At 64.0% G+C, this 55794-nt stretch carries 55 protein-coding genes and 1 tRNA gene (1 of these 56 running past the window's edge); 34 read left to right on the top strand and 22 right to left on the bottom strand.

Annotation, left to right across the window (positions count from 1 at the left end):
• Positions 1-1883: the 3' portion of an ATP-dependent Clp protease ATP-binding subunit gene (locus ACIQLI_RS02900; RefSeq protein WP_089593213.1), read on the top strand. The gene continues 610 nt to the left of window position 1, outside the view; the window shows 1883 of its 2493 coding nt (coding positions 611-2493); the start codon falls outside the window, past its left edge; its stop codon occupies positions 1881-1883.
• A gap of 87 nt (positions 1884-1970) precedes the next feature.
• Here ACIQLI_RS02900 and ACIQLI_RS02895 read toward each other — a convergent pair whose 3' ends face one another.
• Positions 1971-2666: a TetR/AcrR family transcriptional regulator gene (locus ACIQLI_RS02895; protein ID WP_400384748.1), complete on the bottom strand. Its 696-nt coding sequence runs from the start codon at positions 2664-2666 to the stop codon at positions 1971-1973.
• Positions 2667-2771: 105 nt separating this feature from the next.
• On the opposite strand from ACIQLI_RS02895, the gene ACIQLI_RS02890 reads away from it, so the two are divergent.
• The 5 genes from ACIQLI_RS02890 to ACIQLI_RS02870 all read left to right on the top strand — a co-directional run bounded on the left by ACIQLI_RS02890 (position 2772) and on the right by ACIQLI_RS02870 (position 8622).
• Positions 2772-3986 carry a glycosyltransferase gene (locus ACIQLI_RS02890; RefSeq protein ID WP_400384746.1) on the top strand — a complete coding sequence of 405 codons (1215 nt, stop codon included), beginning with the start codon at positions 2772-2774 and terminating at the stop codon, positions 3984-3986.
• Positions 3987-4107: 121 nt separating this feature from the next.
• The gene (locus tag ACIQLI_RS02885) at positions 4108-6210 is read left to right on the top strand and encodes a prolyl oligopeptidase family serine peptidase (protein ID WP_400384744.1); all 2103 of its coding nucleotides are present in this window, start codon (positions 4108-4110) and stop codon (positions 6208-6210) included.
• Positions 6211-6294: 84 nt separating this feature from the next.
• Positions 6295-6804: an amino-acid N-acetyltransferase gene (locus ACIQLI_RS02880; RefSeq protein ID WP_311211759.1), complete on the top strand. Its 510-nt coding sequence runs from the start codon at positions 6295-6297 to the stop codon at positions 6802-6804.
• A 168-nt stretch (positions 6805-6972) separates the two neighbouring features.
• Positions 6973-8421 carry an FAD-binding oxidoreductase gene (locus tag ACIQLI_RS02875; protein ID WP_354231698.1) on the top strand — a complete coding sequence of 483 codons (1449 nt, stop codon included), beginning with the start codon at positions 6973-6975 and terminating at the stop codon, positions 8419-8421.
• Positions 8422-8433: 12 nt separating this feature from the next.
• Positions 8434-8622: a hypothetical protein gene (locus ACIQLI_RS02870; RefSeq protein WP_354231700.1), complete on the top strand. Its 189-nt coding sequence runs from the start codon at positions 8434-8436 to the stop codon at positions 8620-8622.
• Positions 8623-8718: 96 nt separating this feature from the next.
• On the opposite strand, the gene ACIQLI_RS02865 is transcribed toward ACIQLI_RS02870, so the two are convergent.
• Positions 8719-9705 carry a GlxA family transcriptional regulator gene (locus ACIQLI_RS02865; protein WP_400384741.1) on the bottom strand — a complete coding sequence of 329 codons (987 nt, stop codon included), beginning with the start codon at positions 9703-9705 and terminating at the stop codon, positions 8719-8721.
• A gap of 133 nt (positions 9706-9838) precedes the next feature.
• Here ACIQLI_RS02865 and ACIQLI_RS02860 point away from each other — a divergent pair, with 133 nt between their 5' ends.
• From ACIQLI_RS02860 to ACIQLI_RS02830, 7 genes are all read left to right on the top strand, one after another.
• Positions 9839-10465: an isochorismatase family protein gene (locus ACIQLI_RS02860; RefSeq protein WP_400384739.1), complete on the top strand. Its 627-nt coding sequence runs from the start codon at positions 9839-9841 to the stop codon at positions 10463-10465.
• A gap of 109 nt (positions 10466-10574) precedes the next feature.
• Positions 10575-11576, top strand: coding sequence for a dihydroxyacetone kinase subunit DhaK (gene dhaK, locus ACIQLI_RS02855; RefSeq protein WP_400384738.1), 1002 nt, complete (start codon positions 10575-10577; stop codon positions 11574-11576).
• 2 nt (positions 11577-11578) lie between these two features.
• Complete coding sequence (gene dhaL, locus ACIQLI_RS02850) at positions 11579-12241, top strand: dihydroxyacetone kinase subunit DhaL (RefSeq protein WP_400384737.1); 663 nt, start codon at positions 11579-11581, stop codon at positions 12239-12241.
• On the top strand, positions 12238-12924 hold the full coding sequence (gene dhaM / locus ACIQLI_RS02845; RefSeq protein ID WP_400384735.1) for a dihydroxyacetone kinase phosphoryl donor subunit DhaM: 687 nt from the start codon (positions 12238-12240) through the stop codon (positions 12922-12924). The genes dhaL and dhaM overlap by 4 nt, the downstream gene beginning before the upstream one ends.
• Positions 12925-13014: 90 nt before the next feature.
• Complete coding sequence (locus ACIQLI_RS02840; RefSeq protein WP_035760998.1) at positions 13015-13191, top strand: CsbD family protein; 177 nt, start codon at positions 13015-13017, stop codon at positions 13189-13191.
• Positions 13192-13295: 104 nt separating this feature from the next.
• A complete protein-coding gene (locus ACIQLI_RS02835; RefSeq protein ID WP_354231712.1) occupies positions 13296-13556 on the top strand; it encodes a DUF4235 domain-containing protein in 261 nt (86 codons plus the stop codon).
• Positions 13557-13560: 4 nt separating this feature from the next.
• A complete protein-coding gene (locus ACIQLI_RS02830; protein ID WP_400384733.1) occupies positions 13561-13920 on the top strand; it encodes a VOC family protein in 360 nt (119 codons plus the stop codon).
• A gap of 45 nt (positions 13921-13965) precedes the next feature.
• On the opposite strand, the gene ACIQLI_RS02825 is transcribed toward ACIQLI_RS02830, so the two are convergent.
• The gene (locus tag ACIQLI_RS02825) at positions 13966-14478 is read right to left on the bottom strand and encodes a VOC family protein (protein ID WP_400384731.1); all 513 of its coding nucleotides are present in this window, start codon (positions 14476-14478) and stop codon (positions 13966-13968) included.
• A gap of 78 nt (positions 14479-14556) precedes the next feature.
• Between ACIQLI_RS02825 and ACIQLI_RS02820 the strand changes: the two genes are divergently transcribed.
• A complete protein-coding gene (locus ACIQLI_RS02820; RefSeq protein ID WP_400384729.1) occupies positions 14557-15381 on the top strand; it encodes a helix-turn-helix domain-containing protein in 825 nt (274 codons plus the stop codon).
• Here ACIQLI_RS02820 and ACIQLI_RS02815 read toward each other — a convergent pair.
• The 3 genes from ACIQLI_RS02815 to ACIQLI_RS02805 all read right to left on the bottom strand — a co-directional run bounded on the left by ACIQLI_RS02815 (position 15341) and on the right by ACIQLI_RS02805 (position 18484).
• Positions 15341-16717: a cation:dicarboxylate symporter family transporter gene (locus ACIQLI_RS02815; protein ID WP_400384797.1), complete on the bottom strand. Its 1377-nt coding sequence runs from the start codon at positions 16715-16717 to the stop codon at positions 15341-15343. The genes ACIQLI_RS02820 and ACIQLI_RS02815 overlap by 41 nt on opposite strands.
• Positions 16718-16931: 214 nt before the next feature.
• Positions 16932-17420 (bottom strand): hypothetical protein, encoded by a 489-nt coding sequence (locus ACIQLI_RS02810; RefSeq protein ID WP_400384727.1) that lies wholly within the window; start codon positions 17418-17420, stop codon positions 16932-16934.
• Between the two features lie 113 nt (positions 17421-17533).
• Entirely contained in the window at positions 17534-18484 is a 951-nt protein-coding gene (locus ACIQLI_RS02805) for an A/G-specific adenine glycosylase (RefSeq protein ID WP_400384725.1), read from the bottom strand.
• A 115-nt stretch (positions 18485-18599) separates the two neighbouring features.
• Between ACIQLI_RS02805 and ACIQLI_RS02800 the strand changes: the two genes are divergently transcribed.
• Positions 18600-19322 carry a hypothetical protein gene (locus ACIQLI_RS02800; RefSeq protein ID WP_400384723.1) on the top strand — a complete coding sequence of 241 codons (723 nt, stop codon included), beginning with the start codon at positions 18600-18602 and terminating at the stop codon, positions 19320-19322.
• A 37-nt stretch (positions 19323-19359) separates the two neighbouring features.
• On the opposite strand, the gene disA is transcribed toward ACIQLI_RS02800, so the two are convergent.
• From disA to ACIQLI_RS02770, 6 genes are all read right to left on the bottom strand, one after another.
• The gene (gene disA, locus ACIQLI_RS02795; RefSeq protein ID WP_024819020.1) at positions 19360-20436 is read right to left on the bottom strand and encodes a DNA integrity scanning diadenylate cyclase DisA; all 1077 of its coding nucleotides are present in this window, start codon (positions 20434-20436) and stop codon (positions 19360-19362) included.
• A 235-nt stretch (positions 20437-20671) separates the two neighbouring features.
• The gene (gene atzF, locus ACIQLI_RS02790) at positions 20672-22618 is read right to left on the bottom strand and encodes an allophanate hydrolase (protein WP_400384720.1); all 1947 of its coding nucleotides are present in this window, start codon (positions 22616-22618) and stop codon (positions 20672-20674) included.
• Positions 22615-26307, bottom strand: coding sequence for an urea carboxylase (gene uca / locus ACIQLI_RS02785; protein ID WP_400384718.1), 3693 nt, complete (start codon positions 26305-26307; stop codon positions 22615-22617). Before uca ends, atzF begins: the two co-directional genes overlap by 4 nt.
• The gene (locus ACIQLI_RS02780; RefSeq protein WP_400384716.1) at positions 26304-26960 is read right to left on the bottom strand and encodes an urea amidolyase associated protein UAAP2; all 657 of its coding nucleotides are present in this window, start codon (positions 26958-26960) and stop codon (positions 26304-26306) included. The genes uca and ACIQLI_RS02780 overlap by 4 nt, the downstream gene beginning before the upstream one ends.
• Positions 26957-27844, bottom strand: coding sequence for an urea amidolyase associated protein UAAP1 (locus ACIQLI_RS02775; RefSeq protein WP_400384714.1), 888 nt, complete (start codon positions 27842-27844; stop codon positions 26957-26959). Before ACIQLI_RS02775 ends, ACIQLI_RS02780 begins: the two co-directional genes overlap by 4 nt.
• Positions 27845-27887: 43 nt before the next feature.
• Positions 27888-29429, bottom strand: a complete 1542-nt coding sequence (locus tag ACIQLI_RS02770) for an amino acid permease (protein WP_400384712.1) — start codon at positions 29427-29429, stop codon at positions 27888-27890.
• A 227-nt stretch (positions 29430-29656) separates the two neighbouring features.
• Between ACIQLI_RS02770 and ACIQLI_RS02765 the strand changes: the two genes are divergently transcribed.
• On the top strand, positions 29657-30379 hold the full coding sequence (locus ACIQLI_RS02765) for a TetR/AcrR family transcriptional regulator (RefSeq protein WP_400384710.1): 723 nt from the start codon (positions 29657-29659) through the stop codon (positions 30377-30379).
• On the opposite strand, the gene ACIQLI_RS02760 is transcribed toward ACIQLI_RS02765, so the two are convergent.
• The 4 genes from ACIQLI_RS02760 to ACIQLI_RS02745 are packed head-to-tail and all read right to left on the bottom strand — an operon-like array spanning position 30376 to position 34325.
• On the bottom strand, positions 30376-30999 hold the full coding sequence (locus tag ACIQLI_RS02760) for a Pr6Pr family membrane protein (protein ID WP_400384708.1): 624 nt from the start codon (positions 30997-30999) through the stop codon (positions 30376-30378). The genes ACIQLI_RS02765 and ACIQLI_RS02760 overlap by 4 nt on opposite strands.
• Before the next feature lie 54 nt (positions 31000-31053).
• The gene (radA, locus tag ACIQLI_RS02755) at positions 31054-32427 is read right to left on the bottom strand and encodes a DNA repair protein RadA (protein ID WP_400384706.1); all 1374 of its coding nucleotides are present in this window, start codon (positions 32425-32427) and stop codon (positions 31054-31056) included.
• A 32-nt stretch (positions 32428-32459) separates the two neighbouring features.
• The gene (locus tag ACIQLI_RS02750; protein ID WP_400384704.1) at positions 32460-33158 is read right to left on the bottom strand and encodes a phosphatase PAP2 family protein; all 699 of its coding nucleotides are present in this window, start codon (positions 33156-33158) and stop codon (positions 32460-32462) included.
• A 39-nt stretch (positions 33159-33197) separates the two neighbouring features.
• Complete coding sequence (locus ACIQLI_RS02745) at positions 33198-34325, bottom strand: FUSC family protein (RefSeq protein ID WP_354231742.1); 1128 nt, start codon at positions 34323-34325, stop codon at positions 33198-33200.
• Positions 34326-34572: 247 nt separating this feature from the next.
• On the opposite strand from ACIQLI_RS02745, the gene pstS reads away from it, so the two are divergent.
• The 4 genes from pstS to pstB all read left to right on the top strand — a co-directional run bounded on the left by pstS (position 34573) and on the right by pstB (position 38718).
• Positions 34573-35694, top strand: a complete 1122-nt coding sequence (gene pstS, locus ACIQLI_RS02740) for a phosphate ABC transporter substrate-binding protein PstS (RefSeq protein ID WP_400384702.1) — start codon at positions 34573-34575, stop codon at positions 35692-35694.
• 138 nt (positions 35695-35832) lie between these two features.
• Positions 35833-36765 carry a phosphate ABC transporter permease subunit PstC gene (gene pstC / locus ACIQLI_RS02735; RefSeq protein WP_089593240.1) on the top strand — a complete coding sequence of 311 codons (933 nt, stop codon included), beginning with the start codon at positions 35833-35835 and terminating at the stop codon, positions 36763-36765.
• The gene (gene pstA, locus ACIQLI_RS02730) at positions 36766-37869 is read left to right on the top strand and encodes a phosphate ABC transporter permease PstA (RefSeq protein ID WP_400384700.1); all 1104 of its coding nucleotides are present in this window, start codon (positions 36766-36768) and stop codon (positions 37867-37869) included. It begins immediately after the preceding gene.
• A 69-nt stretch (positions 37870-37938) separates the two neighbouring features.
• Positions 37939-38718, top strand: coding sequence for a phosphate ABC transporter ATP-binding protein PstB (pstB, locus tag ACIQLI_RS02725; RefSeq protein WP_011772968.1), 780 nt, complete (start codon positions 37939-37941; stop codon positions 38716-38718).
• Between the two features lie 175 nt (positions 38719-38893).
• Here pstB and ACIQLI_RS02720 read toward each other — a convergent pair whose 3' ends face one another.
• Positions 38894-39910 (bottom strand): anion permease, encoded by a 1017-nt coding sequence (locus ACIQLI_RS02720; RefSeq protein WP_400384698.1) that lies wholly within the window; start codon positions 39908-39910, stop codon positions 38894-38896.
• Between the two features lies 1 nt (position 39911).
• Positions 39912-40529: a DUF47 domain-containing protein gene (locus tag ACIQLI_RS02715; RefSeq protein ID WP_400384696.1), complete on the bottom strand. Its 618-nt coding sequence runs from the start codon at positions 40527-40529 to the stop codon at positions 39912-39914.
• A 195-nt stretch (positions 40530-40724) separates the two neighbouring features.
• Here ACIQLI_RS02715 and ACIQLI_RS02710 point away from each other — a divergent pair, with 195 nt between their 5' ends.
• On the top strand, positions 40725-41468 hold the full coding sequence (locus ACIQLI_RS02710) for a hypothetical protein (protein WP_400384694.1): 744 nt from the start codon (positions 40725-40727) through the stop codon (positions 41466-41468).
• Positions 41469-41702: 234 nt separating this feature from the next.
• Here ACIQLI_RS02710 and ACIQLI_RS02705 read toward each other — a convergent pair whose 3' ends face one another.
• The gene (locus ACIQLI_RS02705) at positions 41703-42362 is read right to left on the bottom strand and encodes a hypothetical protein (RefSeq protein ID WP_311211734.1); all 660 of its coding nucleotides are present in this window, start codon (positions 42360-42362) and stop codon (positions 41703-41705) included.
• Positions 42363-42600: 238 nt separating this feature from the next.
• Between ACIQLI_RS02705 and ACIQLI_RS02700 the strand changes: the two genes are divergently transcribed.
• A tRNA-Lys gene (locus ACIQLI_RS02700) sits at positions 42601-42673 on the top strand.
• A gap of 144 nt (positions 42674-42817) precedes the next feature.
• On the opposite strand, the gene ACIQLI_RS02695 is transcribed toward ACIQLI_RS02700, so the two are convergent.
• Positions 42818-43438 (bottom strand): class I SAM-dependent methyltransferase, encoded by a 621-nt coding sequence (locus tag ACIQLI_RS02695; protein WP_400384692.1) that lies wholly within the window; start codon positions 43436-43438, stop codon positions 42818-42820.
• Between the two features lie 134 nt (positions 43439-43572).
• On the opposite strand from ACIQLI_RS02695, the gene ACIQLI_RS02690 reads away from it, so the two are divergent.
• Positions 43573-45108 carry an alpha-N-arabinofuranosidase gene (locus tag ACIQLI_RS02690; RefSeq protein ID WP_400384690.1) on the top strand — a complete coding sequence of 512 codons (1536 nt, stop codon included), beginning with the start codon at positions 43573-43575 and terminating at the stop codon, positions 45106-45108.
• Positions 45109-45111: 3 nt separating this feature from the next.
• On the opposite strand, the gene ACIQLI_RS02685 is transcribed toward ACIQLI_RS02690, so the two are convergent.
• The gene (locus ACIQLI_RS02685) at positions 45112-45486 is read right to left on the bottom strand and encodes a hypothetical protein (RefSeq protein WP_311211727.1); all 375 of its coding nucleotides are present in this window, start codon (positions 45484-45486) and stop codon (positions 45112-45114) included.
• A 175-nt stretch (positions 45487-45661) separates the two neighbouring features.
• On the opposite strand from ACIQLI_RS02685, the gene ACIQLI_RS02680 reads away from it, so the two are divergent.
• Genes ACIQLI_RS02680 through ACIQLI_RS02670 form a run of 3 tightly spaced genes read left to right on the top strand, consistent with a single transcriptional unit; the run spans position 45662 to position 48265 of the window.
• Positions 45662-46069, top strand: a complete 408-nt coding sequence (locus tag ACIQLI_RS02680; RefSeq protein ID WP_400384688.1) for a RidA family protein — start codon at positions 45662-45664, stop codon at positions 46067-46069.
• A 57-nt stretch (positions 46070-46126) separates the two neighbouring features.
• Positions 46127-47131 (top strand): LacI family DNA-binding transcriptional regulator, encoded by a 1005-nt coding sequence (locus ACIQLI_RS02675; protein ID WP_400384686.1) that lies wholly within the window; start codon positions 46127-46129, stop codon positions 47129-47131.
• 33 nt (positions 47132-47164) lie between these two features.
• The gene (locus ACIQLI_RS02670; RefSeq protein ID WP_400384684.1) at positions 47165-48265 is read left to right on the top strand and encodes a D-TA family PLP-dependent enzyme; all 1101 of its coding nucleotides are present in this window, start codon (positions 47165-47167) and stop codon (positions 48263-48265) included.
• Between the two features lie 254 nt (positions 48266-48519).
• Here ACIQLI_RS02670 and ACIQLI_RS02665 read toward each other — a convergent pair whose 3' ends face one another.
• Positions 48520-49041, bottom strand: coding sequence for a flavin reductase family protein (locus ACIQLI_RS02665; protein ID WP_400384682.1), 522 nt, complete (start codon positions 49039-49041; stop codon positions 48520-48522).
• 199 nt (positions 49042-49240) lie between these two features.
• On the opposite strand from ACIQLI_RS02665, the gene ACIQLI_RS02660 reads away from it, so the two are divergent.
• From ACIQLI_RS02660 to ACIQLI_RS02625, 8 genes are all read left to right on the top strand, one after another.
• Positions 49241-49543 carry an urease subunit gamma gene (locus ACIQLI_RS02660; RefSeq protein WP_354231778.1) on the top strand — a complete coding sequence of 101 codons (303 nt, stop codon included), beginning with the start codon at positions 49241-49243 and terminating at the stop codon, positions 49541-49543.
• Between the two features lie 8 nt (positions 49544-49551).
• Positions 49552-49890 carry an urease subunit beta gene (locus ACIQLI_RS02655; RefSeq protein WP_400384680.1) on the top strand — a complete coding sequence of 113 codons (339 nt, stop codon included), beginning with the start codon at positions 49552-49554 and terminating at the stop codon, positions 49888-49890.
• Positions 49887-51617, top strand: a complete 1731-nt coding sequence (gene ureC / locus ACIQLI_RS02650; protein WP_400384678.1) for an urease subunit alpha — start codon at positions 49887-49889, stop codon at positions 51615-51617. The genes ACIQLI_RS02655 and ureC overlap by 4 nt, the downstream gene beginning before the upstream one ends.
• Before the next feature lie 17 nt (positions 51618-51634).
• Positions 51635-52108, top strand: a complete 474-nt coding sequence (ureE, locus tag ACIQLI_RS02645) for an urease accessory protein UreE (RefSeq protein WP_400384676.1) — start codon at positions 51635-51637, stop codon at positions 52106-52108.
• Positions 52109-52303: 195 nt separating this feature from the next.
• The gene (locus ACIQLI_RS02640; protein ID WP_400384674.1) at positions 52304-52975 is read left to right on the top strand and encodes an urease accessory protein UreF; all 672 of its coding nucleotides are present in this window, start codon (positions 52304-52306) and stop codon (positions 52973-52975) included.
• Between the two features lie 21 nt (positions 52976-52996).
• Complete coding sequence (ureG, locus tag ACIQLI_RS02635; protein WP_400384672.1) at positions 52997-53614, top strand: urease accessory protein UreG; 618 nt, start codon at positions 52997-52999, stop codon at positions 53612-53614.
• 199 nt (positions 53615-53813) lie between these two features.
• Positions 53814-54737: an urease accessory protein UreD gene (locus ACIQLI_RS02630; protein ID WP_400384670.1), complete on the top strand. Its 924-nt coding sequence runs from the start codon at positions 53814-53816 to the stop codon at positions 54735-54737.
• Positions 54737-55789 carry a HoxN/HupN/NixA family nickel/cobalt transporter gene (locus tag ACIQLI_RS02625; protein ID WP_400384668.1) on the top strand — a complete coding sequence of 351 codons (1053 nt, stop codon included), beginning with the start codon at positions 54737-54739 and terminating at the stop codon, positions 55787-55789. Before ACIQLI_RS02630 ends, ACIQLI_RS02625 begins: the two co-directional genes overlap by 1 nt.
• Positions 55790-55794: the final 5 nt, after the last annotated feature.

Genomic DNA, 55794 nt, shown 5'->3' with positions numbered 1-55794 from the left:
CCCGCCGCACCAAGAACAACCCTGTGCTGATCGGTGAGCCCGGCGTTGGTAAGACTGCCGTCGTCGAAGGCCTTGCCCAGGCGATTGTCCGCGGCGATGTCCCGGAGACCATCAAGGACAAGCAGCTGTACACGCTTGACCTCGGTTCCCTGGTTGCCGGCTCCCGTTACCGCGGTGACTTCGAAGAGCGCCTGAAGAAGGTCCTCAAGGAAATCCGCACCCGCGGCGACATCATCCTCTTCATCGACGAGATCCACACCCTCGTCGGTGCAGGTGCTGCCGAAGGCGCCATTGATGCTGCGTCCATCCTGAAGCCGATGCTCGCCCGTGGTGAACTCCAGACCATCGGTGCCACCACTCTTGACGAGTACCGCAAGCACATCGAAAAGGATGCCGCGCTTGAGCGTCGCTTCCAGCCGATCCAGGTCAAGGAACCCTCCGTCGCTCACGCGATCGAGATCCTCAAGGGACTCCGCGACCGTTACGAGGCACACCACCGCGTGACGATTACCGACGGCGCCCTCGCCTCAGCCGCGCAGCTGGCCGAACGCTACATCTCGGACCGCTTCCTGCCGGACAAGGCGATCGACCTCATCGATGAAGCCGGCGCACGCCTGCGTATCCGTCGCATGACCGCTCCGCCGGAGCTCAAGGCCATGGACGAGCGCATTGCGGACGTGAAGATGGAGAAGGAATCCGCCATCGACGCCCAGGACTTCGAGGGTGCTGCTTCGCTGCGCGACAAGGAGCAGAAGCTCATTGCCGAACGCGCTGAGAAGGAACGCACCTGGAAGTCCGGCGGCATGGACGACATCTCCGAGGTTGACGAGGACCTGATCGCTGAGGTTCTTGCGAACTCCACCGGCATCCCGGTCTTCAAGCTCACCGAGGAAGAGTCCTCGCGCCTGCTCAAGATGGAAGACGAACTGCACAAGCGCGTTGTCGGCCAGGACGAAGCCATCAAGGCCCTGTCCCAGGCCATCCGCCGTACCCGTGCAGGCCTGAAGGACCCCAAGCGTCCCGGTGGCTCGTTCATCTTCGCCGGCCCCACGGGCGTCGGCAAGACCGAGCTCGCCAAGGCACTTGCCGAGTTCCTGTTCGGTGAAGAGGACGCCCTCATCACGCTGGACATGTCCGAGTACTCCGAGAAGCACACGGTTTCGCGTCTCTTCGGTGCACCTCCGGGCTATGTCGGCTACGAAGAAGGCGGCCAGCTGACGGAGAAGGTCCGTCGTCGTCCGTTCTCGGTGGTTCTGTTCGACGAAGTGGAGAAGGCCCACGCCGATCTCTTCAACTCACTGCTGCAGATTCTGGAAGACGGCCGCCTGACCGACTCCCAGGGCCGCGTGGTGGACTTCAAGAACACCGTGATCATCATGACCACCAACCTTGGTACCCGCGATATCTCCAAGAGCGTGGCGACGGGCTTCCAGTCCGGAACGGACACCCAGACCGGCTACAACCGGATGCGGGCCCGGGTTACCGAAGAGCTCAAGCAGCACTTCCGTCCCGAGTTCCTCAACCGTGTTGACGACGTCGTAGTGTTCCCGCAGCTGACGCAGGACGAGATCATCGAGATCGTGGACCTGTTCGTGAACCGCCTGGAGCGCCGCCTCAAGGACAAGGACATGGGCATCGAACTCACCCCCGCTGCCAAGGTTCTCCTGGCCACACGTGGTTACGATCCCGCCATGGGTGCCCGGCCGCTGCGCCGCACCATCCAGCGCGAGATCGAGGACCAGCTGTCCGAGAAGATCCTGTTCGGCGAGATCCACTCCGGCGACATCGTTGTAGTGGACGTTGACGGCGAAGGTGACGACGCCAAGTTCACGTTCGAAGGCAACGCCAAGCCGCGTATCCCGGAGATCGCTCCGACCGCGTAAGTCCAACGCTTGATCCCAGAAGCCCCACCCGCTCCGCAAGGAGTTGGTGGGGCTTCTGCGTTGGGCAGGCCAAAGGAATGCGGCGCGCTAGCCCGGGATGCCTGCTCCGGCCAGGTAGTTTGCCACGATGCCGGCGAATTGTTCGACGGAGTGGCCGGAGTGCGTTTGTCCAAACATCGCTGCCGCCAAATGCGGGTAGTTGCCGGTGTGAAGGGTTTCGGTGAGGTACAAGACGCGGCTGGCCGTGGCGTTTTCGGCTGCTCCGGAGGCGGGTGCGGAAGCCAGTTCGTTTTGTACGAAGGCTGACGTGATGGCAGACATCATGGCCACGGTTTGAAGCTTGGCTGGTCCAGGAAGGTCCACCGTTGCCAGGGCGGATAAGGCAGCTTCCAGGTATCGGAGCGAATTGGGGCCTGTGGACGGGCGGGTCAACAGCAAGGGGGCCAGCCAGGGGTGTCGGTGCATGATGTCCCGTCCCTGGTGGGCAAGGTTCAGAAGTTCCTCTCTTGGATTCTCGCCTCCGGCCTCAAGTTGGTACTCGCCGGCGACTGTATCCATCATCAGTTCCACCAGTTCGTCGTGGGATTTCACGTAGCGGTAGAGAGAGGCGGCGCCGGCACCTATGCTCGCGGCTACCCTTCGAATGGACACCGCGGAAAGGCCTTCGTCGTCCGCGATGCGGAGGGCCGCCGTCGCAATTCCGTTGCGGGAATGTTCGGGCTTGGGCCCGACAGTTGCACGCTCGGGGCGCCGCCAGACGTCCGTGGGATTGTGAGCAGTCAATCCAGTACCGCCCTTTCATCCTGTTGAAGTGATTTGGTCCTGCCCCCATTCCACTATATTCTTAATTGCGAACGGTGATCGCAATTAGCGAAGGTGGGGAATGGCATGCGGGTACTCATGGTGGCTCCCGGAACGCGCGGGGATGTGGCGCCCATGGCCGGTCTCGGGCAGCGCCTGCAGGTGTTGGGCTACGAGGTTGCCATTGCGGCCAATCCTGCCTATGCCCCTCTGGTTGTTGAGTCCGGATGCGAGTTCAGGCCCCTGCCGGGGGACCTGACGGAATTGATCAAGCAGCCAGCCCCCGGCGCAAAGGCGGCACCCGGAGGCGTGCTGACCTTCTGGCGAAGGCTTGGCGAATACATGGACAATGCAGCCACGGGTGCCCTGGCTGCCGCCGAAGCCGGAACCGATGTCATCATGGCCAACTCGGTGGCACCCTATGCCTACGACATTGCTGAGGCCTTCGGCATCCCGGCCATCGGGGCACATTTGCAGCCAACCGAACCGAGTGCGGCCTACCCGCCCGTGCTGATGAATTCGGCTCGAAGCCTGGGTGCGCTGGGGAACAGAATCATTGGCGAGCGGGCGGCTGCAGGGCCGGCCCCCTACGATGCTCCCAGTGCCCGCCTGCGCAAGCAGCTCAACCTGCGCAAGGAAAGCCGGGCGGCCGGCGAACGTCGTCGGAGGAAGGCCCGGTCCACCATTCTGCATGGCATCAGTCCTGCTGTCCTGCCGCGGCCGGCCGATTGGCACGCGGGTTTGGTGATGGCCGGATATTGGTGGCCCCCGGAACATGACGGCTGGGAGCCCTCCGCTGGCCTGGTGGACTTTCTCGCGGACGGTCCAGCGCCCGTCTTCATTGGTTTCGGCAGCAGCGCGCACCTTGACCCCGGCTTCATCCTCGAGGCCACGCGTCGTGCCGGAGTTCGGGCTGTTGTGCAGGGCGCAGAGGGCGTGTTGGGCGATGACGCCCTGGGCGTGGGAAATGTCCCGCACGAGTGGCTCTTCCCCCGGATGGCGGCTGTAGTGCATCACGCCGGAGCGGGAACCGCCGCGGCCGGGTTCCGCGCAGGTGTGCCGTCGGTAGGTGTTCCCGTGTATACGGACCAGCCACTCTGGGCTTCGCGAATCGCATCCCTGGGCGTCGGTCCCCAACCGCTTCCGTACAAGAAGCTGACTCCGGAGCGCCTTGGTGACGTGATCGCGGAGGCCGTAAGAACGCCGTCGTACGCGCAGCAAGCGCAGGTCCTGGCGGCCGCCATCGGCAAGGAAGACGGGACTGTGCCGGTGGTCGAAGCGCTGCGAAATCTCGAAAAGTAGCATCGGGAGCTCTCACGACGCGCTCTCCACGGCTTAGTTGAGTGCGGAATATGTGAAACTACTGTTTCACTGTGAGTGAACCACCCTGTGATCGGGAGCACAATGCGTGTTGAATCGGATCATGGACTCTGCTGACACTCTGACCCCGGGCGAGCAGCCCGAAACTCCCTTCCACCATGTGGACCACTACCTCGCCATCCCGCGGGTCAGCGGCCTTACCCTCAGCCCCGATGGCAAGCGCCTGGTCACCACCGTTTCAACGCTGAACGGCAAGGGAACCGAGTTCGCTTCTGCCCTCTGGGAGATCGACCCCACTGGCCATAAGCACGCGCGCCGCATCACCCGCAGTTCCAAAGGCGAGGCGGGCGCCGTGTTCGCGGCAAATGGCGACCTCTACTTCACCTCGGCGCGCCCGGATCCGGACAGCCCGGACGCTGACCCGGTCAACGCCCTCTGGCTCCTCCCCGCTGACGGTGGAGAAGCCCGCGTGGTGCACTCGCGCGCAGGCGGCATCAGTTCCGTCATGGCTGCGAAGGATGCGGACGCAACGTTTGTCAGCGCCGAGGTCCTCGCGGGATCCGCGGACGAGGACAACGACGACGAACGCCGAAAGGCACGCAAGGACAACAAGGTCTCCGCCATCCTGCACAGCGGCTACCCGGTCCGCTACTGGGATGCCGACCTCGGCCCCGCAGAGCCGCGGATCTTTGCCGTCGAGCAGGGTGAGGGGCAGGAACCCGGCAAGCCGTCAACGGTGGACGCCGCGGCTCCGCTCAAGCTCCGCAACCTGACGCCCGGCGTCGGCGGTTCCCTGCGTGAGTCAAAAACAGTGGTGAGCCCGGACGGGAAGACCATTTACACCAGCATGACCAAGGCGCTCGCCAAGGCCGACAGCCGCGAGGTGCTGGCCGCCATCGACGTCGCCACCGGGAACGTCAAGGTGCTGCTGGACCACGAAGGCATGAGCTACTTCCCGGGACCCGTCAGCCCGGACAACGGCACGCTCGTGGTAGAAAGCGAAAGCGACACCACGCCGACGCAGGCTCCGCAGGTGAAGCTGCACCTGCTCAACGTTGCCGACGGCGAGACCACCGACCTTGAGCCGCTGGCGCACCACTGGGATCGCTGGGCCACCGTCCTTGCCTGGCTTCCGGATGGCAGCGCCGTCCTTGCCAAAGCGGACGACGACGGCGCGTCGCCGGTTTTCCTGATCAACGTCGCTGACGGTGGGGTCACCCGGGTGACGCAGGACGCTTCCGCCTATTCCGACGTCGTGATTTCTCCCGACGGGACTGCGGCGTTTGCCCTGCGGAGCTCGTACGAATTCCCCGCCGAAGCGGTCCGGATAGACCTCGCCACCGGAGAAGTGACCAGGCTGCAGGCACCCGCCGAGCGGCCCGTCTACAAGGGACATCTGGAGCGCGTGGAAACGACGGCGGACGACGGTGCACGAGTGCCCGCCTACCTCGCGCTCCCCGAAGGGGCGTCGGCCGGAAAGCCTGCGCCGCTCCTGCTGTGGATCCACGGCGGCCCTCTGGGTTCGTGGAACGCCTGGACGTGGCGCTGGAACCCCTGGCTGCTCGTCGCCAAGGGCTACGCCGTGCTGCTGCCCGATCCAGCGCTCTCCACAGGCTACGGCCAGGAATTCATCCAGCGCGGTTGGGGTGAGTGGGGCAAGAAGCCCTTCACCGACCTCATGGCCATCACCGACGCGGTGGTGGGGCGCCCGGACATTGACGAGTCGCGGACAGCCGCGATGGGGGGATCGTTCGGCGGCTACATGGCCAACTGGGTGGCCGGCCAAACCGACCGGTTCAAAGCGATCGTTACGCATGCCAGCTTGTGGGCGCTGGACCAGTTCGGCCCCACTACGGACGCTGCGCAGTACTGGCTGAAGGAAATGACCGTGGAAATGGCCATGGAGAACTCCCCGCACCTGAACGTGGGAAACATCAAGACACCCATGTTGGTGATCCACGGCGACAAGGACTACCGGGTTCCAATCGGCGAGGGCCTGCGTCTTTGGTACGAGCTCCTGTCATCCTCGCAATTGCCCGCCGACGACAACGGCCAGAGCCCGCACCGCTTCCTCTACTTCCCCGACGAAAACCACTGGGTGCTCCAGCCGCAGCACGCGAAGATCTGGTACGGAGTGGTGGAGCACTTCCTGGCAAAACAGGTGCTGGGCGAGGACGTTGCTTTGCCGGAGGAGCTGGGGGTCTAGGCGATTCGTTCGGCCCCAGCCCCGCATTCTGTCATGCGCGGGGCTGGGGCGTCCGGCACCTGTTTGCCTCGCTAGGATGGGGGAGTGAATTCGACCTTCAGCCTCCGTCCTGCCCGCACCAGCGATGTAGCGGCGATCAAGAGGCTTGTGGCGCCCTTGGCTGAGGAACGGATCCTCATGGCCAAGGAGACTGTGGCTTATTACGAGAGCCTGCAGGAATTCCGGATCGCCGAATCTGACGGCGGGGAAGTCATTGGCTGCGGCGCGCTCCACGTGATGTGGGAGGACCTGGCCGAGATCCGCACTCTTGCGGCTGCTGATTCCTGGCGGGGGCGGGGCGTGGGGCATGTCCTGGTGGAGAATCTCCTTGAGGAAGCGCGCGCCCTTGGTGTGAGCCGCGTATTTTGCCTGACATTCGAGGTGGACTTCTTCAAGCGCCACGGATTTGAAGTCATGGCTGACCAGTCGGCCGTTGACCCGCAGGTGTACTCCGAGCTGCTCCGTTCACACGACGAAGGCGTGGCGGAGTTCCTGGACCTGGCTCGGGTGAAGCCGAATACCTTGGGCAATACCCGCATGATCAAGCAGCTCTAAGCCCGCAATCCCCTTCCGCGCGTCGAGATCCTGAAGGAAATTGGCGCGTCTTTCAAGCGTGCCCAATTATGAGTGATTTAAACCTCTTTCCTTATCTAAAATTGATGGATAAACTGATTGAGGCTTGCTGGGGAAGCTTCCACCACATCGGTCAATTGAGAGAAGATCATGCAGTCCCACGCGTCCCTTTCAGATGTTTCAGAACTCCAACTCAGCGTGCGCGGTCCAGTGTTCACGCCTGCCGATCCCGGCTTCGCCGCTGAAGTAGCGGCCTTCAATTTATCCACACAGCACCAGCCCGATCTTGCCTTCGGAGCCCTCGACGCAGAGGATGTCTCGGCGGCGATACGCTGGGCAGCGGAACGCGGTGTCCCCGTGTCCGTCCAGTCAACCGGGCACGGTGCCACCAATGCGATCGAGGGTGGCCTGCTGATCAGCACCCGACGAATGCTCGAGCTCAGTATTGATCCCCTGGAGAAGACAGCCCGCGTGGGTGCGGGCGTCCGTTGGAAGGCCGTGGTGGAGCTCGCCGGGACCTTCGGCCTCATGGGGCTCTGCGGTTCAACCACCGACGTTGGCGTGGTGGGTTACACGCTGGGCGGTGGGCTGCCGATCCTGGGCCGCAAATACGGATTCGCTTCTGACCACGTGATTGCGTTTGAAATCGTCACGGCGGACGGAACCCTGCGCAGGGTAACCAAGGACGAGGATTCGGAGCTGTTCTTCCTCCTGCGTGGCGGCAAGGGCAATCTGGGAATCGTCACGGCCATGGAGTTCCACCTCTTCCCTGGCTCCGACCTCTACGCCGGCGGAATCTACTTTGACGGTGAGCAAGCTCCAGAAGTACTGCAGGCGTTCAGGGGTTGGGCACCTGCCCTGCCGGTAGAGGCCTCGGCGTCACTTGCCTTCCTGCGGCTGCCTGACATGGAGATGGTGCCGGAACCCCTGCGCGGAAAGTTTGTGATCCACCTCCGTTACGCCTATCAGGGTGATCTGGCGGCGGCGGCAGAACTCCTGGAGCCGATGCGCCGGAGCGCACCGTTCATGATGGACGCTACCGGTCCCCTTGACGCCACTGCCTTCGACTCCATCCACCAGGACCCGGACCAACCAGTTCCCGTGATGGAACACGGGTTCCTCTTGGACAGGCTGGATGCGCCTGAAGCCGAAACGCTTCTGCGGCACTTTGGCCCGGGCGTCGAAAGTCCCGTGCTGTTGGCCGAGCTCCGGTTGCTCGGGGGTGCTTTGGCGAAGAGTGCAGGCGGCGATGACATTGTGGGTGGTCGCGATGCTGCGTTCAGCTTCTTCATGGGTGCCATTGCCGTCCCGCCGGTGGTTGCGATGTTGCCCGCGGTTTTCAATGCCGTCCATGAAGACCTTCGGCCTGCCGCCAATGCCGGAACCTTCGTGAACCTGCATGGCCACTTTGTGGATGCCGAAGACAGGGAACGGCCTTGGCGGGCAACGGCATTGGAACGGCTTCGCAAGGCAAAGGCCGAGTTGGACCCGCAGAACATGTTCAGCTTCGGGCATGTAGTGGGGCTCCCGGTCATTGACCAGACAGTGCTCCTTGAAGACGTTGTGACCGCCGGCGGCGACGCCGTGCTGAACAACTAGGGGCTGAGGGTGATGAACAACCGCGTCACGTTCCCCGACTTCTCCGCCTTCCAGATCGACATCCCGCACGGATCATGGCCACACGAAGCGCCATGGTCCGGGGACAGGCATTCGGACCCTGACCTGTACTCGGCCTTCTGGTCCGAGTTCCAGGCCAGGCAGGAATCCGAGGCGGTGACAGCACCGCCGGCCAAGGAGTAGCAGGCACAAAGCAGGCCCGGAGGCTGGGCAGGGCGGAAGGGGCGGCTCCCGGGAGCTGCCCCTTCGGCGCGGGACTGCCCCTTCGGCGCGGTGCGCTTATGACGAACGTCCAATACTGGGGACGCTGGGTACGAGCCCTGGTTGGGCGTCGAAGCGGCGTCGATAGTCCGTGGGCGTGGTGGAAAAGGCCCGGGCAAAGTTTTGCCGGAGGGTCACGGCGCTGCCAAAGCCGCATTCTGCTGCCACTTGGTCCATGGACAAACTGGAGCTTTCCAGGAGGTGCCTGGCCGCATCCAGCCGCTGGGAACGCACCCACGCTGAGGGCGTGGCGCCGGTAGATGCCCTGAAGGCGCGAATGAACGTTCGGCGACTCATGTGGGCCTGGTTGGCGAGCGTCTCGATAGTGAGATCCTCGCCCAGATGCCCCAATGCCCACTCAAGCAGGCGTGCCATGGGGTCGTCCGAGGAACGTGGCGGCAGGGGATGCTCAATGTACTGCGCCTGTCCGCCCTCGCGGTGCGGGGCGATGACCAGGCTCCGTGCCACTCGGTTGGCTGCCGCGGACCCCAGGCGGGTCCTGACCAGATGCAGGCAGGCGTCCAGCCCGGAGGCGGTGCCGGCCGACGTCAGCACATCGCCGTGATCGATGTACAGCACCGTCTGATCCAGGAAGACATCCGGGTGGCGTGCCGAGAGCGAACTGAAGGCCTCCCAATGGGTGACGGCGGACCGTCCGTCCAGGAGGCCGGCGTCGGCAACAGGGATGGTGCCCAGGCAGAGGCCAAGGATGGTGACGCCGCGCTGATGCGCCTGCTGAAGTACGGTGCGGAGCTGCCCGCTGGGCTCGCGGCCGTCATCAAACCATGAGGGCACCACAATGATGTCGGCTTCGTCCGCCGCTTCGGGACCCAGGATTTCTCCCAATTGATAGCCTTCCGCGGTGCGGATGTGGCCCGCCTGGTCCGCAAAAAGCAGGGTGGTCCACTCAGCGAGTGCTTGGCGCGCGACCTCGTCGAAGACCATTTGGGGGACAGCGAGGTGGAACATCGTGACGTCGTGGAAGGCATACACGGCGATGCGCACGGATCCTCCTGGGATTGGCCTGAATCAATCGTACAAGGGCATTCATGCCACTGGTGGTCGGCTCCGGAGGCGCCGAAGATGAAATGGTGCCGCAAGCCGGCCACTGCCTTCCACCTCACGGAAAGAGAGCATCATGAGCACTCCCCGCCGCGCCCTAGTCCTGGTAGACGTCCAACAGCAGTACTTCAGCGGACCCCTTGAGATCCAGTTCCCGCCACACGAGGAATCCATCGCGATGATCGGCAAGGCCATCGACGCCGCAATGGCCGTAGGCATCCCGGTTGCCGCCATCCAGCACAGCGCTGGAGAGGGCGCGCCGGTTTTCGCCCCGGGAACCGTTGAGTACAGCCTCCACCCAGAGGTCGAGGCCCGCCGGAAGGACTCCTGGAAGGATGTCGTCAAGGAGTACGGATCGGTCTACGCCGGGACGGACCTGGCCGAATGGCTGCGGCAGCACGACGTCGACACCGTCACCTTGGTGGGGTACATGACCAACAACTGCATCCTGGCCTCGGCCGTGGAAGCCGAGTTTATTGGCTTCAGCACCGAAGTGCTCTCCGATGCGACCGGTGCCATCAACCTCGCCAACGACGCAGGATTCGCTGATGCGCAAACAGTCCACACCACCCTGATGGCTTTGCTGAATTCGAACTGGGCGGCCGTCAGCAGCACCGACGCCTGGGTGGATGCCCTGAACGCGGGCAACGCCCTGGAGCGGAGCGATCTGGGGAGTTCGGCAGTGGCCGGGGCCTCGCGCTGAAAAGGCCCGGGCGAGATAACTCCGCACCAAGGGCCCCCAAGGCCTACCGTGGGCCGGGCCGCCGGTAGTAGGGTCAGAGCACCAGCCGCAGCACGCCCAGGAGCATCCCATGAAAAAGCTCATTAATGATCCACGCGCAGTGGTGGACGAGTCCGTAGAAGGGTTCGGCATGGCCCATGCCGACATTGTGGATGTCCATCCCGAGCCCAAATACGTCATCCGAAAGGGTGCTCCGGTGGCGGGCAAGGTTGCCTTGGTCTCCGGCGGTGGCAGCGGTCACGAGCCCCTGCACGCAGGTTTCGTGGGACTCGGCATGCTCGACGCCGCTGTGCCCGGCGCCGTCTTCACCTCGCCAACCCCTGACCAGATTATTCCGGCGACCGTCGCGGTGGACTCAGGCGCCGGCGTCGTTCATATCGTGAAGAACTACACCGGCGACGTCCTGAACTTTGAAACCGCCGCCGAGATGGCGCAGGCCGAAGGCGTGCATGTGCGTTCGGTCCTGGTGAACGACGACGTCGCGGTGGAAGACTCGCTGTATACGGCAGGCCGGCGCGGGGTGGGCGGAACGGTCCTGGTGGAAAAGATCGCAGGGGCATCAGCTCAGCGCGGCGACGATCTTGACACTGTCACGGGCATCGCCGAACGGGTGGTGGCCAACGTGCGGACCATGGGAGTGGCACTGTCCGGCTGCACCGTGCCACACGCAGGCACGCCGAGCTTCGAGCTGGAAGACAACGAGATAGAGATCGGTATAGGCATTCACGGCGAACCGGGCCGGCACAAGATCGCCATGGAAAGCGCTGACGCCATTACGGACCGCCTGCTGGAGCCTGTGTTGGAGGATCTTGCCCTGGCGTCCGGGGATAAAGTGCTGCTGTTCGTGAACGGCATGGGCGGAACCCCGCAAAGCGAGCTCTACATCGTCTACCGGCGTGCAGCCCAGGTCCTGGCCGAACGTGGTGCCACCGTGGAGCGCTCGCTGGTGGGCAATTACGTGACGTCCCTGGAGATGCAGGGGTGCTCCGTCTCGGTCCTGCGCCTTGATGACGAGATGACCCGGCTATGGGATGCTCCCGTCCACACTGCAGCTTTGCGGTGGGGAGCCTGAATATGGGGTTAACCGTTGGCTGGGCCACGGCCTGGTTGAAACTTTCCGCCAAAGCCATGGAAGAGCACCGCGTGGAACTGATCGAACTGGATCGGGCGATCGGCGACTCGGACCACGGCGAAAACATGGACCGCGGGTTCCAGGCCGTCCTCCAGAAACTCGACGAGGCGCCGCCCGAAACTCCCGGAGCAGCGCTCAAAGCCGCCGCGATGGCCCTCATGTCCAAGGTGGGCGGCGCTGCAGGGCCGCTGTACGGGACGGCCTACCTGCGGGCAGCTACCTCGCTGGGCGATGCCACCGAGATCGACGCCGAAACTCTGGCGGCTGCGCTCGCCGCCGCACGTGATGGCGTGGTGGCGCGCGGCAAAGCCGAGCTTGGGGACAAGACCATGATCGACGCGTGGACACCCGCAGTCGACGCGGCCCAAAAAGCAGCGGCGGGCGGCGCAGATCCGGTAGGCGTACTGGAAGCGGCTGCCGAAGCAGCTGAGACCGGGGCGATGGCAACGGACCCCTTGATCGCGCGTAAAGGACGGGCCAGCTACCTGGGGGAGCGCAGTGCCGGGCACCGCGACCCCGGGGCGGCCTCAACGGCGCTGCTCCTCCGTGCGGCCGCCGCGGCTGCTGCCGGTTCCACGGCTGAGGCAGGAACCGACGCCGTATGACGGTGGGGATCGTGGTGGTTTCGCACAGCAGCAAGATTGCCGAGGGAGCGGTGGAACTCGCCGCGCAAATGGCGCCCGACGTCGAATTGGTCGCCGCCGGGGGCACCGATGACGATCGGATCGGAACCAGCCTGGAGAAGGTGCTGGCCGCCGTCGAGCAGTCCCTGGTTGATTCCGGTGGTGACGGCGTGGTGGTACTGACCGATCTGGGCTCGGCGGTGATGACGGCCGAGTCTGCCATGGAGTTTGCGAGCGACCCCGATGCCGTGCTCCTCGCGGATGCCCCCTTGGTTGAGGGGCTGGTGGCCGCAGCCGTCGCGGCCCAAGGAGGTTCCGGCGTCGCGGATGTCCGCAAGGCCGCGGAAGCCGCAGGGTACCGGCCCGCGGAGCCCGCGGATCAGGCTGAAGGGGCCGGCGTCGTCAATCCGGACGCCAGCGGCGACTTCACGCTCATCAATCCCTTGGGCATGCACGCCAGGCCCGCCGCGAAAATCGCAGGCGGCCTGTCCGGGCTGGACGCCGAGGTGACCGTCAACTGCGTCGATGGCATGTCCATCATGGCGCTCATGGCACTCGCCGCCGGCCAGGGTTCCACGCTCCGTATCGAAGCCCGCGGCAAGGATGCGCAGAAAGCTGTTGACTACGTTCGGCGGTTGGTGGAAGAAGGGTTTGGGGAGCTCTAGTTCAGATGGATTTGCTTCCAAATATTGCTAAGTATGCTGATTAGTGATGTTGTAGAGGTACAGGTTCACTACAAGGAAGAGGTGCGAATCATGGGTGCTGACGACAAAATGGAGAACGCTGGCGAGAAGCTTGGTGGCAAGGCCAAGGAAGCTGCCGGAAAGTTGACGGACAACGAGCGTCTTGAAGCAGAAGGCAAAGGCGACCAGACGAAGGCCGACCTCAAGGGCGCCGGCGAGAAGCTGAAGGACGCCTTCAAGAAGGACTAGGTATCCGGACAGGGCCACTGCGGTTGCAGTGGCCCTGCCTTGTTTTGTGAGGCGATTGTTGTGTGGGGCGTCGTCCGCCGGCGCCAACCTGATGGAGGATCTACGTGAACATACTGGTGAAAATTTTCGGCCTGGCAATTGGTCTTGGCGCCGGCGCGCTGGCAAACAAGACGCTGGAGGGCCTCTGGGAGAAGAAGACCGGCAAGCCTGCCCCCAAGGACAGCACAGACCTCAATGACTCACTTCCGGGCGTGCTGGTCTTCGCGGTTGTCTCGGCCGGCGTCGCCGCCGTGGTTCACGTTCTCACCCAGCGGGGCACCAAGAGTGTCCTGGCCCGCATGAAGAAAACGGCTGACGAGGTCTAAAAACATGGCTATAGCTAAGTTCCCAAGTGTCGTCATCGATTGTCCCGACCCGGCAGTCCTGGCTGCCTTCTATGGCGAGCTCTTCGGCTGGGACGTCGAGGACAAAGGCGACTGGTTCGATATCCGCCCCGGCGACGGCAGCAACTGCATCTCCTTCCAGCAAGTGGAGGTGTACCAAGCGCCGGTGTGGCCCGGGCAGACCATTCCGCAGCAAATGCACCTGGACATGGTGGTGGAAGACCTGGACAAGGGCGAAGAAGCTGCGATCTCGCTGGGAGCCACCAAGGCCGACCACCAGCCCGGTGAGACGTTCAGGGTGTTCCTTGATCCGGCCGGCCACCCGTTCTGTCTCTGCCTCAGCTAAGGCCTGGCCGCCGCTGGGCCTGAACCCTGCGGCGGCTTTCGGTCCTTAGCCCTGCTGTGCCGCCCATTCATCGACGCGGCGGTTGCTCTCTTCCTCGGAGAGGTCCTCGACACGCGTCATGATGGACCAGCGGACGCCGAACGGATCGCGGATGCTCGCGTAGCGGTCACCTGAAACGAAGGTGGTCAACGGTTCCCGGATGGCGGCGCCTGCTTGCTCTGCTTTGTGGACCAGGCTGTCCGCGTCGGAGCAGTAGAGGCCCAGGGAATAGCAGTCGTCCTCGCCGGACGGTGCCTGGACCAAGTGGTATTCGGGGTTGGGTTCGCCCAGCTGGAGGTGGCCGTTTCCGAAATCGAGCTCCGCGTGGACCACAACCCCGCCCATCTCAGTTTCGCCCACCACACGTGCCCCGAACACGTCCCGGTAAAGGGCGACGGCGGCCTTGGCGTTCGGCACCGAGAGGAACGGCGTGAGGCTGGTGAGACCGTTCGGTATGCCGTGGGTGGTGTACTCCCCGTGGGCGGCCGTGGTTGATTCTGTGCTTGTAGTATCTGTCATGGATACGACGCTACGTGCCTCCGGGTGCCAGGCGCTTGGAGATTCGCGACAGGTTCACGCCGATCCGGGGAGGGGCTTATGGAGGGTTCCTTCAAAGGCATCCTGTACCCCGCGCGGCTACCCACCTTCAACCGTGTTCCCGTGCCGGCGTCGGTAGCGGACCTGGTGCAGTGGTTCTGGATCCCCGAGTGGGACATCGAACCCGGCCGGACCTCCCGGCAACACCTCATCGCCTACCCTGCGTCCAACGTGGTGGTGCAGGCTGCGGACGTCGTCTTTTCCGGACCCACCACCCGCGCAGCGCACCGCGACCTGACCGGCTCTGGCTGGGCCGTGGGCGCGCTGCTCCGCCCGGCGGCCGTGCCGTTGTTTACCGACGACCCCGGCGCCATGCGGGACTCGGAAACAGAACTGGCGCTGACGGAGCTGCACACTGCGGTTTCGAACGCGATGACTGCACCCCGTGGCGACACAGCGCCTCGAGCCGGCACCCCGCACGACGACGGCACTCGCCGAAGCCGGGCAGTGGAGGCCTTTGTTGCGTGGCTGGTTTCATTGGACGCAGTGCTCTCGGAGGAAGCCCTCCTCGCGAACCGGATGATGGATGTCATCGCTTCCGACCCTGAGGTGCTCTTGCTTGAGGATGCCGCTGCCCGGCTGGCCGTCTCACCGCGAACGCTGCAGAGGCTGGCCAGGAAGTACATAGGACTCAGCCCCGCAGCACTCATACGTCGCCGGAGGCTTCAGGACGCCGCCGAGCGTACCCGGTCCGATCCAACAGCGGACCTTGCGGCGATCGCCGTCGAACTTGGCTATGCCGATCACGCGCACCTGACAAACGACTTCCAGAAGTATCTGGGCTTCACGCCGAGTACGTACCGGAGGTCAGCTGGGGAGTCTTGAGCGTCGAATGCTCGGACGCCGCGTCGGTGATTTCCGGCGTCGTGTCCTCCCCGCGGAAAGCCGCCAGCATGGCGTCGCGATCGAACTGTCCCTCCCATTTGGACACCACGAACGTCGCGACGCAGTTGCCCAGCAGGTTGACCACTACGCGCATGGAGTCCATCAAGCGGTCTGCTCCCAGCAGGAGGGCAACTCCGGCTACCGGGAAGATTCCGAGCGCCCCGGCCGTCGCGGAGAGGGCAAGGAACGCGGACCCTGGAACGCCGGCCATGCCCTTTGAGGTGAGCATCAGGATGCCGAGCGCTGCCAGTTGCTGACCCAGGTCCAGGTTGTGGCCAAAGGCCTGGGCGAGGAAAAGGAGGGAGATGGAAAGGTAGAGGGCGGCGCCGTCGAGGTTGAAAGAGTATCCGGTGGGCACCACCAGGCCTGTGGTTGCCCGGGAACAACCGGCATTGGTCAGCTTGGTCATGATGCGGGGGAGAACCGATTCAGTGGAGGCCGTGCCCAGGGCAAGCATGAATTCTTCGCGGGAGTACTTGATGAACTGCCACAGGGGAACCCGGGGGTAGACCCAGGCCACCACAAACAGCAGGCCGATGAAGACCAGCGCTGAGCCGTAGCATGCCGCAACCAGGAGGGCGTAGGTACTCAGTGAACTGAGCCCGTATTGGCCGATGATGAAGGCCATGGCACCGAAGGCGCCAATCGGGGCAACCCGCATGACCCAGGACATGATTTTGAAGAAGAGCTCCAGCGTCGTCTCCATGAGGTCGATGACCGGCTTGCACTTTTCGCGGCCCACCACCACGATCGCTGCGCCAAAGAAGATCGCGAAGCACAGGACCTGCAGCAGCGTGTTGGACGCAAAGGCTCCCACCACGCTGGTGGGAATGATGCCCAGCAGGAACTGTCCCGCGTCTTTGGGCGGGGCGGTGGTGGTTTTGGCGTTGACGGCATCCTCGGACAGGGACGCCGGGTCAATGTTCAGGCCTGCACCCGGCTGCACAAGATTGGCAACCACCAACCCAAACGCCAGTGCGAAGAGTGTGGCACCGGTGAAATAGATCAGTGCCTTAACGCCTACGCGGCCGACGGACTTGACGTCCCCCACGGCAGAGATCCCCGTGACGATGACCAGGAAAATCAGCGGAGCGATGATCATTTTGATGAGCTGAATGAAGCCGTCGCCCAGTGGGCGAAGGGCAGAACCTACGCTTGGCCATAAGTAGCCTATGGCGATGCCCAACACCACGGCCGCCAGAATCTGGAAAAACAAGGATTTGTACAGCGGCTTTTTCGCTGGCCTCACGGCGGCTGCGGGTGCGGAAATCTTCAAAGTGGCGCCTATCTGTGCGAGGGCCGCGCTGGGGTCGCGGCTGGGATCACTCAAGACGCTATGAGGGCCGTGTTTCCGAATTGCTAATTCCTGAGGCCTGTTGTGTTTAATATCGGAACAAGATTTTCACGATGTGGAAGTCTGGTCCGGGGCGGATGGTCACCTCAGGCGTCGGAGAGCCCGGCTGGACTGACAGGGGAATACCCAGCCGGCACTAACCTTGCTTCAGCCCGTCCGCATCCAAGATCACGGCGGCGGTAATGACCCTTCCGCATTGCTCGCCGTACGGATAATCGCCTTTGGGCGTAAAGGTCAGCATCCGGCTGGGCAGGGCTGTGCCAGAGGGAGACGTGCCGCTGACGGTCGCTTCCAGAGGGCTTTCGCTGAGGGCCGGAAGCTCAAGGAAACCCACAAACGTCCCGTCAGGGGAAGACGTCGCCGAGCACACGCCATCCGGCGTGCAGCCTTGGTCCACGGCCACGGCCACAGCGCCCGGGTGCAGGTCCAGGTCCTTTTCGGTGCAGGTGCCGTCCTGGCAGGCCTTGAGCCGCAGCGTCCCCACCTGGTCTGCGTAGCTCGCTGCAACACTCAGGGACACGCCTGCAATGTGCCCAATGGCCGGGCAGGCTACGGCTTCGGGATAGCAGCCCGGGAGTAATGCTGCGGTTCCGGCAAGGGTCAATGCCACTCCGATTTTGCCCATGCTTCAGGGTAGGACCGCGTGAGGCCGGCGTCTCCAGTGCGTCCCAAAGAGGCACCTGCATTGTTACGGCTCACCCGTTCCCGTTGCCGAATCGATACTGCTCCTGCCGAGCGCTAGGCCGGAAGCCGCAACCCGCCGTCGTGCATCTCTGCCAAGCCGTCCACCAACAGTCCATCCAGTGCGCGCTCAAGTTGCTCCGGCGCCGAGTTGAGCCGGTGCAGAGCGGCGAGGGGGATCCCGATGCCCGACGGCGCGAATCCGAGGTCCGCCGGTGCTTGCTCGAACATCTGGCGCGGGACGGGGGTGGCGGCCTCGCGGAGGACGGCCATCACGGCCCCACGGACCTGGCGGTCGGTGCCGTGCCAGGACTGGCCCTTGGGCGTGTACGACGGCGGCGGCTCACCCGCGGCGAGCCAGGCGCAGCTTGAGCGGACTGGACAGTCGGCGCACTTGGGGCTGCGGGCCGTGCACACCATGGCTCCTAGTTCCATGACGGACGCGTTCCAGCGCACGGACAGTTCCTGTTCGACGGGAAGGAGGGCCTCGGCCAACCGCATTTCGCCTGCGGTCAAGGCCGGAGCGGGCAGGGCGTTTCCGGAAATGAGCCGGGCGTGAACCCTTCTGATGTTGGTGTCCACCACGGTTTCGCGCCGGCCAAAAGCGAAGGCGGCGACGGCGGCAGCTGTGTAACTCCCCACGCCCGGCAAACCCAGAAGCTCGGCATACGTGTCAGGAACGTTGCCGCCGTGCTGCTCGCGGATGGCGACGGCGGCCGCGTGCAGCCGCAGGGCGCGGCGTGGGTATCCGAGGCGGCCCCAATGACGGACGGCTTCGCCCGACGGCTCCGCGGCCAGATGGCCCGGCGTGGGCCAGCGGTCCATCCAGTCCCGCCACACGGGCAGCACCCGGACCACAGGAGTCTGCTGGAGCATGACCTCGCTGACCAGGATTCCCCAGGCGCTGCAGTCCGGCTCGCGCCACGGAAGATCCCGGGCGGCATCGGCAAACCACTGATCCAAGGCACCGTGGAGCGCGGTCAGTTGGCGGGCATCGGGAAGTGTCATACTGCCCTCCACTGTAATGGAACCCCGGGCCATGGCCGACGTCACACAGTCCCGGAATAGGGTCCTGCGGCGTGTAGGTTAGGTGCCCCGAGGGCCACGAGCCTAGCCTAGAACCATGGCCACCAACGGTAAGCAGCAGTCGACCGCGCGCTCTTCAGCGCCGGCGAAGGGTGCTGCCCGTGGCTCATCCCGGAACGGGACAACAGGCGGCGGTACCCCGGCGAAAAAGCGGCGCCCGAGCCCTGCCGTGTACCGCCGTCGTCGTCAGGTTGTTTTTGGCGCCCTGCTGCTGGTGATCGCCTTGCTGGTAGGAGGCGGGGTAGCCCTCACCGGTGCGCTCGCCGGAAAGAATGAGCCCCAGGCCGTCAGCACCCCGGAATCGTCGCAGGCGCCGGCACAGGGAAGCGCGCCGTCAGGGACACCGTCGCCGTCTGCTTCGCCGACGCCTGTGTGCGACTTCAACCTCATGACCGTCGCGGCCAAGACCGACAAGCCCGCTTATGGTGCGGAAGACAAGCCGCTGCTCACCATGACCATCACCAACGGCGGCACCGCCCCGTGCGAGGTCAACGTGGGAACATCCCAAATGGAGTATCTGGTGATGAGCGGCGCGGACCGTATCTTCTCGTCCAAGGACTGCCAGACCGGCGGCGAAGACCTCATCAAGACCATCCAGCCCGGCAAGAGCGAAACCGCGAACTTCCCGTGGCAGCGCAACCGGACACTGGAAGGCTGTGGTGCGATCAACGCCAAGCCGGGCGGTAACGGCGCCTACTACACGTTCGAGGCGCGGCTGGGGAACAAAGCCAGCCCCAAGGCTGTCTTCCAGCTGAACTAAGTTCCGGCTGAACCAGCGTTCGACGGCGGCAGCCGGCTTAGAGGAACCGGTCCAGCAAGCTGGCCTCGGCCATGCGGCTCAGGCCTTCGCGCACCGTCCGGGCGCGCTGGTCGCCGATTCCATCCACGGTCATCAGATCATCGATGGTGGCGGCCATCAGGTTCTGGAGCCCGCCGAAGTAGTCCACCAGACGGTCGGCCACTGCCTTCGGCACGGACTTCAGGCCGGAAAGCAGGCGATATCCGCGCGGCTGGACCACTGCGTCCAACTGCTCCACCCCACCGGCGAAACCGATGATGTGCGCGATGCGGCTGAGGTCGATCAATTCGGTGGGGCCCAGGTTGAGGAGTGCCTGGACGGCTTCCTCGATCTCCTCAGGCGTGGCATCGGGGTCCGAGTAGTCGCGGATGATGACGTCGCTGCCCGGACCGCGGCCCATGGTCAGTTCCTCCACCTGGAGGGACAGCAGACGGCCGTCTTCGCCGAGCTCCAGAACGTATTGGGCGATTTCCTCCGAGATGCGGCGCACCATTTCCTGGCGCTGCAGGGTGACCGCGACGTCCCGGACGGTGACAAGGGCCTCGATCTCCAAGGCGGAGAGGGAACTGGTGACCTGGTCCAGCCTGGCGCTGTACCGTTCCAACGTTGCCAAGGCCTGGTTGGCGCGGGCGAGGACCTTTTCGGAGCCCTCCAGCACGTGGCGCAGCCCGTTCACGTAGAGCGCGATGATCTGCATGGACTGGCTGACGGAGATCACGGGAACGCCGGTCTGGATGGCTACACGCTCAGCGGTGCGGTGCCTGGTGCCCGATTCCTGGGTTTCGATGCTCGAGTCAGGAACCAGCTGGACTGCGGCGCGGACGATGTTGCTGGCGTCCTTGTCACAGATGATGGCGCCGTCCATTTTGGCCAGCTCACGCAGGCGCGTGGGGGAGAAGTCGATGCCGATGTCGAATCCGCCGGAGCAGATGGAGTCGATGGTGCGGTCGTAGCCCAACACAATCAGGGCGCCGGTCCGTCCGCGGAGGATGCGTTCCAGACCATCGCGCAACGGGGTTCCGGGTGCGACTCTGGCCAGGGTCGCCTTAAGCGACTCTTCCGGGCTCCGGGCCATAGGGTTTCCCTTCGAAGGTGCAAGCCTCGGCTCACAGACAAGCTGAATCCGGCGTCAGTGGGCACTCACAAAAAATGCCCCAATGACGACAAGCACAATGATAGGGCTTCCGGGGACCGTTAACCGCACCAGCAAGCCCCAAAGTGGGTCATTTCGTGATGTTCGGCGGTGCCCGCAAAGTGGTTTGGCGGCTGATCGGCGGGAACCCTATTTCCTTTAATCAGCCGCCTGCCGTCTAGTTCGTGCCGCGCCCGAGCCCGGTCAGCAGAGCACCACGGGCCTCGCGCCACAACCCGTGGCTTCCTGGTGCAGCAGCGTTTTCCTCCAGGTATTTAATCCAATCGCGGTACTCCGTGATGTCCCGTCCCTCTGCCGCGGCCACAGCGTCGCAGGCAAACCCCACCGCTCTGCTGCCATCATCCAGCGTGATGGAACCCAGCAGCATGGGTTCCGGCAGCTCGGCCAGGAAGGACCCGAGCGCAGCCTCGGAGAGCAGCCATCTCTCAGCAACGAGCCCGGCACCGCGCGCCGAACGAACCACTCCGGGCTTGGGCGGCGTGGTCTCCAAAGCCACCATCCTGTACTGCGCCGCGGTGGTCACCGGGCCGTCCCAGAAGGCTCCGTGCCCTTCGAGCTCCGCAGCCAGTGGCTGCCCCTTCCGGTGTGCCCCCACCACTACAAGAGGTACGACGGCGGCTCCCGCAGCAACCGGCCACGGGACCTTGGGAGCGGGGGACTGAGCGGGTGCGGGCCCTGCCGCGGACCCTGCTGCCGCGCCTGCCACGGCTCCCGCGGCGAACAGTTCGGGTAGCTCCGGGATGAGCTCGATCCGACGCGCAATGTCCGCGGCCACTCCGTCCTCGAACGTCCGGGCAACCACTGTCAGTCCGAACTGTGACGTACTGCCTGTTTCAATGCCGCCTGCTTCAACGCCGCCGCTCTCGGTGACGGTGCCCGCCGGTACGGCAACAGCGCTGAGGTCGAAGAGGTTGCAGAAATTGGTATAGGTGCCCATCCGCGAGTTGACCCCCACCGGATCGGCAGCAACCTCGGCCAGCGTTGGATGGAACGGCGCAGTCGGGACAATCAAGGCGTCGAATCCGTCCAGGCGCTCCAGGGCCCGGTACTTGAGTTGCTCCAACGCCGCAGTGTCCGCCACGTATTGGTGCGCCGGGACTTTGCCCGCGGCGCTGATGATGCCGGCGACTGTGGGGTCCAGCGTTGCGGGCACCCCGCCGGACGCGTCTGCCCCGCCGGACGCGGCCGCCGAGCCCTTCGTTACCGAGTCAATGAAGCTGCCGACGGCGGCGTAGCGTTCGGCCACCAATCCGCCGTCGTACAGCAGCCGGGCTGCTTGCAGGAAGACGTCCAGGTCGATGGGTTCCGCCACCACTCCTGTGGACCGCAGCCGCTCAATCTGTGCCTGGAATGCCGACGCCCACGCTGCCGGGAGCGCAGGCAGCTCTGCCGGATAGGCCACCCGCGGTATCGACGGTGCCGCAACCTTCACGTCAGCGGGCCAGGTCCGGCCCTGCCCGGCCATGAGGCCCATGGCGAGTTCGGCAGTGGCGAGGTCGCGGGCGAAGATCGTGGCGGTATCCCACGAACGGCATGCCGGGACCACGCCCTCGGTCGAGACCACGCCCAGTGTCGGATTGATCCCCACGATTCCCTGCAGAGCGGCGGGAATCCGGCCCGAACCCGCGGTGTCCGTGCCGATGGCGATGTCCACAAGACCCAGGGCCACCGCAACGGCAGATCCCGAACTGGAGCCGCCGGAGATCCTCTCGGGACGCCTCGAATCACGGACAGCACCATGCGGGCTGCGGGTACCCACCAGGCCAGTGGCGAACTGGTCAAGATTGGTGGCGCCGAGCACCAGAGCGCCCGCAGCACGGAGCCTCGCAACAGGTACCGCATCCCGGGCTGGTACGTCCCCAAAGCCGGGGCACGCCGCCGTCGTGGTTATACCGGCAACATCCACGTTGTTCTTGACTGCGAGCAGGAGACCCGCAAGCGGCAGGTTCCCACCGGCCGCCACGGCGGCGTCAACCCGGGTCGCCTCCGCGAGCAGTTCGTCCCGCCCGCGCAGGTGGATCCAGATCTCGGGACGGTCGACGGCGTCAATCGCCTCGAGCGCCGAAAGTACCCGCGAAACTGTGGTTCCGGTGGGACTGGTCATGATGCGCTTCCTTCCAGGACGAGTACGGGTTCCCGGACGTCCACTGGCTCCAGGACCACCAGTGCTTCGCCGGCCACCACTTGAGCGCCGGCAGCGGGCAGAACTCGTTGGACCAGGCCATCCACGGGGGCCTGGATGACCGTCTCCATCTTCATCGCCTCAAGGGAAACCAACGACTGGCCGGCCACGACCAGGTCGCCGGGTTCCACATCCACTTTCCACACGCTGGCAGCGAAGGGGGAGGTCACCAGAGTGCCGCCGTCGGGCACAACGACGTCGTCCGCCGGCGGAGCGAGGGAAACAGCTTGTTCGGCACGGTCAAACTCACCGGCTTCCTCCCAGGCCTGGCGCTCCACGGTGAAAGCCGCTGACTGGGTCTCGCGGAATTCCGCAATGGACACGCTGTTGCGTTCCAGGAATTCCTCATGCTCGGCCAGCGAGAACGTGCCGTCCTGGATCTCCACACCACGGCCACGCCCGGCAGCCATGTCGGCGCGGAGGTCCAGGAGCTCCTCGGGACTGACGGGGTACCAGGAAATACGGTCGAAGAACCTGAGCAGCCAGGGCGAGCCCGGCTCAAATGGCGCCGAGTCCGCGTAGCGCGACCAAACTTGGGTGGTGCGGCCAACGAACTGGTAGCCGCCCGGACCTTCCATGCCGTAAATGCACATGTAGGCCCCGCCGATGCCCACGGCATTCTCAGGAGTCCACGTACGGGCAGGGTTGTACTTGGTGGTCACCAGCCTGTGCCGCGGATCCAACGGTGTTGCCACCGGCGCTCCGAGGTACACATCGCCCAGCCCCAGGACGAGGTACTCCGCGTTGAAGACGGTATCGAAGACGTCGTTGACGGAGTCCAAGCCATTGATGCGCCGGATGAATTCGATGTTCCACGGGCACCAGGGGGCGTCGTCGCGGACACCGGCCATGTAACGCTCGATTGCCTCACGGGTAGCGGGATCGTCCCAGGACAGGGGCAGGCGAACGCTGCGGCTGGGCACCACCAGTTCCGAGCTTGCCGGGAGTGCGGCCTCTATTTCCTGGACCAGGCCCAACAGCTTTGATGTGTGAAGGACGGAGGGATCGGCCTTGATCTGCAGGGAACGGATACCTGGCGTCAGATCCACAATGCCCGGCACGCGGAGGCGCTCGAGTTCCTGGTGCAGGGCGTGGACCCGGGCGCGGAGGCCAAGGTCCAGCACCATGTCGCCATACTCCACCAAGAGGTTGTCATCACCGGAGCGGCGGTAGGTGACAGCAGGCCGTCCGTCGCCTTCGGGCACCCGGCCCAGCACGCCGTCGTCGCCGTCTCCGCGAAGCAGCCCGGCGGTTCCGGAAGCCGTGCCGGTGCCCGTGGTGAAACCGGTGCTACCTGGCAGGATCAGCTGCCTCGCAGCGCCAAGTTCGCTAATGGAGGGCGCCTCAACCGAGCGGATGGGCACAAAGCGGACCTTATCGCCCGGACGGAGTTGGCCCAGCTTCCAGCGCTCGCCGGTCACCACGGTGACGGGGCAGACGAAACCGCCCAAGCTGGGACCATCAGGGCCCAGGAGAATGGGGGTGTCGCCGGTGAAGTCCAAGGCACCTACCGAATAGGCGGTGTCGTGGATGTTGGAAGGGTGCAGTCCGGCCTCTCCGCCATCGGTGCGTGCCCAGCGCGGCTTCGGGCCGATCAGGCGGACGCCCGTGCGGGCGGAGTTGAAGTGGACCTCGTATTCGGCGGCGTACAGTTCCTCGATGTCTTCGCGTTGGAAGAATTCCGGTGCACCGTGTGGCCCCTCCACCACTTTCAGTTGCCACTCCGTGGTGAGGGCCGGGCGGCTCTCCACGGGAACCGGGCCGGGGGCGGTCTCAGGCAGGTGCCCGGTGACGGTGCGGAGTACATCGCCGGCCCGGAGGACGCGGCCGCCATGGCCGCCGAACTGGCCCAACGTGAAGGTGGAAGCGCTCCCCAGATACCGGGGAACATCCAGCCCGCCTTCAAAGAGGACATAGCCCCTCAGCCCGGATCCGTCAGCCGAGCCGACGTCCAGGAGGCCGTTGTCCGGGACGGTGATGGGTTCCCACGCTGGGGCCGGCCGGCCGTTGACGGTCACCGTGACGTCCGCTCCGGTGACGCACACTGTGGTGGCGTGGGTGAAGCGGAGCGCCGGTCCGGCCATGGTGAATTCCAGGCCGGGTGCGCCCTCAGGATTGCCCAGTGCTGTGTTGCCCAGCCGGAACGACAAATCATCCATGGGTCCACTCGGCGGCACTCCGATCTGCCAGAGCCCGGTCCTGCCCGGCCAATCCTGCACGCTGGTCTGGAGGCCCGGCCGTTCAACGGTGATTCGCGGTTCAGGATCGCCCACGGTGTTCAGGGTTCCGGTGGAATGCTCCGCAGCACGGACCACGTCCATCCCGGCCACGGCGCGCAGCATGCCCAAGTTGGTCTCGATGCCATCAATGCGGGTTTCCGCCAACGCGGCAGCCAGGGCGTCGAAGGCGGCGTCGCGGGTTGTACCGGACGTGATGACCTTGCCCAGCAGGGGATCGTAGCTGGTGGAGACTTCGCTGCCGGTCTCCACCCAGGCGTCAATGCGTACGACGTCGGAGGCCGGGTACTGCGCGTTGGTGACCGTTCCGGCGCTGGGCTGGAAGTTCCGGGCGGGGTCTTCAGCATAGATACGGGCTTCTACAGCGTGTCCTGAGACGGGCACACTGTCCGGCACGCCATCAAGCACTGGTTTCTGCTGTGCGAGGTCCAGCATCCACTGCACCAGGTCCACGCCGGTGATGGCTTCGGTGACGGGGTGTTCCACTTGCAGCCGCGCGTTGACTTCCAGGAAGGAGGCTTCCTGGCGGACGGGATCGTAAACGAACTCCACTGTGCCTGCAGAACGGTAGCCCACCGAGGCACACAACGCGCGGGAGCTTCGGTGAAGTTCTTCCCGCAGCGCGTCCGACAAGTCCGGCGCCGGTGCTTCTTCCACTACTTTCTGGTGGCGGCGCTGCAGTGAGCAGTCACGGTCGCCGAGGCTCACCATGCGGCCGGCACCATCACCGAATACCTGGACTTCAACGTGGCGGGCGTGTTCGATGTAGCGTTCGGCAAAGACGCCTGCCGTTCCAAAGCTGGAGCTGGCCAGGCGGGCAACCCGTGAGTAGTTGTCGCGGAGTTCGGCTTCGTTGAGGCAGACGGCCATGCCGATGCCGCCGCCACCCCCGGTTGCCTTGAGCATGAGGGGGTAGCCGATGCTCTGCGCTGCTGCGACGGCTTCGTCCAGGTCCTCCAGGAGGCCGGATCCCGCGATCATGGGTACCCCGGCGCGTTGGGCGGCATCGCGGGCGGTGTGCTTGGTGCCGAAGATCCGGAGTTGTTCGGGGGTGGGACCGACAAACACCAGGCCGGCTGCCTCCACGGCTTCAGCGAAGGCTGCGTCCTCGGACAGGAATCCGTAGCCGGGATGAATGGCACCGGCCCCCGTGGCAGCCGCGGCCTTGAGGATGGCGTCAACCTTGAGATACGACTCCTTGGCCGGAGCAGGCCCCAGCAGGACAGCCTCGTCAGCGAGCTTCACATGCTTGGCGCCGCGGTCAGCTTCTGAAAAGACAGCGACCGTGCGTAGCCCGGCCTTGCGGGCGGATTCGATGATCCGGCAGGCGATCTCGCCACGGTTGGCAACCAGAAGGGTATCGAAACGGTTCATGCGCGGGCCTCCGGACGTGTGACGATCATGCGCACCGGCGTGGGGTTGAAGCCGTTGCAGGGGTTGTTGATTTGGGGGCAGTTGGACACCAGCACCAGCGTGTCCACCTCGGCGCGCAGGGCTACGCGCTTGCCGGGCGCGGACAGCCCGTCCACAATGCCGAGTGCGCCGTCGGGATCCACCGGCACGTTCATAAACCAGTTGATGTTGGACACCAGGTCCTTCTTGCCGAGGTCCCACTTGCCGCCTTCAATGAGGAAGTTCTCAACGCAGGCGTGCTGCTCGTGGGTGTGCTGGCCGTAGCGGAGGGTGTTGGATTCCTGGGAGCAGGCGCCGCCGATGGTGTCGTGGATACCAACCTCGTCCGCCACCACTGTCATCAGTTTCTGGCCGCTGTCGGCACGGAGGACGGAGCCGGTGGTAAGGAAGATCGAGCCCTGGGTCGCGATGGTTACAGCAGCGGAGTACCGCGTGCTGGTGTCCTTGGCTGCGTAGAGGATGCAGTCCACGGCCTGGTTGCCGTCGAGGTCCACAATGGTGAGCACATCGCCGGCAGCAATCACGGCGGACCAAGGACCGCGGGCTTCCACGAGTTCGTCGAGTACCACGCCGCCAGGGATCAGTGCGGGGCTGATTTCTGCGATGGCGTTCATGCTGTGGTCCTTGCGTTGTAGTCGAGTTCTGTGTTGTGGAGGGCTAGTCGCCCTTCCGGGCCAAGGTCAACCCCGAGGGTTCCGTCCCTGAGCGCTTCAACGTCCTGCGGCGCCCGCCAGGCAACGATGTCCACGGCGCTTCCCGTGAACTCAGGACGCGGGTCCAACGGGTGGGCGGTATTGGCCAGTACCAGCACTGCGTCCATGTGGAGGAGAAGTTCGACGGCGGCCCCGGCACCGGCGCTGCCGGCGAAATGGATGCTGCCATCAGGGTCTACGGTGATGCCCTTGAAGAACGAGATCGAGGGCGGCAGTTGCCTTTGGCTGACTCCGTGCTTCATACCGCCAAGGGTGAGTAGTTCACGGCCCGCCGGTGATGCACTGTGGGCTGATCCGGCCCCGTATTTGGCGGTGTTGCCGGCGAGGTGCGTGGTGCCGGTCAGGGCATCGTGCTTGCCGGAAGAATCGGCCACCACGGTTGCCATCAACCGGCCTGCATCGGACAGCAGGGGATGACCTGTGGTGATGTAGGCCTGCCAGGGGACTTTGACCGTGTCCGCGACGTTGAGCCGCTCGTGCTGGGCGCCGCTCCGGACGATGACAGCGTGAACGCAGGCATCGCCGTCGAGGTCTGTGATCCTGATGCGGGTCCCGCGGGCCAGTTCCAAGTGGGTGTAGCGGCCGAAGGCCAGCGTTTCGGCCCAGGTCAGCGCGCTCGCGGCCTCCCCGGGGAGGTCTTCGGTGAGACGCGCCGGTGCCGTCGTGGGCGGGACGTGGATCATGGTTTCGGCCGTGCGCCCGTGCTGGGCCCGGGCGTGCAGTTTGGCCCCGGTAGTCGTGGCGGTTCCGTTTTCAGAAGTGCGTGTTTCGAGAGTCTGTGTCATGGCAATCATTTCTGTGCTTGGGGATGGCCAGGTGTCGGCAGGGTCAGGCGGCGTTGGCGGATTCAGCGGCGATTGAGGCCCTGTTTTCCCGGACCCGGATGTTCCGCCGGACCCAGAGGCCCAGGAGCAGGACGGCGCCCACCATGATGGGTGCGGAGAAGAGCAGGATCCCGTGTTCTCCGGAGGGGTCGTACACCTCGGGGCGGGGCCAGGAAAGGTTGATGACCATCAGGGCGCCGTACAAGACAGCCAGGACGTTGACGGGCAGGCCCCAACGGCCCAAGGAGAACAGTCCTGCCGGCATGGTCTGGCCCACGCGGTCCCAGTCGCCCCGGAAACGGCTGAGCAGCTGCGGGACCGTGACCATCAGGTACGCCAGGTACACCATCACGATGCACACACTGCAGAGGGTGGTGAAGAGCGCGGAGTTGCCAATGTTGATGGCCAGGATTCCCACAGCCAGGGCGCCGATCGCGATGGAGGGCCACATGGGAGTTCCGCGCTTGGGGTGGACCTTTGCGAGCAGGGCCGACGCCGGGAGCTTGCCGTCCCGGGCCATGGAGAACACCAGCCGTGAACCGGCTGTCTGGATGGCCAGGGTGCAGACAAAGATGGCGATTGCCACGTCCACCAGCAGTACCTTGCCCCAGAACGTGCCCAACACGGCCGTCAGAACGTAGGGGAGTCCCTCGGTGGCGAGCCTGCCGTCGTCGAGACTTGGTGCTGCCATGAGTGCCGCGATGATCATGAGTCCGCCGCCAATGCCCGAGATGATGAGCGCGGAGAGGATGGTGCGCGGTGCGGTCTTGCGGGGGTTTTTGGTTTCCTCAGACAGTTCGCCGGCGGAGTTGAAGCCGACCATCACGTACGCGGCCATCAAACCCGAGACAAGGAAGGCACCTACGGCGCCAAGGTCCGAGGTGGTGACCACGCTGACGTCCGCCACTACCTCCGGGCCTCGCTGTGCCGCGGAGAACAATGCGAGGATGACGGCCGCGACGCCCACAATCTCGCAGGTGACGCCAATGGAGTTCACATGGGACATCAGCTTCACGCCGAGGCAATTGATCACAGTGGTGAGTACCAGGAGGATGGCGCCGAGGATGACAGCGTTGGCTGCGCCCGTCGGGGACGTCAACGCGGGGTCTCCGCCCACCAGTTGGAAGCCCTCCCACAACTGCGGAAGCACAACCTGGAGTGCGATCGCAGCGGCAGCAGCCGTAATGACCTGGGCGATCGACATGAACCAGCCGGCGAACCAACCCACCACTTCACCGCCCATTCGGCGAGACCATTGGTAGACGGCGCCGGACAGCGGGTAGCGGGCTGCGAGTTCGGCGAAGTTCAGCGCCACCAAGAGCTGGCCTACCAACACCACCGGCCAGGTCCAGAAGAAGGCAGGGCCGGCGAAGGAGTAGCCAAAGGCGAAGAGTTGGAAGATGGTGGTCAGGATGGAGACGAACGAAAAACCTGCGGCAAACGATGCATAACGGCCCAGCTTGCGGTGCAATGTGGGCTGGTAGCCAAGGGCTGTCAGGTCGGCATCGTCGGTACGGTGGGCCGCCGTCGGAAGGGTGGAAGTCATCGGTTTCTCCGTGTCTGGAACGGGATGTGGGACCAGCCCGGAGAAGGTTTGACTGCCCTTCCGGAATATCGGTCACTTGATAGTTTTCCAGCGCGGTGTCCCCACGGCGTTTCGGCAATGTAAAGCCTTGGTTACCGCTCGTTTCGGGCATGTAAAGGAATTCTCACCGTCTCTGCGGGGCTCCCGGAACGGCCTTTTTGGTGATGCTGCGATGCAACAATGAAAGCGTGACTACAACCGGACCGGGACGCCCCCGCAAACAGCAAGCGGTACGCCCGGGAGCCACTGCCCGCGACGAAATCCTGGACGCGGCGGCGGAGCTATTCACAAGTCAGGGGTTCGCCAATACGTCCACCCGGGCTATTGCTGACGCGGTAGGAATCCGGCAGTCATCGCTGTATCACCACTTCTCCACCAAGGACGAGATCCTCGGGGAGCTCCTCGGCGGGACGGTATCCACCAGCTTGGCTTTTGCCCGCGCGATGCGGGATCACTCCGACGACGCCGGTCTGGCTGCTTCTGCGGCACGGTTGCATGCGGTGGTCCTCTTCGACGGTTCGCAGCTCTGCACTTCCCGCTGGAACCTCGGGGTCCTCTACCACCTGCCGGAGGCCAGGGCGGAGATCTTCCAGCCCTTCATGGCAGCACGGACGGAACTCCGGACCATCTACGGGGAGTTGGGGCAGGAATTGGCGGCCGTTTCCTCAGCGGACGCCGGCCTCGGTGATACCGCGTTCAGGCTGGTGGAGTCGCTGATCAACCTCCGCGCGGACGGGCTGATCTCCAAGGACTCGGCGTCCACTACGGCCGACACGGTGATGATTCTTGCCGGGCTGAGGGAAAAACTCCCTGCGGTGAGGGCTGCCAGCGGCGAACTCATCAGCCGGTATGGAGAGGTCAACAGTCGTGGACAAGCCTCTGATTCGGCGCTCGCAGCGAAGAGCGCCTAGTAATCCACCTGCCGCTTGAGTTTGTTCCCCAGCCACAGCATCGCCAGGCTTACCACCAGGAAGCCAACGGAAATAGCGAGGGCAAACACCACCACGCCACCCCAACCGCCTGCACGGGCCGGATCAATGAACCAGTACGGGTACCAGTTGACGAAGGCGCCCCGGATCAGGCTGTAGACAAGGTAGCCGATGGGGTAGAGCAACCAGTACCAAACGTGTTTGAGCTGCAGGGTTGCCCGCGGCGGTTGGAAGAGCCAGTCTGCCACCATCACCACAGGAATCAGGTAGTGCACCACAAAGTTGACCCAGGGGAGCAGGGAACCTAGGTCCTCACCGGCGAGCAAAGCACCGAACACCAGGCCAACCACGGCCATGGCGATGGTGGCGGTTCCCCGAGTGACGTCATCAATTTCGCTGGGCCTCTTCCGGATCAGCACCCGGTAGCCGCTGATGAGGAGCACCAACGCTGCGAAGATATTGGACAGGTTGGTGAAGTAGCTGAAGAAATTCCAAAGGTCATAACCCATGCCCAGGTGAACTGTCAGCTGCGTTCCCACCGCCACCAGCGTCAAAAGCCCAAAGAAAAAGCGTCCCCCGATAAGCACATTCCGTTTGGTCATGCTCCCCATCCTTGCTGACCGCGTGACCTGAACGGCCCCGACACCCCGGAATAGCTACGTGATCAGCAATTCAAGGGCCTCGGCAAGATGGCCGACCTCCCGAACGGAGAAGCCGTCCGGAATAACACCGGCACCCGCAGGGCTGGCCGGAACAATGGCGTGGGTAAACCCCAGGCGGTGTGCTTCCTGGATGCGCTGGTTGATCCCGGGAACAGGACGGACCTCACCGGCAAGGCCCACCTCTCCAAAGGCAATCAAACGCTGCGGGAGTGCCTTCCGGGACTTCGCCGATGCCACGGCCAAGGCAACAGCCAAGTCTGTTGCCGGCTCGGTCAGCTTCACGCCGCCCACGGTTGCCACATACGAATCATCCTTGTGAAGCATGCAGCCTGCACGCTGCTGAAGAACTGCCAGCAGCATGGCCACCCTGGAGCTTTCCAACCCGCTGGTAGCACGGCGGGGTTGAGAATTGGCGCTCTCGGCAAGAAGGGACTGAACCTCTGCCAGCAAGGGCCGGCGGCCCTCCATGGTCACCGTGATGCAGGTGCCTGAAACGGGTTCCCGGGTCCGTGAAACGAACAATCCGCTGGGATCAGCCAGTCCCTCGATGCCGGCCTCGTTCAAGTCAAAGCATCCGACGTCGTCCGTGGCGCCATAACGGTTCTTCACGGCCCGGAGCAGCCGCAGGCGGGAGTGGCGTTCGCCTTCGAACTGGCACACGACGTCCACCAGGTGTTCAAGCAAGCGCGGCCCGGCGATGGTGCCTTCCTTGGTCACATGGCCCACCAGCAGCGTGGTCATGTTGCGCCGCTTGGCCGCGGCAATGATCGAGGCCGCAACTTCACGCACCTGCGAAACCCCGCCGGCGCTGCCCTCCACGTCGGCACTGCTCAAGGTCTGCACGGAGTCCACGATCAGCAGCTTGGGTTCAAGCTGCTCCACTTGGCCCAGGGCCTGGCCGAGGTCGGTTTCAGCGGACAGATAAAGAGTATGGGCGACGGCGTCGATCCGCTCCGCACGGAGCTTCACCTGAGCTGCGGACTCCTCGCCAGTGATGTAGAGGACGTCCTGGCCGGTGCGCGCGAACTTCGCTGCAACATCCAACAGGAGTGTGGACTTCCCGACGCCGGGTTCCCCCGCGAGCAGGATGACGGCACCCGGGACGAGCCCTCCTCCGAGGACACGGTCCAGCTCGTCGACGCCCGTGGGCAGGAAGGCCGCGGTGGTGCCATCCACCTCAGCGATACGGCGGGCCGGTTCCAAAACTGTAGCTGCCGCCGTCGTGCGCGCTACCGTGGCGCCGTACTCCTCAACGGTTCCCCATGCCTGGCATTCGCCGCAGCGGCCCACCCATTTAATGGCGGTCCAGCCACATTCGGCACACTTGTAAGCGGGTGTTTTGGATGCGCGGGACGTCTTGGAAGCCATGGGTTCAAGAGTAGTGGCGGGGACTGACAGTATTAGCCGCGACGTCCACCGTGACGGGCTGCGTCGACGAACACCGCAATACCCGTCACCCCGAGCGCAAGCCCCAGGGAAGCGACCACATCGGTGAGCCAGTGGTACCCAAGGTAGATCCGGCTGCAGGCAACCACCAGCGTCAACAGAGCGGCACCGGTGAAGGCGAGAACCGCCGTCGCGCGCGAGCCGGAACGCGAGACCACCAGGTAGGTGAGGACAAGCGCGAAGATCCCGGCGCCCAGCGTGTGGCCGGAGGGAAAGGACAGTGCGTCGTCGGGACCCAGGAGGACATCGGACGACGGCGGGCCTGAGCGCCCCACATCCTGTCTCACCACCGCGGACAGGATGACGGCAAACGCCATGGCGCCCACAAGGACGGCCGGCCGCCAGAGTTCCTTCTTCCGGACCGCCCAGGCCGCCGCCACCGCCACACCGATGATCGTCAGCCACAAGGGTGAGGTCACAGTGGACACCGCCGTGAGGATGGCAGTGGGAAGGGGGCTGCGCGAATCAACCATGAAGCTGTGGACCGCGCCGTCCAACGTCGCAAGGCCGGTCTCGGACAGCACGGCGGCGAACATGAGCCAGAAGATGGCGTCCCCGGCCACCAGCAAAATGCCTGCCCACAGGAACAGGGGCCGCTGCCGAAGCTTGAGCGCCGGTGCAGCCCGGAAGTGCGTGGAAATGGCGGGGGTCATTGGTTCATTCTGCCAAACGGGTCTGGGACTTCTCTGAGGCTACAGCGCCGGAAGCACCGCGCGGGCCTCATCCGGTTCCATGCCGCTGGCTTCCAGTAAGTCCACCATCAGGGGCCGGAACAGCATGACCACGGTTTCGCCCTCGAGCCTTTGGACATCCAGCATCTTGGGGTGCAGGCGCGCGGCGATGTCCGAGAGATCGTTCCGGGCGCGGCGCAGATGAACCCGCCGTGTTCCTTCGCTTTGCTCGGACAACCCAATGGTCATCTCGTCGATCGCTGCGGCGGTTTCCTGCAGGACTTCGGAGATACTCTCGATCGCTTCATCGGACAGCGCGGCATGGTTGATGGCGCTGGTGAGCCGCCGCGCAAACACCCGGCTGTTACGCAGGGCCAGGTCGATGTATTCCAGGGAGTGCTCCAGGCCGGCCAGCTCGTCGCGGTGCCTCCGGTGCGCTGGAGCCAGGGTTGCCACTTCGCCCGAGGCACGCAGCGTCTGCCGCATCCGGTCCACCAAAGGCTGGCAGTTGCGGCCGCGGATCAAGGCGTGCCAGGCGATGGTGGAGTCGCTTTCGGTCAGGGCCTTGCCGCATTCGCGCAGCACTTCCGCGAGCTCGTGCAGGATCTTTTGGACATCCTTGCGGGGCTCCCGCCGCGGATCTTTCGGCACCAGAATGGTCACCAGCAGCGCAAACACGCCCCCGATCACGGCGTCCAGGCTCCGCGTAAAGGGCCCGCCGGCCGGCGCCGGCAAGAGCACCACCAGCAAGGACTGCAGGCCCAGTTGGGTGGTGAAAATGGTTCCACTGTCCAGGAACCTGGCAAGGAGGATGGAGAAAAGAAGCACGACGGCGGCCTGCCAGATCCCAGCGCCCAGCCAGTGGAGCAGCAGGTCGCCAACAACGATGCCCAGGGTGCAGCCGAGGCCCACCTCGATCACCCGGCGCAGGCGTGGATCGCGGGAAAAACCAAGTGCAATCAACGAAGAAGTAGCCGCAAACAGCGGGCCCTGGTGGCCCAGAACATATTCAGCGAAAGCGTAGGCACCCACGGCGCACACGGTCATCTGGATGGCCGGCGTCAACGAATTCCGGCTGCGGACCAAACCCGTCCGGACTCTGGCACGCAGAAACCTCTTGCTTGCAGAAAATCCTTTCGCGGCAGCCATGTCGTCCAGTCTATTTGCCCGGCTCGAATTCGGACGAAGGCACCAACCGCATCCCGGGTGCCGCTCAAGGTGGCGCGCGCCACATAACCCAATGGTCCGCCGTCGTTCACCTTCTGTTCACCTTTCACTGCAGATCCCGTTACCTGCGCTCCTTACCTTCAGTAAAGGAACAAAAGGTCCTCAGCTCGCGCACGCCGAAATCTCCGTTCGGCCCGCATCGAAGAATCCCTGGAAGGGGCACATCCAAGTGAAGGCAACTCACTTCGGCCGCAACGCGGCAATCGCGGTCATCGCAGCCGGCGCTCTCGCGCTCACTGCTTGCGGTTCAGACAACGCAACGAACACGCCTGCTGGTACCCAGTCGGCAGCATCCGGCCCCAAGGTCACCGGCACGCTGACCGGCATCGGCGCCTCCTCCACCGGCGCAGCCATGGACGCTTGGAAGGCCGGTTTCTCTGCCGCCAACTCCGGTGCCACGGTCCAGTACTCCCCGGACGGTTCCGGCGCAGGCCGCAAGGCCATCATCGACGGCTCGGCACAGTTCGCCGGCTCGGACGCCTACCTGAAGGACGAGGAGCTTGAGAGCTCCAAGGCCAAGTGCGGCCCCGACGGCGCCATCAACATCCCGGTGTACATCTCCCCGATCGCTGTTGCCTTCAACATTCCGGACGTCAAGGAACTGAAGCTCGACGCCGCGACGGTCGCCAAGATCTTCCGCGGCGAAATCGCCAACTGGAACGATCCCGCCATCGCCGCACTCAACGAAGGCGTCACCCTGCCGGACCTCAAGGTCACCCCGGTGAACCGCTCTGACGACTCCGGCACCACCACCAACTTCACCGACTACCTCGCATCTGCTGCTCCCGAGGTCTGGACGGACAAGGCTGCCGGCATCTGGCCCGCAACGCTTCCGGGCGAAAACTCCAAGGGCACTTCCGGCGTCGTCAAGGTTGTCACCGACACCCCGGGCGCCGTGACCTACGCTGATGACTCCGCCGTTTCCGGCAAGCTGGGCACCGCTTCCATCAAGGTTGGCGACGAGTTCGTCAAGATCTCCGCCGAAGCTGCTGCCAAGGCTGTCGAAGCCGGTAAGCCCGTTGACGGCCGCGCCGCCAACGATGTTGCCATCAAGCTGGACCGCAAGACCACGGCATCGGGCGCCTACCCCGTAGTCCTCGTCTCGTACCACGTTGTGTGCACCACCTACGAGACCAAGGAAGTTGCTGACCTGGTCAAGGCCTTCGAAAGCTACGTCGTTTCCGACGAAGGACAGAAGACCGCTGCTGACGCCGCGAAGTCCGCACCGCTCTCCAAGACGCTGCAGGACAAGGCCACGGCCGCTATCGAAACCATCAAGGCCAAGTCCTAAGGTTTCCCGGCGGGTTTGCTGAACCCGGCTGAACACTGAAGTTCCCTGTCCCGCTCTCCGGTGGCCACCGCGGCACCGGACCGGGGCAGGGAACTTAGCCATGTAAGACCAGTTCACTCCAGACTGAAGGAACGTGAAGTGACCACCAACTCCCTGACAACCTCCCAAGGCGCAGGACGCGCCGGGGACAAGGTTTTCTCCGGGGCCGCCATGGCCGCAGGGTGCCTGATTCTCGCGGTTCTCTTCGGAGTCGCGTTGTTCCTTGTGGTGCAGGCAATCCCCGCGCTCACCGCCCCCGCTGAGGACATCCAGGGCGGCAACGGCTTCTTCGCCTACATCGCCCCAATCGTGGTGGGCACTCTCATTGCCGCGATCATCGCACTCGTCATCGCCACCCCCGTGGCCATTGGCGTGGCACTGTTCATCTCGCACTACGCCCCCCGCCGGCTCGCGTCGGGCCTCGGCTACGTAGTGGACCTGCTCGCGGCCATCCCCTCCGTTGTCTATGGCGCCTGGGGTGCTGCCTTCCTGGCCAAGGAAATCTCCCCGGCCTACGACTGGTTGGCCACCTACCTCGGATGGATCCCGATCTTCGAAGGCCCGGCCTCCGCTACCGGCAAGACCATCCTGACCGCCGGCATTGTCCTCTCCGTCATGGTCCTGCCCATCATCACTTCCCTGTCCCGTGAAATCTTCCTGCAGACCCCCAAGCTGCACGAGGAAGCGGCCCTTGCACTGGGAGCCACCCGCTGGGAAATGATCAAGATGGCCGTTCTGCCCTTCGGCCGCCCGGGCATTATCAGCGCCATCATGCTGGGCCTCGGCCGGGCACTCGGCGAGACCATGGCCGTTGCCCTGGTGCTCTCCTCCGGTGTCCTGACGGCCAGCCTCATCCAGTCCGGCAACCAGACCATCGCTGCGGAAATTGCCTTGAACTTCCCCGAAGCCAGCGGCCTCAAGGTCAACACATTGATCGCCGCCGGCCTGGTGCTGTTCGTCATCACCCTGGGCGTGAACATGATCGCCCGCTGGATCATCACCCGGCACAAAGAATTCTCGGGAGCCAACTAAATGTCCGCCACAGTAGTCCGCAAGCGCTCAGCGCTCACCAAGGGCCAGCTGCCCAAGTTCGCGCCCTACATTGTCTTGGCCGTCGCACTTGTTGTGGGCGCGGCCATCCTGGCGCTCATCGGCTTCAACGCCTTGGGCTGGGGCATTGTCTCTGCCATTCTGTTCGCCGTGGGCCTGGTCTCGTGGAGCGGTGCTGTTGAAGGTGCCCGCAAAGCCAAGGACAAGCTCGCCACGTGCTTGGTGGTCGGCGCCTTCCTGATTGCGCTGCTGCCGCTGATCTCGGTGATCGTCACAGTGCTGGTCAACGGCATCCCCGGGCTCATCACCCCCGGCTTCCTGGGCACGTCCATGAATGGCGTTACCGGCGCCTTCGACAACAAGGCAGTAGAGGAAGGCGCCCCGGTCCTCGGCGGCATCTACCACGCACTGCTGGGCACCCTCCAGATCACGCTCCTTGCCACGGTCATCTCCGTCCCCGTGGGCCTCCTTACTTCGATCTATCTGGTGGAATACGGCAACGACCGTCCGCTGGCCCGCGCCATCACGTTCTTCGTGGATGTCATGACCGGCATCCCGTCGATCGTGGCCGGCCTCTTCGCGGCAGCGTTCTTCTTCGCCATCGTTGGCCCCGGCACCAAGACCGGTGCGGTAGCCGCCGTCGCGCTTTCCGTCCTGATGATCCCTGTTGTGGTTCGCTCCAGCGAGGAAATGCTGAAGATTGTCCCCAACGAGCTCCGCGAGGCTTCCTACGCGCTGGGCGTCCGTAAGTGGCGCACCATCACCAAAGTGGTCATCCCGACGGCGATCTCCGGCATCGCGTCCGGCGTCACCTTGGCGATCGCCCGCGTTATCGGTGAAACCGCTCCGATCCTGGTCACCGCCGGATTCGCCACCACCATCAACAACAACGTGTTCGGTGGCTGGATGGCCTCGCTGCCCACGTTCATCTACACACAGATCCTCAACCCGACATCGCCGTCCAACCCGGAGCCGTCGGACCAGCGTGCCTGGGGCGCCGCGTTGGTGCTGATCATCCTGGTGATGCTCCTGAACCTCGGAGCCCGCCTCATCGCCCGTCTGTTTGCTCCCAAGACGGGACGCTAGCCGGGCCGGCCGCCGCTTATTGCGGCGGCACCTTCACACTTCCACACCCCCAAGGAACAAAGGAACACCATGTCCAAGCGCATCGACGTCAAAGACCTCAATGTCTACTACGGCAACTTCCTGGCCGTCGAGGACGTCAACATCAACATCCAGGCCAAGTCCGTCACGGCCTTCATCGGCCCGTCCGGCTGTGGCAAGTCCACCTTCCTCCGCACGCTGAACCGCATGCACGAGGTCCTTCCCGGCGCACGCGTCGAGGGCGAGGTCCTCCTGGACGGCGATAACCTCTACGGCCCCGGCGTGGACCCCGTAACCGTCCGCACCCAGGTGGGCATGGTCTTCCAGCGGCCCAACCCGTTCCCCACCATGTCCATCCGCGACAACGTGCTGGCCGGCGTGAAGCTGAACAACAAGAAGATCTCCAAGGGTGCAGCCGATGCCCTGGTGGAGAAGTCCCTGGTGGGCGCCAACCTCTGGAACGAGGTCAAGGACCGCCTGGACAAGCCCGGTTCCGGCCTTTCCGGTGGCCAGCAGCAGCGCCTTTGCATCGCCCGCGCCATTGCCGTGGAGCCCCAGGTGATCCTGATGGACGAGCCGTGCTCCGCCCTGGACCCCATCTCCACCTTGGCCGTTGAGGACCTCATCAACGAGCTCAAGGACCAGTACACCGTGGTGATCGTGACCCACAACATGCAGCAGGCTGCGCGTGTGTCGGACAAGACCGCGTTCTTCAACATCGCAGGCACCGGCAAGCCCGGCAAGCTGATCGAGTTCGCTGACACCACCAGCATCTTCAACAACCCTGGCCAGAAGGCAACGGAAGACTACGTCTCCGGCCGCTTCGGATAAGGGTTCTTGCAGGTTCCGGCTTCTTGGGGGGGAGTCGGCACAGAACGACGGCGACCGTCGCCTTGGGGGTACGGTCGCCGTCGTTTTTTTGTACCCAAGTAGGTCGCAGAAGAGCGCGTTTTGAGCCCGCTGAACGCGCTCTGCTGCTACTTACTTGGGTACGTGTGCCCGGGGGTTACAGGTCTGCGAGGGGCGAGAACGCCAGCTCCAGGACGAAGGCAGCTGCGGCTGTGACCAGCGGCGTGGCCACCCAGAACAACAGAATCCGCCGGACCAAGCGCCTGTTGACGGCGTGGAACCGCTGGTTGACGCCCGCACCCAGCACGGACGCCGTCAGCGTATGGGTGGTGGAGAGCGGCAGATGGAAGGCGATGGCGCCGACGAACAGCATCACGGAGGTCAGTGTTTGCGACACGAAGCCTCGCAGCGGATCCACCCTGATCAGCTTGTGGCCAAGGGTGTGGGAGATCCGCCAGCCGCCGAACATGGTCCCCGCGGTCAGCATGATGGCTGTGACCAACAGGATCCAGAGCGGCACATCGTTGCCGCCGGACAATCCCGCAGCCACCATGGCCAGCAGAATGACCGCCGCTGTGCGCTGGCCGTCCTGGAGCCCGTGGCCGAACGCGACGGCGGCGGCGGAGATGGCCTGCGCCCGGCGGAACCGCCGGTTGACCACGTTCGGCTGCGTGTAGCGGGCAGCCCACGTCACCGGCCACACCAGCAGGTAAGCCGCCACGAACGCGATGACAGGCGACAAGACCAGCGGCAGCGCCACTTGGGTGAGCAGGACGTTGTCCATGCCGCCTACCGCGTTGCCGCCTACCAGGACGCTTGCTGCCCCTGCGCCAATCAGGCCGCCCACCAGTGAGTTGGTGGAGGACAGCGGGATGCCGCGCCACCACGCGTACACACCCCACAGGATGGCTGCCGTGAGTGCCGAGGCGAGGATGGTCAGGCCGCTGGTGCCGCTGGGCAGCGTGATCCAGGACTGGGTGAAGGCAAGGATGAAAGTGCCGCTGAGCATGGCACCCACAAAGTTGAAAATGGCGGCCAGGAGCACCGCAATTGAAGGAGTGAGTGCGCGGGTCCGGGTGGACAGCGCGACGGCGTTGGAGACGTCGCGGAAGCCGTTCAGGAATGCGAACCCGGAAGCCAGGCCAACTACCAGGACCAGGATGGCGATGGTCACGTCATGATTCCTTGACGATGATGCTGCCTACCTGGGTGGCGACCTTCCGCATGTCCTTGGTAACTTCCACCAACTGGTTGGCGATGTCCCGGTGCCTCGCGTATTGCGTGGATTTCATGTCTTTGAGCATCTCGGCCACCCAGATCCGGTGGGTCCGTTCTGCGCGCTTGGCCAGCCGGAGGATCTCGATCCAATAGTCCTCAAGCTCGTCCAGGTCTTCGAGTTTCCGCATGGCATCCACAGTGAGCTCGGCCTGCCGGCTGATGATCTCCAGTTGGTCGGCTGCCCGTTTGGGGAGCCGGTCCAGCTTGTAGATGGCTACCAGGTCACCGGCGGCGTCGAGTTTCTCCATGGCCTCGGTGAGGTGGCGGGACAGCGTGTACATGTCCTCGCGGGGGAGGGGGTTCACAAAGCTTGTGCGCATGTGGGTCAGCAGGGCGAAGTGGAGGTCCAAGGACTTGGACTCGTGCTCGTGCAGTTCTTCGGCGAGGCGCTGGTGCTCGCTGGCGGGGGCTCCGAGAATTTCGGAGAGCGTCCCGGTGCCGGCCACGATCACGCTGGCCATCTGCGCGAGGAGGACGAGCCCGGCAGGTTCCTGGGGGAAAAGGCGCAGCTTCATATCGCTTTCCGGGCTGGGGACGGATGGGCGTGGGCGGCTTGACTTGACGCAGCCCATTTCGGTCCCAACTTTACCGGTCCGTTGGGGGCGTCCGCTCAGTACACGGGACGAGGCGGGGAGATGTCCCCATCGCAGAGCCTCCCGCACTGTGAAAGACTGGGAAAGCTCCGGATTAATCCACTCAATGGGGGAATTATGCGACTCAATAATGTTCTGAAAATCACCAGCCTCGCGGCAGCTGGAATGCTCGCGCTCAGTGCCTGCAGCACCACCACGGCGGGCTCGACGACGGGTGGTTCCGAATCGTCGTCGTCCGCGTCTTCTTCTTCGTCCGCGTCGGCGCCATCCTCCTCGCCGTCGGCCTCGCCGTCCGCCGCGTCTTCCGAAGGAACCGCGACCTCCTCCGGTGCTTACACCGCGGCGGCCTGGGCGCTCCCCATCTCAGATGCCGGCGAGAAGCTCGGGAACCTCAAGGGCGAGAGCTTCAGCGTGGACATCTACCAGGTGGCGACGGATGTGGCGTCCAAGGACAGCATGTTCGTGGACAAGGAAACCAAGGAGAACCTGCTGAAGAAGGGGGCGCCTGTGGTTTACCTGAACTACGTGGTCACCAATACTTCATCAGCAGATATTCCCCTGAGCCACTCCCTGGTCACCCCTTCGGCCAAGTACACGGACTGGAAGTACCTCGGCGGCATGCCGTCGGACTCCAGCAGTGACGGCTACAAGAAGCATGGGCTTTCCAGCAGCGGGACCAAGCTGAAGGAAAAGGCCCCGTTCGTGCTGAAGCCGGGGGAGTCGTTCAACATTGCGGAGAACTTCGCCTACACGGCCGGTAAGGAAACGGAGATCAAGGCGACCTTGACGCCCCAGGACGCCGCAGGCGATCTCGATCACGACAAGAAGGAAACGGCGGACACCACGGTCACGTTGAAGTAGTTCCTTGCAGCTTTGCCCGGGCTGGCCTGAGCGCCGGCCCGGGCAATCTGCGTTCGGGCATAAAAATGGTGCCGAACCGGATACGCCTCTCGGCGGTAGGCCGCTCGAAGCGGCTATAAGTTGAAGCCCGGGGGTTTCGCGGTTCGACACCAGTTTTAGTTTTCACCGTCCGGCGGTCTAAGTCAACATTGACAGTCCGGCGCCGGCGTGGGTACGTTTCGCCCTGTTTGCTGGCTAGTCCAGCTCGCCCAGGCGCCACGCGTTGGCCGCGTGCTCAAGGTCCTCGGCCGTTTTGACCAGCTGGTGCGAGTTGCGGGTCAGCTTGCTCGCATGGCCTTCATTGCTGTGCTCTGCGCCGTCGGCGAGGGTGGCTTGGCCCAGTGCTACTACGCGGCAGAAAGCGGCGGAACGTTCCAGCGCGACGTCGAACTCGCCGTCGAACGCGCCCGACAAAATGGCGTCAGCCATGGTCTTCATTTCGTCTGCTCCGGGCGGCTCTGCGGCACCTGCCACCACGTTGGAAACCTGCGCGGTATCGCGTCCGGCCCGGAAGTAGACGGAGATCTTCTCGGGGTTTTGGATGGTGGCGGCGCGGAGGGCGTAGAGCCGCCACAGTGCGCCCGGGAGGCTGCGCGCGGGGCTTTCCGCCCACATCTCGGCTATGGCTTCCAAGCCCTGCTCGTCGGCCAGTTTCACCAGGCGGTGGGTGACTTTGGGGTCGTCGCTGTCGCGGCCCCGCCTCACCAAGGCCTGCGCAGCAAGGTGGGCAGCCTCGGAAACCCGCGCGGGGTCTGCCCCGCCGGCGAACGGCTCAAAATCGATCGGAGCAAAAGGCTTGGGCTTGTGGTGCCTGTTTGCTCCGCCGTACGCGCGTGGTCCTGGCTGTTCGCTCATGAGTTCACCGTACTCCTGTGCTCTGGTGCGGTCGAGTAACGGTTGCCGGGCTGCGCCCTTGCCGGCGCTGTGCCTTCACCACCCACTTTGCCCCCGCCCAGGGCCCGACACGCCGCGGCCGCCGCGCGCCGCCGTCGAACGTTCACCCAAAGAAGGTGACGACGGCGCGTGTCCGGTTGAGTTCCTCGTCTGCCGTGACGTTGGGGTACAGTATTCATGGCTGTTTCTACAGCTGGAGGGGCCTTTAGCTCAGTTGGTAGAGCATCGGACTTTTAATCCGTGGGTCGTGGGTTCGATCCCCACAGGGCCCACCCTCCACGACAGGCCGGAGACCTTAAGTCTCCGGCCTGTTTTTATTTTCCCGGTCACGTCCCACACTCCGATTCCATCAGTTATGCTATTCGATGGATTAACTCTCTGGGCTGGTGCACAGTTATCAATGCGCGTAGGTGCGTTCAGCCAACGCGACCGGGAGTGAGCAGCCGTTGCGCGACGATGGCCGCGTGGGGACGCACTCCGGGGTCGGCGCGCGAGTGCGTGCCAATCACGCTGAAACCGGCTTCCTGCAACCGTCCCGACATCTCCTCCAGAGACCAGAAATAGGCAGGCGTCACTGCATGCGAGAACGACTCACCCGCCGGGCCATCGAAGAAGCCGATCAGGAGGCCACCGCCTGGTTTGAGGCAGCGGGCAAACTCATCCAGAACCCGGCTGATTTCAGCAGGGGGGATGTGGATCAGCGAGTACCAGGCGAGGATTCCCGCCAATGAGTCATCCGGCGCAGGCAGCCGTTGAAGTGACCCGACAGAAAACTGGGCATCCGGGCAGAATTGCTTGGCCGTCTCAATAAACTCCGGTACCAAGTCCACGCCTTGGACGTCCACCCCGGCGGAGTGCAGGAAAGCTGTCCACTGTCCGGGCCCACAGCCGGCGTCGATAACCTTCCCGGGCAATCCCCGGGCCCATGACAACACCAGCTCCCTATCGACCGGATGCGTGCTGCTGATGGACCCGAACAATGAGGTGTACTCGTCGGAACGCGCAGAATAGGCGGCTCTCACTGCTCCAAAGGACATGCGTCTCAGCCTAGGAGCCGGAACGCCCGCCAAGAAATCCCTTGACTCCCACACCAACACCCCGTCAGCATGGTTTCTATAACGTTGTAAATCGGCAAGCAAAACAAGTAGACAAGCAGACAAGGACCCACCCTTTGGGAAACCAAGACAAACCCACGGCCAAAATCACCATCGACCCCACCTTCGTTGTCGGTCCCGTCAGGAGGAAGACCTTCGGCGCCTTCGTTGAGCACCTCGGACGGTGCGTCTATACGGGCATTTTCGAGCCCGGGCACCCGAAAGCGGACGACGACGGTTTCCGCACCGACGTCCTCGACCTCACCAAGGAACTCGGCGTCTCCACAGTCCGGTACCCGGGCGGAAACTTCGTCTCGGGGTACCGCTGGGAAGACGGAGTGGGGCCCAAAGAAAACCGCCCAACAAGGCTCGACCTCGCCTGGCACTCCAGCGATCCCAACCTGGTGGGCGTGGACGAGTTCGCCAAGTGGTCGGAGAAGGCCGGCGTGGAACCCATGATGGCGGTCAACCTGGGTACCAGGGGCCCGCAGGAAGCGCTGGACCTGCTGGAGTACTCCAACATCAAGGGTGGAACGGCCCTTTCCGAACAGCGCAAGGCCCATGGCGCCGTCGCGCCTCACAACATCACCATGTGGTGCCTCGGGAACGAGATGGACGGCTTCTGGCAGATCGGCCACAAGAAGGCGGACGAGTACGCGCGGGTTGCCGCCGAAACGGCGCGGGCGATGCGCATGGTCAACCCGGACCTGGAACTGGTGGCTTGTGGAAGTTCCGGACCCACCATGCCCACGTTCGGCGAATGGGAGCGCGTGGTCCTCAATGAGACATACGAATTGGTGGACCTGATCTCGGCGCATCAGTACTTTGAGGATTTCGGTGACCTGCAGGAGCACCTGTCAGCCGGGCACCGGATGGAGGCGTTCATCAAGGACTTGGTCTCCCACATCGACCACGTGAAGTCGGCCAAAAAGTCTGGGAAGCAGATCAATATTTCCTTCGATGAATGGAACGTGTGGCACATGTCCCGCGACGAATCCAAGGCGCCCACAGGAGATGATTGGCCCGTGGCGCCGGTGCTGCTGGAGGACCGCTACACGGTTGCCGACGCCGTGGTGGTGGGAGACCTTCTCATCACGCTGCTGCGCAACACGGACCGCGTCCACTCCGCGAGCCTGGCTCAGCTGGTCAACGTGATCGCACCCATCATGACCGAGCCGGGCGGCCGGGCCTGGAGGCAGACCACGTTCCACCCGTTTGCGCTCACTTCGCAGAATGCCTCTGGCACGGTGTTGAACCTCGCCGTCGAATCCCCGCTGCTGGAGACCGAAAAGACGCCGGGCTTCACCGCCCTGTCAGCCGTGGCGACCTATGATGCAGAAGCCAAAGAGGCCGTGGTGTTCGCCGTGAACCGCTCGGCGTCGGACGCGCTGACGCTGGATGCCGCCGTCGGAAGCCTCAACGCAAGCAAAGTCATTGAGGCCGTCACCTACTCGAACAAGGACCCTTACTGGCAGGCCACTGCCGACGATTCGACGTCGGTCCTGCCGTCCGAGAACGTCAGTGTGAAGCTCGACGGCGGTCGCCTCACCGCCGGGCTTCCGGCCGTGAGCTGGACGATGATCCGGTTGTCGCTTGAGGACCAGAACAGCTGAAAGCTAGGCGATCTGCTGCGAGCCGTCGTGGAACATGGGGTACGCAGAGATCGGTGTGACCGTGGCTGAGGGAGTTGGCTCCGGTGCCTGCGCTGCAGGTGCCGGGGCCGGCTGGTCAACCGTGACTATCTCCATGGACTCCATGTCCAGGAGCCGGCGGCTTCCGGTATCGTCCGTCAGCCAGAAAAGGTCGGTGCCCGCGACGGTCTTCACCACGCTGCCCCGATGATAGAGGCGGCCGTTATGCCAAGCCTCGATGTAATCACCTGGACTTAATGGATGCGGTTCTTCCTTGCTGCCAGGCATGCTGCCGAATGCCTGCGCCAGGCTGGCCTGGGTCTTCAGTGCCTGAAAGAGATCCCTGTTTGCAATGCTCATTTTGCTCCCCTCAGCTCGCTTCGCTGTCCGATGGCCTTCAGCTGTGCGCCAATTGACTCCAGCTTTGCGCATGTTTGTTGCGGGGGCGTTGCACGGAAATGAGCGGCGTGTGACGGCTAAAGGAGGTCAGCGCACGTGATGGGATGTACTCAACGCGACAAATCAAAGGATGCCAATGCCCAGTGCTGTGACCCTCATTCGCTCTGAACAACTCAGCTCCGCAGCCCAGTACGCCTACGCGGCTACTGCGCCCGCGGAAGCCCGACTGATCTTCCTGGCGGGGTCCTGCCCGCTGAATGAGGACGGGACTACAGCAGGTCTTGGGGACTACAAAGCCCAAGCGGAAAAGTCGGTCGAAAACATGCTGCTCGCCTTGGAGGCCGCCGGAGCAGGAATAGGGGACGTCATTTCCACCCGCGTCCTCGTTGCATCGGCGCAGCAGGCAGACCTGATCACAGCGTGGGACGTGGTGCGTGCCGCATTCGGCGACCACGACGTCCCGAGCACCCTCATGGGCGTCACCGTCCTCGGCTACGACCACCAGCTGGTGGAGATCGAAGCCATCGCCGCCGTCATCGACTGACTCCAGACGGGTCTGATCTGCAACGATGTATGCCAACAGGACAAAAGGAGCACCTTGATGGCCGTCACCATGAACGACGTCGCGCGCGTTGCCGGGGTCTCGTTGAAGACGGTCTCCAATGTGATCAACAATTACGAGTTCATCCGGCCCGCCACCAAACAGCGCGTCCTGGACGCCATCGATGAGCTGGGCTACGAAACCAACCTGACGGCCCGCAGCCTTCGCTCTGGCAAGACCAGCATGCTCGGATTGGTCCTCGCCGACCTCTCCATCCCGTACTACGCGGAGTTGGCCTCGGACATCATGAAAGCCGCTTGGGCCCGGGGCTACCGTGTTCTGGTGGAGCAGTCCGGGAATGAGCCCGGGCACGAAAGGGCGGCGCTCCAAGGCCAGTTCCGCACCCTCACGGATGGCCTCCTTTTCATTCCACTTGCCCTGGACGCCGAGCAGATCATTGATGCGGCCGGCAAAAAGCCGCTGGTCCTGCTCGGCGAATACGTGCAGGATCCCCGGCTGGATATGGTCCTCATCCAAAACCACCGGGCGGCGGCAGCGGTCACCGCGCACCTGCTGGCAGGCGGCCGCCGTCGTATAGCCGTTTTGGGCGCGCACGACGGCGACACTACAGGCAGCAACGGCCTGCGCCTTGAGGGGTACAAAGCTGCGCTTGCTGACGCTGGCGTTGCGTACGATCCCGCCTTGGTGGTCGATTGCGATTGGCGGCGCGACGGAGGTGCTGAAGCCATCGGGAGGCTCTTGGACAGCGGTGTGGAATGTGATGCCGTCTTTGGGCTCAACGACGCCCTCGCCCTGGGAGCGCTTCACGAGCTCCTGGTCCGTGGCAGGAAGGTCCCGGAGGAGATCGCCGTTGCCGGTTTCGATGACATTGACGAGGCGAAGTTCGCCTCGCCGTCACTGACCACGGTGGCGCCGGGGCGCGCGGAAATTGCGGAGCGCGCCGTCGAACTCCTTATTAACCGGATCGAAAACAAGGATGCTACGCCCGCTGTGCAGCAGCCCGAGGCGTCGTTTGAGCTGCGGGTCAGGCAGTCCGCGCCGTAGGGCGCCGTTGTCCGGGCCGTTAGTGTTTGTGGAATGAACGTGATCCCCGCTGAAGTTGTTACCCCTGCTGTCATGATCGACCTCGATGTCCTTGACCGAAACATCGAACGCATGGCAGCAAGCATGCTCGGCAGAGGACTCAAGCTCCGGCCGCACGTCAAGACGCACAAGACCTTGGAGATCGCGCGAAAGCAGCTGTCAGCCGGGGCCGTCGGGATCACCGTTGCCACGATCGGCGAGGCCGAAGTCTTCGCAGCGGACGGCGTGAAGGACATCTTCATTGCGTACCCACTCTGGGTTGAAGCCCCGCATGCTGATCGCCTGCGGGCTTTGGCAGCAAAGAGCCGTGTAGCCGTCGGCGTCGATTCGGCGGACAGCGCGACGGCGATGGGTCGCCAACTCGGCGCGGGCGCAGCAAGCGTTGAGGTGCTGATCGAGGTGGACAGCGGACACCATCGCAGCGGCGTGCTGCCGGATGAAGTGGTGGCTGTTGCCGAAGCGGCGGCTGCTGCAGGACTGAGCGTGCAGGGCGTCTTCACGTTCCCCGGCCACAGCTACAAGCCCGGCATGCCGACTGGTGCGGCAAGCAACGAGAATGAGGCACTTGGCTTGGCTGCGACGGCCCTGACCTCGGCGGGCTTCGAGGTCACCACCATCAGCGGAGGATCCACGCCTACCGCCTTGATTGACGGCGAAACGGTGGCCACGGAGCTGCGTCCCGGAGTTTACGTGTTCGGCGATGCCCAGCAACTGGAGCTTGAACGGTGCACGTGGGACGACATCGCGTTAACCGTTGCAGCCACCGTCGTCAGCAGGCACGAAACCCGGGGTGGCAACGTCCGCCGGGTGGTGGTGGATGCCGGCAGCAAAATACTGGGCAGTGACCGCCCGGACTGGGCCACCGGCTACGGACGGCTTCCCGAATACCCCGAAGCCAAAGTGACTGCGCTGTCCGAGCACCACGCCACAGTTGTGTGGCCGGACTCCTCGGAACTGCCGCCTTTGGGCACACGGCTCAGGGTCATCCCCAACCACGTGTGCCTGACCATGAACCTCGTGGATGAAGTTACGGTGGTGCGCGATAATGCCGTGGTGGAGCAGTGGGCCGTGGCGGCTCGGGGGAGGAACAACTAGGTACCGTTTTGGTACCGTCGCTGCATGGCAATGAATCGGCGCGTTCCAAGACCTTGATCGTCGGCTGGAGAAGTTGGCAGCGGAGGAACACACCTCCAATTCTGCCCTCCTGTTGCGGGGATCAGGGTTGGTTTTACAGCGGCATGCGCGGCGACGTGAGATCAGTGAGGGTCTGGATTTCGTGATGAGTCACGATGCCGAGCTGCTGACGCGCCTTGAGGATGCGTGACAGCGTACCTGGGGGCGCGGCGCGGTCAGCCAACCGACTGCACGCTGCGGAACAGGGTGTGGAACTCCCGGTTGTGGTAGACCAGCGGGGCTGAATCGGCGGGGCTGAGCCGGATATCCACAACGGTTGCGGCCAGCAAGACAGAGCCACCCAGTGGTGCCCGATGAACGATTTCGCACCGCAGCGCCCATGGAGCTTCCCTGAGCAGGGGCTCGCCTGTGGGCAGCAGTTCCCAGTCCATGTCGCTGGTGAAGCGAGGGGCCGTGGGGTCGGAGAAGGTGCGCACGAGGTCCACCTGGTCCGCGCCCACCAGATGCACGACGATCGTTTGCGCGGCAGCGATATGCGAAGCTGACCGGCCGCCGGTGACGGAGAACGCCAGCGTCGGCGGATCCACCGCCACCGATGCCACCGAGGACGCCGTGAGCCCTACGGCTCCTTCCGGTCCTGACGCGGTGATGATGGCAACTCCTGCTGGATGAGAGCGGAAGGCGGCCTTGAAGAGCTCGCCGACCGGTTCTGCCGGCAAGGGGGTGTGATGGGACATTCATGAACCTTTGTGGGACTGGTTGGGGTTGGCGCCGCTTTGCGGACGCGCACCTGACCGATGTTATGACCTCAACTTAAGTTGAGGTCAATTCGGGTGAATTCGACCCCCGACTGAGACGAATTGGAAACGTAGCCGAAACTTCCGCTCCTTACGCTGAACACAATCTGTCCAAGTGCCCGGCGTCCAAGGAGAATCGATGCATCTTTTGCCCCGCGAGCAGGAGAAACTCATGATCGTGGTGGCTGCCGATCTCGCTCGGCGCCGCCAAGGGCGCGGACTGAAGTTGAACTACCCCGAGGCCGTGGCGATCATCAGCTACGAGCTCATCGAAGGCGCCCGGGACGGCCGGACGGTCGCCCAACTGATGAGCTACGGAACCACCCTGCTCCGCCGCGAAGACGTGATGGAAGGCGTGCCGGAGATGATCCACGACGTCCAGATCGAAGCCACCTTCCCTGACGGCACCAAGCTCGTCACCGTCCACCACCCCATCCGCTAGGAGCCTCCATGATCCCCGGTGAATACAGGCTCCAACCCGGTTCCATCGCGTGCAACAGCGGCCGTGAGGCAATCGCCGTCGAGGTAGTGAACCGCGGCGACCGCCCCGTCCAGATCGGGTCGCACTACCACTTTGCCGAGGCGAACCGCGCCCTGGAGTTCGACCGCGACGCCGCCTACGGCCGCCGCTTGGACATCCCGGCCGGCACCGCCGCGCGGTTCGAACCAGGCGACCGGAAGACTGTGGAGTTGATCGAAATTGCGGGGGCGCGCGAGGTCTTCGGGCTCAGTAACGCTGTCAATGGAAAGCTCGACGGCGGCACTCGCCTTAAAGGGGGCACCAAGTGAGCTTCGAGATTTCCCGCAAGCAATACTCCGAGCTGTACGGCCCGACGACGGGCGACGCCATCCGCTTGGCCGACACTGAACTGTTCCTCGAGATCGAGAACGACTACACGGCGTACGGCGAAGAAGTGGTGTTCGGCGGCGGCAAGGTCATCCGCGACGGCATGGGCCAGAACGGTCAGCTGACCCGCTCGGAGGACATCCCGGACACCGTCATCACCAATGTGATCGTCCTGGACTACAGCGGAATCTACAAGGCTGACGTAGCCCTCAAGGACGGGCACATCTTCAAGATCGGCAAGGCCGGCAACCCACAGATCGCCGACGGCGTGGACATCGTGATCGGTGCCAGCACGGAAATCATCGCCGGTGAACGGAAAATCCTCACCGCCGGCGGCATCGACACCCACATCCACTTCATCTCCCCGGAACAGGTTCCGGCAGCCCTGTGCAACGGCATCACCACCATGGTGGGCGGCGGCACCGGCCCGGCCGAAGGAACCAAAGCCACCACCATCACGCCAGGCGCCTGGCACATCTCCAGGATGCTCCAAGCCGCCGAGGGACTCCCCGTCAACATTGGCCTGTTCGGGAAGGGCCACGCATCCGCCGTCGAGCCCCTCGCCGAGCAGATCCGAGCCGGCGCCGTCGGGCTCAAAGTGCACGAGGACTGGGGCTCAACCACCTCGTCCATCGACATGTCCCTGCGCGTTGCCGACGAATACGACGTCCAAGTGGCCATCCACACCGACACCCTCAACGAGTGCGGCTTCGTGGAAGACACCATCAGGGCGATCGACGGTCGCGTCATCCACACCTTCCACACCGAAGGCGCCGGCGGCGGGCACGCCCCGGACATCATCAAGATCGCCGGCCTGCCCAACGTCCTCCCCGCCTCCACCAACCCCACACTGCCGTACACCCGCAACACGATCGAAGAGCACCTGGACATGCTCATGGTCTGCCACCACCTCAACCCGGACATCCCGGAAGACGTCGCGTTCGCAGACTCCCGCATCCGTGCCGAAACCATCGCTGCCGAGGACGTCCTGCACGACCTCGGCATCTTCGCGATCACCTCGTCCGACTCCCAGGCCATGGGCAGGGTCGGCGAAGTAGTAACGCGGACCTGGCAGGTGGCCGACGCCATGAAACGCCAGCGCGGTGTGCTGAAGGACCCGACCGGTGCTGCCCATGGCTCCGCCGAATCGGACAACTTCCGGCTCAAACGCTACGTCGCCAAATACACCATCAACGCAGCCATCGCCCAAGGCATGGCAGACGTCATCGGCTCCGTGGAAGAAGGCAAGTTCGCGGACCTCGTCCTCTGGGACCCGGCGTTTTTCGGAGTGAAACCCGAGCTCGTCATCAAAGGTGGCCAGATCGCCTACGCCCTCATGGGCGATGCCAACGCCTCCATCCCCACACCCCAACCCCGCACCATGCGGCCCATGTTCGCCACGTACGGCAAGGCATTGCAGCAGACGTCCATCACCTTCCTGTCCAAGGCAGCGATCGACGCCGGTGTGCCCGCCGAACTCGGCCTCGAACGCATCATCAAACCCGTGACCGGCATCCGCAACCTCACCAAAGCGGACCTCAAATACAACGGCGAAACCCCGGACATCGCCGTCGACCCCGAAACGTACAAAGTGAGCGTCGACGGCGTCGAAGTCACCTCCCAACCCTCCGACGTGCTGCCCATGGCACAGCGCTACTTCCTCTTCTAAGCCGTTTAGGAAACCACATGATTATCGAAAAAATCCTCGGCAACCTCCACGAACAACCCAACGCCTACGCCGGGCACCACAAAGAGAAAGTAGTCCTCCCCAGCGCACTGCTGGTCAAACGCATCCAACGCGTCACCACCGACCACGGCAAAGAACTCGGCATCCGCCTCCCCGCCGGCACCGGCGACCTCCGCGACGGCGACATCCTCGCCATCAGCGACGCCAACCTCATCGTGGTCTCCGTACTGCCCACCGACGTCCTGGTGATCGGGCCGCGCAGCATCCACGAAATGGGGGTGGTGGCGCATTCACTCGGCAACCGGCACTTGCAGGCACAATTCTTCGATGCCACTTCCGAGTACGGGGCCGAGGTCATGGTTTGCCAGTATGACCACACGGTCGAGGACTTTCTGAAGAGCGTCGACGTCCCCTACGACAGGCAAGAGCGGGTCATGCCGGTGCCCTTCCGCCATGCTGAACATTCGCACTAGGCAGATATCGGTGCTGGCTTTTGGGGTTGGCAAGCCTCCGGCGGGTGATAGGGGCCGTACCCGTCCCCAGCCGCTCCCAACCTTCGCAAGCTCAGGTCGGGGCCCTCGCGTCTGTGGGCCCCCCACGTTGCCCTCCACACCGCGGCCCCTATCACCCGCCTCCGCTTGTCGAGCCCGATTCCAGCGCGGTGGGCTTTGAGCGCCGGATATCAGCTTGCTCTTCAACAGTTGACTGACTCTGCGTTGCCTACGGGGGCGTTTGCTCATTCTTTGGGGTTTGAGAGCTATATCGAGCGTGAGTTGGTGCGTGATGAGGGGTCTTTTGGGGTTTGGTTGGGGGCTTTTGTGGGGCAGCAGTTGACCTATTCGGAGGGGTTGGCTATGCGCTTCCTTTATGAGGGGGTGGATGTTGGTTTGTTGGATTCTGTTCTTTCTGCGCAGTTGTTGGCTCGGGAGGTTCGGGAGGCTTCGCTCAAGATGGGGGGACGGCTGCTGGAGATTGGTGGGGAGGTGTTCCCATCGGGGGAGTTGGAAGCGTATCGGGAGTTGGTTCGTGGGGGTGGGGCCGAGGGGCATCAGCCCTTGGCTTTTGGGGTGATCGCGCGGTCGTTGGGGATTCCCTTTGAGGCGGCGCTCTCTGCGTATTTGTTCGCGACGGTGACTTCCCTGACGCAGAACGCCGTGCGTGCCATTCCGCTCGGGCAGAACGCCGGGCAGCGGGTACTTCGCCAGGCGCACGACGCCGTTGCTGCCGCCGTCCAGGATGTAGCACAGCTGTGCTGGGACGACTATGGGGCAGTCAGCCCCGGACTTGAAATTTCACAAATGCGGCACGAACGGCAACGCGCCCGCATGTTCATGAGCTAGCTAGTGCAAAGGACAGAAAACATGACAGAACCCATCAAGATCGGCGTCGGCGGACCCGTCGGAGCAGGCAAAACCCAGTTGGTGGAACGCATCACCCGGCACATGAGCGGCGACATCTCCATGGCCGCCATCACCAACGACATCTACACCATCGAAGACGCCAAAATCCTCGCCGCCAACGGCATCCTCCCCGAAGACCGCATCATCGGCGTCGAAACCGGCGGCTGCCCCCACACCGCCATCCGCGAAGACACCTCCATGAACACCGCCGCGATCGAAGAACTCAAAGCCAGGCACCCCGACCTCCAAGTCATCTTCGTCGAATCCGGCGGCGACAACCTCTCCGCCACCTTCAGCCCCGAACTCGTCGACTTCTCCATCTACATCATCGACGTCGCCCAAGGCGAAAAAATCCCCCGCAAAGCCGGGCAAGGCATGATCAAGTCCGACCTGTTCATCATCAACAAGACGGACCTGGCACCCCATGTGGGGGCGGACCTGGCCGTCATGGAGAGGGATTCCAAGGAGTTCCGCGGAAATAAGCCGTTCTGCTTCACGAACCTCAAGACGGACGAAGGGTTGGACGCCGTCCTCAACTGGATTCGGCGGGACGTCCTGATGCTCGACTTGGCCCAATGATCCGACTCGAGTCTGCGGTCGTCTCGCCGGGGGCGGCGCCCGCGGATGAAGGGGGCCGTGCCCGCTTCGCGGTGCCCACCACGCCGCGGCCCCCTTCATCCGCGTTCGCGGATCGCCCCAACGTAATTGCCGCCACGCCGCGGCCCTTGGTCCCCGGCTCCGCCGCCGCAGCGATCCAGTCACCTTGTGTGGGTGGCTTATGAGCTCGCGAATAGTGGTCCCGAACGTCGATGCTGGTCCTTGGGGAAACGTTGAGCCCCACGCTGGGTTGGCCGCCGGGGAGCGGGGGGTGCGGGGGCGGTTGGTTTTGGGGGTTGGTTTGCGCGGGGGCAGGTCCGTTGCTTTGCGGCAGTTTCATGAGGGCGCTTTGCGGGTGCTCCGGCCGCATTACTTGGATGAGAGTGGGCAAGTTTGTTATGTCATGGTCAATCCTGGTGGAGCGTATCTGGGGGCCGATCTGTTTGTTGTTGACGTGGAGGTTGATGCGGGGGCGGAGTTGTTGCTGACCACGCAGTCTGCCACGAAGATTTATCGGACTCCGGGGTCGTTTGCTGAGCAGAGGATGAGTGTCCGGCTGGGGGAGGGGGCGCGGTTGGAGCTGGTGCCCGATCAGTTGATTGCGTACCGGGAGGCGAGCTATCGGCAGAATTCGCACCTCAGCCTCCACCCGACGTCGAGCCTTGTCATGGCCGAAGTCGTCACGCCGGGGTGGTCGCCGGACGGCGCATCCTTCAAGTACGAAGAGGTCCGGCTGCGGAATGAGATCTGGATCGACAGCGGGAACGGAGCAAAACTGTTGGCCCTCGATAACCTGCTGATTCGCCCACCCGTCAACGACGTGACCGGGATGGGGTTCATGGAGGGCTTCAGCCATCTGGGGTCGTTGGTGGTGGTGGATCCGCGGGTTGATCAGGGGCTTGCTGATGACCTGGACCGCATATCCCGTGATTTTGAGGCGTACACGGGAGTTTCCTTGACGGCGACTATTGCCGGGACTACCGGGCTTGTGCTGCGATCGTTGTCCAACAGCACTGAGGAACTCAACACATTGCTGGGTGTTTGCTCCGGCGTCCTGCGGGAACGTTGGTACGGGCAGGGACCCTTGAACCTGAGGAAGTATTAATGACCGCGCTGACCGAGTTCGCCACCATGTACCGGGAGCGGGAGACGTTGTCCCTGCGGACCAGGCTGCTGTTCACGTTCGGTGCCGTCGCCGCGTTGCACGTTGCCGCCGTCGTGCTGTTGCTTGCGGGTACGGCAGGCGCCGCGCAGCCGCTGGCGCTGGGGCTGGTGGTCACCGCATATGTAGCCGGCATCAAGCACAGTTACGACTGGGACCACATTGCCGCGATCGACAATTCGACCCGGAAGTTCGTGGCGCAGCGCAAGGACCCCGTGAGCGTGGGGTTCGCGTTCAGCCTGGGCCACAGTTCCGTCGTGATCCTGGCGGGGCTGTTGGTGGTTGCGGGTGCCACGGTGATTGGGCAGTTCATGGAGGACGGCACCACAGGCAACAAAGTGCTGGGATTGATCGGCAGCGGTGTTTCCGGGCTGTTCCTGCTGGCCATGGGCCTGTTCAACGGCTCCGCGTTCGTTCGGGCCACGCAGGTTTACCGGAAGGTGCAGGCCGGCGGGGAAGTGCGCCAAGAGGACCTCGAAGCGAAAGGCTTTGTGGCCCGCCTGCTCGCCAAGCCACTGTCCAGGGTGGAGCGGCCACGGAACATCTACGTGATCGGTTTCCTCTTCGGACTCGGGTTCGACACCGCCACCACCATCGGGCTGCTGGTCATCACCACGACGGCGTCGCTCGCCGGGGTCTCACCGCTCGCGTTGATGGCCCTCCCGCTCGCGTTCACTGCCGCCATGACCTTGTGCGATTCGATCAACGGCGTGGCCATGATGAAGATGTACACATCAGCCATTCACAACCCGCGGCGCAAGCTCGGCTTCAACGCCGTCATCACCGGCATCTCGGCAGTCTCGGCGCTTTTCATCGCCGTGATCACGCTGGGTGGGTTCGTGAATTCCGCGTTTGAACTCGAAGACCCCCTGACCACGTGGCTCGGCGGCATTGACCTTGGCGACGCCGGCCTGATCTTGGTGGGCTTGTTTGTGCTCGTGTGGGCCGTATCAGCCTGGCGTGGGCGGCATGTGCGGTCAGCGCAACCCATCTAAGTCGC

The sequence above is a fragment of the Paenarthrobacter sp. NPDC091669 genome, from assembly GCF_044756725.1.
Lineage (GTDB): Bacteria > Actinomycetota > Actinomycetes > Actinomycetales > Micrococcaceae > Arthrobacter > Arthrobacter bambusae_C.
The sequence above is the reverse complement of the archived record's forward strand: the minus strand, read 5'-3'. Positions and strand labels throughout refer to the sequence as shown.

Excerpts from the sequence above, each read along its gene's own strand:
- ACIQLI_RS02685 (WP_311211727.1), bottom strand. The coding sequence starts at position 45,486 with ATGAGCATTGCAAACAGGGATCTCTTTCAGGCACTGAAGACCCAGGCC.
- ACIQLI_RS02660 (WP_354231778.1), top strand. The coding sequence starts at position 49,241 with ATGCATCTTTTGCCCCGCGAGCAGGAGAAACTCATGATCGTGGTGGCT.
- ACIQLI_RS02715 (WP_400384696.1), bottom strand. The coding sequence starts at position 40,529 with ATGAAGCTGCGCCTTTTCCCCCAGGAACCTGCCGGGCTCGTCCTCCTC.
- ACIQLI_RS02840 (WP_035760998.1), top strand. The coding sequence starts at position 13,015 with ATGGGTGCTGACGACAAAATGGAGAACGCTGGCGAGAAGCTTGGTGGC.
- ACIQLI_RS02870 (WP_354231700.1), top strand. The coding sequence starts at position 8,434 with ATGAACAACCGCGTCACGTTCCCCGACTTCTCCGCCTTCCAGATCGAC.
- ACIQLI_RS02670 (WP_400384684.1), top strand. The coding sequence starts at position 47,165 with ATGAACGTGATCCCCGCTGAAGTTGTTACCCCTGCTGTCATGATCGAC.
- ACIQLI_RS02760 (WP_400384708.1), bottom strand. The coding sequence starts at position 30,999 with ATGACCAAACGGAATGTGCTTATCGGGGGACGCTTTTTCTTTGGGCTT.
- ACIQLI_RS02695 (WP_400384692.1), bottom strand. The coding sequence starts at position 43,438 with ATGTCCTTTGGAGCAGTGAGAGCCGCCTATTCTGCGCGTTCCGACGAG.
- ACIQLI_RS02820 (WP_400384729.1), top strand. The coding sequence starts at position 14,557 with ATGGAGGGTTCCTTCAAAGGCATCCTGTACCCCGCGCGGCTACCCACC.
- ACIQLI_RS02675 (WP_400384686.1), top strand. The coding sequence starts at position 46,127 with ATGGCCGTCACCATGAACGACGTCGCGCGCGTTGCCGGGGTCTCGTTG.
- atzF (WP_400384720.1), bottom strand. The coding sequence starts at position 22,618 with ATGACCAGTCCCACCGGAACCACAGTTTCGCGGGTACTTTCGGCGCTC.
- ACIQLI_RS02655 (WP_400384680.1), top strand. The coding sequence starts at position 49,552 with ATGATCCCCGGTGAATACAGGCTCCAACCCGGTTCCATCGCGTGCAAC.
- ACIQLI_RS02800 (WP_400384723.1), top strand. The coding sequence starts at position 18,600 with ATGGCCACCAACGGTAAGCAGCAGTCGACCGCGCGCTCTTCAGCGCCG.
- ACIQLI_RS02825 (WP_400384731.1), bottom strand. The coding sequence starts at position 14,478 with ATGACAGATACTACAAGCACAGAATCAACCACGGCCGCCCACGGGGAG.
- ACIQLI_RS02745 (WP_354231742.1), bottom strand. The coding sequence starts at position 34,325 with ATGGCTGCCGCGAAAGGATTTTCTGCAAGCAAGAGGTTTCTGCGTGCC.
- radA (WP_400384706.1), bottom strand. The coding sequence starts at position 32,427 with ATGGCTTCCAAGACGTCCCGCGCATCCAAAACACCCGCTTACAAGTGT.
- ACIQLI_RS02705 (WP_311211734.1), bottom strand. The coding sequence starts at position 42,362 with ATGAGCGAACAGCCAGGACCACGCGCGTACGGCGGAGCAAACAGGCAC.
- ACIQLI_RS02885 (WP_400384744.1), top strand. The coding sequence starts at position 4,108 with ATGGACTCTGCTGACACTCTGACCCCGGGCGAGCAGCCCGAAACTCCC.
- ACIQLI_RS02630 (WP_400384670.1), top strand. The coding sequence starts at position 53,814 with ATGAGCTCGCGAATAGTGGTCCCGAACGTCGATGCTGGTCCTTGGGGA.
- ACIQLI_RS02805 (WP_400384725.1), bottom strand. The coding sequence starts at position 18,484 with ATGACACTTCCCGATGCCCGCCAACTGACCGCGCTCCACGGTGCCTTG.
- dhaL (WP_400384737.1), top strand. The coding sequence starts at position 11,579 with ATGGGGTTAACCGTTGGCTGGGCCACGGCCTGGTTGAAACTTTCCGCC.
- ACIQLI_RS02710 (WP_400384694.1), top strand. The coding sequence starts at position 40,725 with ATGCGACTCAATAATGTTCTGAAAATCACCAGCCTCGCGGCAGCTGGA.
- disA (WP_024819020.1), bottom strand. The coding sequence starts at position 20,436 with ATGGCCCGGAGCCCGGAAGAGTCGCTTAAGGCGACCCTGGCCAGAGTC.
- ACIQLI_RS02860 (WP_400384739.1), top strand. The coding sequence starts at position 9,839 with ATGAGCACTCCCCGCCGCGCCCTAGTCCTGGTAGACGTCCAACAGCAG.
- pstA (WP_400384700.1), top strand. The coding sequence starts at position 36,766 with ATGTCCGCCACAGTAGTCCGCAAGCGCTCAGCGCTCACCAAGGGCCAG.
- dhaK (WP_400384738.1), top strand. The coding sequence starts at position 10,575 with ATGAAAAAGCTCATTAATGATCCACGCGCAGTGGTGGACGAGTCCGTA.
- dhaM (WP_400384735.1), top strand. The coding sequence starts at position 12,238 with ATGACGGTGGGGATCGTGGTGGTTTCGCACAGCAGCAAGATTGCCGAG.
- ACIQLI_RS02875 (WP_354231698.1), top strand. The coding sequence starts at position 6,973 with ATGCAGTCCCACGCGTCCCTTTCAGATGTTTCAGAACTCCAACTCAGC.
- ACIQLI_RS02665 (WP_400384682.1), bottom strand. The coding sequence starts at position 49,041 with ATGTCCCATCACACCCCCTTGCCGGCAGAACCGGTCGGCGAGCTCTTC.
- ACIQLI_RS02750 (WP_400384704.1), bottom strand. The coding sequence starts at position 33,158 with ATGACCCCCGCCATTTCCACGCACTTCCGGGCTGCACCGGCGCTCAAG.
- ACIQLI_RS02680 (WP_400384688.1), top strand. The coding sequence starts at position 45,662 with ATGCCCAGTGCTGTGACCCTCATTCGCTCTGAACAACTCAGCTCCGCA.
- ureG (WP_400384672.1), top strand. The coding sequence starts at position 52,997 with ATGACAGAACCCATCAAGATCGGCGTCGGCGGACCCGTCGGAGCAGGC.
- ACIQLI_RS02890 (WP_400384746.1), top strand. The coding sequence starts at position 2,772 with ATGCGGGTACTCATGGTGGCTCCCGGAACGCGCGGGGATGTGGCGCCC.
- ACIQLI_RS02625 (WP_400384668.1), top strand. The coding sequence starts at position 54,737 with ATGACCGCGCTGACCGAGTTCGCCACCATGTACCGGGAGCGGGAGACG.
- ureE (WP_400384676.1), top strand. The coding sequence starts at position 51,635 with ATGATTATCGAAAAAATCCTCGGCAACCTCCACGAACAACCCAACGCC.
- uca (WP_400384718.1), bottom strand. The coding sequence starts at position 26,307 with ATGAACCGTTTCGATACCCTTCTGGTTGCCAACCGTGGCGAGATCGCC.
- ACIQLI_RS02775 (WP_400384714.1), bottom strand. The coding sequence starts at position 27,844 with ATGACACAGACTCTCGAAACACGCACTTCTGAAAACGGAACCGCCACG.
- pstB (WP_011772968.1), top strand. The coding sequence starts at position 37,939 with ATGTCCAAGCGCATCGACGTCAAAGACCTCAATGTCTACTACGGCAAC.
- ACIQLI_RS02770 (WP_400384712.1), bottom strand. The coding sequence starts at position 29,429 with ATGACTTCCACCCTTCCGACGGCGGCCCACCGTACCGACGATGCCGAC.
- ACIQLI_RS02810 (WP_400384727.1), bottom strand. The coding sequence starts at position 17,420 with ATGGGCAAAATCGGAGTGGCATTGACCCTTGCCGGAACCGCAGCATTA.
- ACIQLI_RS02780 (WP_400384716.1), bottom strand. The coding sequence starts at position 26,960 with ATGAACGCCATCGCAGAAATCAGCCCCGCACTGATCCCTGGCGGCGTG.
- ACIQLI_RS02830 (WP_400384733.1), top strand. The coding sequence starts at position 13,561 with ATGGCTATAGCTAAGTTCCCAAGTGTCGTCATCGATTGTCCCGACCCG.